This window comes from Rhodobacter ferrooxidans (assembly GCF_000176015.1).
Classification (GTDB): Bacteria; Pseudomonadota; Alphaproteobacteria; order Rhodobacterales; family Rhodobacteraceae; genus Pseudorhodobacter_B; species Pseudorhodobacter_B ferrooxidans.
Window position 1 is genome coordinate 55,128 of sequence record NZ_ACYY01000013.1, and the last position, 55,025, is coordinate 110,152.

Below are 55,025 nucleotides of genomic sequence, written 5' to 3' on the forward strand. Positions count from 1 at the left end.
CGGGTGGATCGGGGGCGTGTTTCGAGTTCGATCTGGCACTGGCCGAGGACGGCGCATGAAGGTTCTGTGGCTGCAATCGGCGGGTTGCGGCGGCTGCACGATGTCGCTGCTCTGCGCCGAAGACCCCAATGTGCTTGATTTGCTGGAAGGCGCCGGGATCGAGATGCTGTGGCATCCGGCGCTCAGCCTCGCAACCGGGGCCGAGGTGCAAGCGCTATTGGCGCAGGTGCTGGCGGGCGAGGTGGCGCTGGACGTGCTGTGCATCGAAGGGGCGGTGGCGCGCGGGCCGAAGGGCACCGGGCGTTATCAGATGCTGTCGGGCACCGGGGTTTCGATGCTGGATTGGGTGCGAAAGTTGGCGCCGCTGGCCGGGCATGTGGTGGCGGTGGGCACCTGTGCGGCTTATGGCGGCGTCACCTCGGCGGGCGGCAATCCGTCGGATGCCGTGGGCGTGCAGTATGAGGGCGCGCATCCCGGTGGAGCGCTGGCGGCGGAGTTTCGCGGGCGGCTGGGGCTGCCGGTGGTAAACGTGGCGGGGTGCCCGACGCATCCGGGCTGGGTGGCCGAGACGTTGCTGCTTCTGGCGGCGGGGGCGATGGGGCCGGGCGATCTGGACAGTCTGGGTCGGCCAAGGTTCTACGCCGACAACCTGGTGCATCACGGCTGCCCGAAGAACGAGTTCTACGAATACAAGGCCTCGGCCCGCGAGCTGTCGCAGATGGGCTGCATGATGGAGCATCTGGGCTGCATCGGCACGCAGGCGGTGGGCGATTGCAACATAAGGCCTTGGAATGGCGAGGGGTCTTGCACCCGCGGCGGCTATCCCTGCATCGCCTGCACTGCGCCGGAATTCGAGGAACCGCGGCATCCGTTCACCGAAACCCCGAAAATCGCCGGGATTCCGGTGGGGTTGCCCTCGGACATGCCGAAAGCCTGGTTCATGGCGCTGGCCAGCCTGTCCAAGGCCGCAACGCCGCCGCGGATTGCCCGCAACGCCTTGGCCAACCGCATCGAAGTGCCGCCAACCATCCGGAAGCCACGGCCATGAGTGGCGCGCGGCTGGTGGTGGGGCCGTTCAACCGGGTGGAAGGCGATCTGGAGATTCGGCTCGATCTGGATCAGGGCCGGGTGGCAGCGGCTTATGTCAACGCGCCGCTGTATCGCGGGTTCGAGCGGATGCTGGAGGGGCGCGACCCGATGGATGCGCTGACCCTGACGCCACGGATTTGCGGCATCTGCTCGATCAGCCAGTCGGCGGCGGCGGCGCGGGCTTTGGGTTCCGCGATGGGTCTGGAACCCACGCCGCAAGGGGCGGCGATGGCGGCGCTGATCCATATGGTCGAAAACGCCTCGGACCACCTGACGCATTTCAACCTGTTCTTCATGCCCGATTTCACCCGTCCCGCCTATGCGGGGCACGCGTGGCACGCGCAGGCGGTGGCGCGGTTTACCGCCATGCAAGGCTCGGCCCAGCGCGCGGGAATCGAGGCGCGGGCGGAGTTGATGCATATTCTGGGGCTGATGGCCGGGAAGTGGCCGCATACCCTGGCGATCCAGCCCGGCGGGGTGACGCGCGCACCGGGGCCGCGCGACAAGGTGCGGATCGCGGCGACGTTGCGGGGGTTCCGTCGCTATCTGGAAACCGTGGTGTTCGGCGGGCCGCTGGAGGCCTTTGCGGGGATGCAGACGGTCGCGGAACTGATGGCCTGGGATCGCGGTGATGCGGGTCTGTTCCTGCGGATTGCGGGCGATCTGGGGTTGGCCGGAATGGGGCGCGGGGCGGGGCGGTATATGTCGTTCGGCGGGCATGGCTTTGCGGCGGGGCTGTGGGATGGCGGGATGCAGGCGCTGGATCTGGGGGGGATTCGGGAGGATTTGAGCCACTCCTGGATGCTGGGCGAGGGGCTGCATCCTTCGGTGGGGCAGACCCTGCCGGACGAGGATATGGCTGAACCGGGATACAGCTGGTGCAAGGCACCGCGGCTGGCCGGGCGGACGGTGGAAACCGGGGCGTTGGCGCGGCAGGTGATCGACGGGCATCCACTGGCGCGCGATCTGGCGCGGGATGGAGGCGTGCTGGCGCGGGTGACGGGGCGCTTGCTGGAACTGGCGCGGTTGCCGGGGATGATGGAGGCGGTGGCCGCCGCAATTGATACCGGCGCGCAGTTTCTGGCGGCGGGAAAACTGCCGCAGGTCGGCACCGGGGTCGGGCTGGTCGAGGCGGCGCGGGGGGCGCTGGGCCACTGGCTGCGGATCGAGAAGGGGCGTACTGCGGGGTATCAGATCATCGCGCCGACCACCTGGAACTTCTCGCCCCGCGATGCCGCCGGGGTGCCGGGGCCGGTGGAGGCTGCGCTGGTGGGGGCCGAGGTGCGGGAGGGGGAGACCTCGCCGCTGTCGGTGCAGCACATTGTGCGCAGCTTTGATCCTTGCATGGTCTGCACGGTGCATTGAGGGCAGGCCGGGGGTTTTCCACCCCCGGACCCCCGGAGGATATTTTCGCAAAGGTGAAGGTGTTGGGCTTGGTCGATGGTCTGGAGATCCGGGTGCGGGGGCAGGTGCAGGGGGTGGGGTTTCGGCCCTTCGTCTGGCAGTTGGCGCAGCGGTTCGGGTTGCAGGGCACGGTATTGAATGACCCCGAGGGGGTGTTGATCCAGGTTTGCGGCGCGGGGCTGGAGGGGTTTGCGGCGGCCTTGACGGAGGAGGCGCCGCCACTGGCGCGGGTGGATGCGGTGGAGTGCCGGGCGTTTTGGTTTGATTTGCTGCCGGTGGGGTTTGTCATCGCGGCCAGTCGCGGGCGGGGGGCGGAGACGCGGGTGGTGCCGGATGCGGCGACCTGCCCGGACTGTCTGGCGGAGATCCGGGGCAATGGCCGTCGGCGGGGCTACGCGTTCACCAATTGCACCCATTGCGGGCCGCGATTCTCCATTCTGCGGGGGTTGCCTTACGATCGGGCGCAGACCTCGATGGCGGGGTTTGCGATGTGTGGCGATTGCCGGGCCGAGTATGAAAACCCCGGTGACCGGCGGTTTCATGCGCAGCCGATTGCCTGCCCGGCTTGTGGGCCTCGGCTGTGGCTGGAGGTGGCGGGGGCCGAGGTGCCGGGGGATGCGGTGGCGCTGGCGGTGGCGCGGCTGAAGGCGGGGCAGGTGCTGGCGATCAAGGGGCTGGGCGGGTTTCATCTGGCGTGCGATGCGCGCAATGCGGCAGCGGTGGAACTGTTGCGGCAGCGCAAGCGGCGGCCCGCCAAGCCTTTTGCGGTGATGATGGGCGAGGGTGATTTAGGCGGATTCTGCGAGGTTAGTGACGATATTCTTGGCCTGCTGCGCGGTGCGGCGGCGCCGGTGGCGGTGGTGCGGAGCCTTGGGAAGCTGCCGGAGGCGGTGGCGCCGGGGATGGCGACTCTGGGGGTGATGCTGCCCTATACGCCGCTGCATCATCTGCTGATCGACGGGTTTGGCGGGACGTTGGTGATGACCTCGGGCAACCTGTCGGGCGAGCCGCAGGTGATTGGCAATGATGAGGCGCGCGAAAAGCTGTCGGGTTTTGCCGACGCCTTTCTGTTGCATGACCGCGAGATCGTGCGGCGGCTGGATGACGGGGTGGTGCGGGCTGATCCGCCGATGGTTCTGCGCCGCGCGCGGGGGGCGGCGCCGGGCACGCTGCCCTTGCCGCCGGGGTTTGACGGGGCGGGGCAGGTGCTGGCCTTGGGCGGGCAGATGAAGGCGGCGATTTGCCTGGTCAAGAACGGTCAGGCGCTGCTGTCGCATCATCTGGGCGAGCTGGAGGATGCGTTGAGTTGGGAGGAATATCTGCGCGCCTGTGCCGACTACGGCGCGCTGTTCGACCTTTCCCCCGACGTGGTGGCCTGCGACCGGCATCCGGGCTATCGGGCCAGTCGGCACGCGGAAACTCTGGGGCTGCCGGTGGTGCGGGTAGGGCATCACCATGCACATCTGGCGGCCTGTCTGGGCGACAACCTGTGGCCGCGGGACGGTGGGCAGGTGGTGGGGATCGTGCTGGATGGCACCGGGCTGGGTCAGGATGGCACGATCTGGGGCGGAGAGGTGTTGCTGGGCGATTATGCCGGGGTGACGCGGGTCGGGTATCTAAGGCCAGCGGCTTTGCCTGGCGGGGATGCGGCCAGCCGTGAGCCATGGCGGAACCTGTTGGTGCGGCTGGATCAGGCGGGGCTTTCGGGGTTGGCGGATGAGGTGTTGACGGGGATGCCGCTGGGTATCGCAAGGGCGGCAGTAAAGGCCGGGATGAACGCGCCGCTTTCCAGTTCCGCCGGGCGGTTGTTCGATGCTTTTGCCGCGGCTTTGGGGATTTGCGTCGGGAGGCAAAGCTATGAGGGTGAGGCGGCGATGCGGCTGGAGGCTATGGTTGCCGGTGAGGCCGGGGCTTATGCGTTTGGCGAGGCAAGCGGGGTGATTGACCCCGCGCCGATGTGGCAGGCATGGGCGGCGGACCGGGCGGCGGGGGTATTGCCCGGAGTTATGGCCGCGCGGTTTCATGCCGGGTTAGCGGCGGCGTTTTGCGCAGTGGCGCGGCGGGTGGTGGAAAGCGGGCAGGCGCAGGCGGTGGTGCTTTCGGGCGGGTGTTTTCAGAACCCGGTGCTGCTGCGCGCGTGCCTGAACCGGCTGAAAGGAATGAAGGTGCTGACGCATCGAACCACGCCTGCCAATGACGGCGGGCTGGCCTTGGGGCAGGCGCTGATTGCTGCGGCGCAGCGGTTGACGGTGGCGGAAAGCGGCTGACCGGGGGCGCGGGCGGCTGGATAGCGGCTTTCCGGTGCGACAGGCTGTCTCAGGGGGATAATCACCCCCAAGCCACGGAAATCACTGAAGAAATAGTTTCTTTCCGGCCGGGGTGAAATCCTTTTGCCGCGGCTTTCGCATGGTTCGCATACTCGGGGATACAAAGCCGGGCGCGCCTTGCAGGGCCGGGGCCAGAGGGAGGGAACCTTGTCACAGATCGAAACCTTTTATGACGTGATGCGGCGGCAGGGGATCACCCGGCGCAGCTTCATGAAATATTGCAGCCTGACGGCGGCGGCGCTGGGGCTGGGACCGGCCTTCGTGCCGAAGATCGCGCATGCGATGGAAACCAAGCCGCGCACGCCGGTGATCTGGGTGCACGGGTTGGAATGTACATGTTGCAGCGAAAGCTTCATCCGCTCGGCGCATCCGCTGGCCAAGGATGTGGTGCTGTCGATGATCTCGCTCGACTATGACGACACGCTGATGGCGGCGGCGGGGCATGCGGCGGAAGCGGCGCTGATGGACACCATCGAGAAATACAAGGGCAACTACATTCTGGCCGTCGAAGGCAACCCGCCGCTGAACGAGGACGGGATGTATTGCATCATCGGCGGCAAGCCGTTCGTGGAACAGCTTAAAATGGCCGCCGAGCATGCCAAGGCGATCATTTCCTGGGGGGCCTGTGCGTCCTATGGCTGCGTGCAGGCGGCCAGCCCGAACCCGACGCGGGCCACGCCGGTGCACAAGGTGATCCTCGACAAGCCGATCATCAAGGTGCCCGGCTGCCCGCCGATTGCCGAGGTGATGACCGGGGTGATCACCTATATGCTGACCTTCGACCGGATGCCGGAACTGGACCGTCAGGGCCGCCCTGCGATGTTCTACAGCCAGCGCATCCACGACAAATGCTATCGCCGCCCGCATTTCGACGCCGGGCAGTTTGTCGAGGCCTGGGATGATGAAAACGCCCGCAAAGGCTATTGCCTGTACAAGATGGGCTGCAAGGGGCCGACCACCTACAACGCCTGTTCCACCGTGCGCTGGAACGAGGGCACTTCTTTCCCGATCCAGTCGGGGCATGGCTGCATCGGCTGTTCCGAGGACGGGTTCTGGGATCAGGGCGGGTTCTACGACCGGCTGACCACGATCAAGCAGTTCGGCATCGAGGAGAACGCCGACACCATCGGCATGACCGCCGCCGGGGTGCTGGGCGGGGCCGTGGTGGTGCATGCGGCCGTTTCGGCGCTGAAACGCGCGCAGAAGAAAACTCAAGAGAAAGTGGAGGGGTAAGCCATGGGCGCTACACCAAACGGCTTCAACCTCGATACCACCGGGCGGCGCATCGTTGTCGATCCGGTGACGCGGATCGAAGGCCACATGCGTTGCGAGGTCAACGTGGACGAGCAGGGCATCATCCGCAATGCGGTGTCTACCGGCACCATGTGGCGCGGGCTGGAGGTCATTCTGAAAGGCCGCGATCCGCGCGATGCCTGGGCGTTTACCGAGCGGATTTGCGGGGTCTGCACCGGCACCCATGCGCTGACATCGGTGCGCGCGGTGGAAGACGCGCTGGGGATCAAAATCCCCGATAACGCCAACTCCATCCGCAATATCATGCAGTTGAACCTGCAGGTGCATGACCATATCGTGCACTTCTATCACCTGCACGCGCTGGACTGGGTGAACCCGGTCAATGCGCTGCGGGCCGACCCCAAGGCCACCAGCGAGTTGCAGCAGGCGGTGTCGCCTTCGCATCCGCTGTCGTCGCCCGGCTATTTCCGCGACGTGCAGAACCGGCTGAAGAAGTTCGTGGAATCGGGCCAGCTTGGCCTGTTCAAGAACGGCTACTGGGACAATCCGGCCTACCTTCTGCCGCCCGAAGCCGACCTGATGGCGACCACGCATTACCTTGAGGCGCTGGACCTGCAAAAGGACATCGTCAAGATCCACACCATCTTTGGCGGCAAGAACCCGCATCCGAACTGGCTGGTGGGCGGCGTGCCCTGCCCGATCAACATCGACGGCGTGGGGTCGGTGGGTGCGATCAACATGGAGCGGCTGAACCAGGTTTCCTCGATCATCGACCGCTGCATCGAGTTCAACAACAACGTCTATATCCCCGACGTGATCGCCATCGGCGGCTTCTACAAGAACTGGCTCTATGGCGGCGGATTGTCGTCGAAATCGGTGCTGGCTTACGGTGACATTCCTGAAAATGCCAACGACTATACCGGCGCGAACATGCTGCTGCCGCGGGGGGCGATCATCAACGGCGATCTTTCCCAGGTGCATGAGGTTGACGTGCGCGACCCGGAGCAGGTGCAGGAATTCGTTGACCATAGCTGGTATTCCTATGGCGAGCCGGGCAAGGGTCTGCACCCCTGGGATGGCGTGACAGAGCCGAAATTCGAGCTGGGGCCGAACCTGAAGGGGACGAAAACCAACATTCAGGAAATCGACGAAGCGGCGAAATACTCCTGGATCAAGGCGCCGCGCTGGAAGGGTCACGCGATGGAGGTGGGGCCGCTGGCGCGTTACATCGTCGGCTATGCCGGTGGCCACGAGGACATCAAGAACCAGGTCGAAGGCCTGCTGGGCACCATGAAGCTGCCGGTCACGGCGCTGTTCTCGACGCTGGGGCGCACCGCCGCCCGGGCGTTGGAGGGCGAATACTGTGGCCGGCTGCAAAAGCATTTCTTCGACAAGCTGATGACCAACATCAAGAACGGCGACCAATCCACCGCCAATGTCGAGAAATGGGATCCCTCCACCTGGCCCAAGGAAGCCAAGGGTGTGGGCATGACCGAGGCGCCGCGCGGCGCGCTGGGCCATTGGGTCAAGATCAAGGATGGCCGGATCGAGAACTATCAATGCGTGGTGCCGACCACCTGGAACGGCAGCCCGCGCGATGCGGCGGGCAATATCGGCGCCTTCGAAGCGGCGCTGATGGATACCAAGATGGAACGCCCGGACGAGCCGGTGGAAATTCTGCGCACGTTGCACAGTTTCGATCCGTGCCTGGCCTGCTCGACCCATGTGATGTCGCCTGACGGGTCCGAACTGACCCGCGTCAAAGTCCGCTAAGGGGGGAATGATGAAGAAACTTACACTTTCCATTGCACTTGCCACCCTTGCCGGACCGGCGCTGGCGCATACCGGGCATGGTGACGCTTTCGGTTTTGCCCATGGTCTGGCGCATCCGATCGGCGGTGCCGACCATCTGCTGGCGATGCTGGCGGTGGGGCTGTGGTCGGGCTTTGTGCTGCCACAGCGGTTCTGGCTGGGGGCTGCTGCCTTCATGGCGGCGATGGTGGTCGGCGCCGGGCTGGCGTGGTCGGGCATCGGGCTGCCGCTGGTCGAGGGCGGCATCGTCGCCTCGGTTCTGGTGTTCGGCGTGATCATGCTGGTGTCACGCAAGGGCCAGGCCGACTGGATGACCAAAGCCTCGCTGGCCGCCATCGCGGTCTTTGCCGCCTTGCACGGCCAGGCCCACGCCACCGAGGCAACTGGGGCGGTGGCGCTGTATCTGGGCGGCTTCCTGATTTCGACCGCCGCCTTGCACATCACCGGCATCGTCATTGCCCGCATGGTGGCGCGCTCGGCGCAGGCGGGTCGGGTGCAACAGGCGCTGGGGGCGGCGATTGCCGCGGCCGGTGCCTTCCTCATGGTCGGGTGAGGGGATGTGATGACAGACACCGACATCACCATCCGCATTCCCAACCCGGCGGCGCCAGAGCCGCTGGAGGCGGCGCGGTTGACCGGCGGCGCGCGGCCCGAGGATATCGAATACATCCGCAAGGAAGGCGCGGTTTACGTCTACGAGGCGCCGGTGCGGCTGTGGCACTGGGTCAACGCCGCGGCGATCCTGACGCTGATGGGCACCGGCTACCTGATCGGGTCGCCGCCACCTTCGATGCAGATCGGCGAGGCCAGCCAGCAATTCGTGTTCGGCTATATCCGGTTCGCGCATTTCGCCGCCGCCATGATCATGACGGTGGGGTTTTTCGGCCGGATCTACTGGGGCTTTGTCGGCAACCGGCACGCCCGGCAGATCTTCTACATTCCGATCACCAACGCCCGCTGGTGGCGCGAGATCTTCTTCGAGCTGCGCTGGTATCTGTTCATCGAGGCCGAGCCGAAGAAATACATCGGTCACAACCCGCTGGCGCATGTGGCGATGTTCTTTTTCGTCACACTGGGGATGATTTTCATGATCATCACCGGGTTTGCGCTGTATGCCGAAGGCGCCGGGCAAGGCTCGCTTCCCGACACGCTGTTCGGCTGGGTGCTGGGGCTGGTGGGCAACAGCCAGCGGCTGCACACCCTGCACCATCTGGGCATGTGGTCGATCGTGATCTTTACCATCATCCACATCTACGCCGCGATCCGCGAGGATATCATGAGCCGCCAGTCGATGGTCACCACCATCATCTCGGGTTGGCGCACCTTCCGGGATGACCGGGTGGAGTAGTAGGTTCTTAACGAGTTCCTCCCCTGGGCGGGCGTGGCCGATGGCTGCGCCCGTTTCGTTTTGGTTGTGGGCTTTTCGATTTTCCAGATATGTGGCAGAAAGGTTTCCAGTTTCGCGACGGCTACGGGGCGGAGAATCGACATTTTTCCATTGTAAATCAGTTATATGACAAAATGTCGCAGAGTTTGCGATTTCCGGGGTTCGGCGGCGCACTGCAAACCCTATTGTCAGTTGCAACAATGGCCGCAAACGCGGTTGCCACCACGGGTTCAGGGAGGAACCGATGTCCGCCAACACCCCCGACAGAGTTCTCATATTGGGTATCGGCAATGTGCTCTGGGCCGACGAAGGCTTTGGCGTGCGCTGCATAGAGGCGATGGCCGACCGCTATGCCGTGCCGCCGCAGGTGCGGCTGCTGGATGGCGGCACCCAGGGGCTTTACCTGCTGCCGTTTCTGGAAGAGGCCGACGCGCTGATCGTGTTCGACGCGGTGGATTACGGTCTGCCGCCCGGCACCATGAAGATCGTGCGCGATGCCGAGGTGCCGGCCTTCATGGGCGCCAAGAAGATGAGCCTGCATCAGACCGGCTTTCAGGACGTGATCGCCACTGCGCAACTGCTGGACCGCTGTCCTTCGCGGATGACGCTGATCGGCTGCCAGCCGGTGGAGCTGGAGGATTACGGCGGCGGTTTGCGCGCGGAAGTGGCAGCGCAGATCGAACCGGCGTTGCAAGTGGCGCTGGGCGAGTTGGCTGGTTGGGGCATCGCGGTGCGGCCTGGTCGCAGCACGGGTGCCGATCTGGCCGACCCGTCGATCCGCCGCGGGGTTTACGAGGCCGGTCGGCCCTCGGAAGGTGAGGCCTGCCGTCTGGGGGATGATCGCTTCTTCCCGACGGTGGCGTGATGTGCCTTGGGGTGCCGATGCAACTGCTGGCGGTCGATGGCATCGCCGGGCAGGCCAGTGATGGCGTGAACATGCAGCTTCTCGACCTCAGCCTGACCCCCGATGCGCAACCCGGTGACTGGGTGCTGGCGTTTCTGGGGGCGGCGCGCGAGGTGATCTCGGCTGCCGAGGCGGCGCAGATCACCAACGCTCTGGTCGGGCTGCAATCGCTGATGCAGGGCGGCGACCTGGGCGATGCCTTTGCCGATCTCGAATCCCGCAGCCCCAGCCTGCCACCGCATCTTCAGGCCGCGCTGGACGCGGGCCTTAGCCAGGGATGACCACCGATGCATGACCATGCGCCTTTCGATACCGCCACCAAACCGGCAGGCCTGCACCCGCTGATCGCCCGGCTGACCACCGATCTGGGATGGCCACGGCTGGCCAACCTGTCGGACGCCGCCGAGTTCACCGCCCGGCCCGGCGCGCATTGCCTGTTCATTCCCGGCGATCCGGCGCGCAACCTTGAAACCGCCGATGCCGCGGTGATCCTGCCGGAACTGCGGATGGCGTTCCAGCGGGCCTTCGATTGTGCCGTGGTCGATGACGCCATCGAGGCGGCGCTGCGCGAGACCCATCGCGCGCTGAAAACGCCGGGTTTCCTGTTCTTCCGCGAGGGCCGCTACCTTGGCGCGGTGGAAAAGATCCGCGATTGGGACGATTACATCGCCCGCATCACCCATATCCTCGGCCTTGCCGCCGCAGACAGGAGCACCTGATGGTTTCCGCCTTTCACCTGCCCCCAACCGGCTTCGGCCCCGGCTCGCAAACGCTGGAGGACGAGTTGGCGTTCATGCCGTTGCCATCGGGGATGCGGACCTACGAGGCGCATCTGCCCGAGGTGGGCGATCTGACGGCGGTGGAACCGGCGCTGAAGACGCTGGCCGATATTGCCGCTGCCTGCGCGATCTGTGCTGAAACCGGCCAGACCGCGGATTTCGATCTGACGGGGCTGAGTGCCGAGTGCCGCAAGTTGCTGGCCGAAACCCTGGGGCAGGGCGAGGTGGCGATGAAGCTGCGCGGCAAGCCCGCGGTGATGGTGCAGGAAAGCGTGTTTGCCGGGGTCTGGGCGCTGGCTGGTGCGGGGGTGGACCGGGTCGAGGTGGCGCCGGTGCCGGGGTTGTCGATCTCTCGTGCCTTCACCCCGCACCGCCCGGCGCTGGGGGTGGCGGTGCCGCAGGGGCCGGGCGTGGTGAACGCGCCGTCGATTCTGGCGGAATTGCTGGATAAATCAGCCAGTTGGGCGGCGGGGGATGACCCCTATGTGATCAACCTCACCTTGCTGCCGCATACCGAGGAAGACCTGATCTGGCTGGATACCGCGCTGGGCGAAGGGGCGGTGACCATTCTTTCCCGCGGTTACGGCAATTGCCGCATCACCGCCACCGGTCAGCGGCAGGTCTGGCGGGTGCAGTATTACAACTCGACAGACGCGCTGATCCTTGACACGTTCGAGGTGACGGCAATGCCCGAGGTGGCCTTGGCCGCGCGCGAAGATCTGGAAGATTCGGCGGGGCGCATCCGCGAAGTGCTGGAGGCGATACGATGAGCGGCTTTGAAGGCTCGTATCTGGGCGCCAACGACCGGATCAGCCCGCGGGCGGTGATGGAATGTAAAATCTGCTGGACGCCCTACGACCCGGCGCAGGGCGACGATTTCCGCCAGGTGCTGCCCGGCACGCCGTTCACAGCACTTCCCGACGACTGGCACTGCCCGAATTGCGACGCGCCGAAAGCGCAGTTCATGGTGCTGGAAGACCCCGGATCGCAGGCGATGGCGGTACAGGCCGAGATCGCCCGCCGCACCGGCCTGCTGGTGGCCGGTTTCAAGGAAGTCTGGCACTCGAAAATGCGCGACGTGCCCTTGGTGAACGCGGCGCTGCATGTCGAGGCGGTGGGGTTCCAGCCGCATGAAGGCCGCCTGCTGGGGGTGCTGGTGGCGCCGTGGTTCATGAATCTGGTGCTGCTGCCGGGTGAAGAGGATTGGTCTGGCCATCCCGCCGGGCAGAAGGTGCAGGTCGATTTCCCCTCGGGTTCCTACGAATTCATCCACAATGCGCGCGAGATGGTGGGGCCTTACATGGCTTGCAGCCTGTTCTCGCCGATGGCAGATTTCGCCAGCCAGTTGCAGGCGGTCGAGGTGGCGCGGGCGGTGATGGCGGCGCTGTTCGATGCCGCCAACCGCGACGAGACCGACCGGGCGGCGGAAATTCGTGGGGTGCGCGAGGCCGAACTGGCGGCGTTGGAGGCTCCCGAGGTGCCAGTCGAAAGCGTGCTGGAGGCGCCATCGCGGCGGGCGCTGATCTCGGCGGGGTTGGCGGGTTAATGCAGCAGGCGCTGGGCATCACGCTGCGGCTGGGCGAACGGATCGAGCCGATGCTTGATCCGGGTCGGCCATTGCCGGTAGCGGCGCTGATGCTGGGGCGCGCGGCGGTCGAGGCGGCAGAGATGTTGCCGCGGTTGTTCAACCTGTGCCGGGCGGCGCAGGGCATGGCGGCGCGGCTGGCTTTGGGGCTACCCGGCGGCGATGTGCAGGCGCTGCGGGCCGAGGTGACGCGCGAGCATTTGTTCAAGCTGCTGGTGGTCTGGCCGGGGATGCTGGGCCTGCCTGCGCGGGCATTGCCGACAGGGGATGGCATGGCCGAGGCGGTGTTCGGGCCGCAGGGCTTGCCGGATGCCGAAGGGTTTGCCGGCTGGCTGGCGGCGGGTGCGGGGGTTGCGCCGCTGATGGCCGCCGTCGCCGCAGCCTTTGCGCCGGGCGAGGCGGTGGCCGATCTGCCGATGCTGCGCCCTGAGGCGGCGCTGTCGATCGCGGCGGTGGAGAACTCGCCTGCGGGGCGGCAAGCCGGGTCGGACCTGCTGGCGCATCTGGCGAAAACCCATGGCAAGGGGCCGTTGTGGCGGGCGATGGGGCGGCTGGTCGATCTGCATGATCCGCTGCCCGCGCCGCTGGTTCTGGCCGATGGCACGGCGCTGGTTCCCGCCGCGCGTGGCACTTATGCGCTGCGGGCGCGGCAGACCGGCGGCATCGTCAGCGCCTTTGCCCGGGTGACGCCGACCGACCATATGACCGCTGCGGGGGGCGCCTTGGAGATGTCGCTGGCCAGCCTGCCGCCGCAGAAAGCGCATCTGGCGCGGCTGGTGGTCGATATCCTTGACCCCTGCGTGCCGGTGACGATTTCGCAGGTGCAGCATGCATGAGATGGCGCTGTGCGAGGGCATCCGTTCCATCGTTGAAGATCAGGCCCGGGCGCAGGGCTTTGCCCGCGTCACCATCTTGCGGCTGGAGATCGGCCGTTTTGCCGGGGTGGAAAAACCGGCGCTGGAGTTCTGCTTTGACGTGGTGATGCGCGGCAGCCCGGCCGAAGGCGCGGTGCTGGAGATGATCGACCTGCCCGGCCGCGCCATGTGCTATGATTGCATGGTCGAGGTAGAGATTGACGACCGGCTTGCGCCCTGCCCGCGCTGTGGCGGCGGCAAGCTGATGCCGGTGGCGGGCGACGAGATGCGGATCAAGGATATGGAGGTGCTGTAATGTGCACGGTTTGCGGTTGCGGCGATGCGCCGAAGTTTGATGCCCACGGGCATGACCACGATCATGGGCATGGGCACTCCCACCCCCACAGCCACGACCACCACTATGGGCTGGGGGCGGCGGGGGTCTCGGTTGCCGGGATGACTCAGGCGCGGCTGATCGAGGTGGAGACCGACATTCTGGCCAAGAACAACGCCTATGCCGATGGCAATCGCCGGGTGCTGCGGGCGTTGGGGGCCTATGCGGTGAACCTGGTGTCCTCGCCCGGTTCCGGCAAGACCACACTGCTGTGCAAGACCATCGAGGCGCTGGGCGCGGCACCGCTGGCGGTGATCGAGGGGGACCAGCAGACCAGCAACGATGCCGACCGCATCCGTGCGACCGGGGCGCAGGCGGTGCAGATCAACACCGGCAAGGGCTGTCATCTTGACGGGCATATGGTCGGTCATGCGATGGACCAACTGGTGCTGAAACCCGGCTCGTTTCTGTTCATCGAGAATGTCGGCAATCTGGTCTGCCCCGCCGCCTTCGATCTGGGCGAGGATGCCAAGGTGGCGGTGCTTTCGGTGACCGAAGGCGAGGACAAGCCTTTGAAATACCCCGACATGTTCACCGCCGCACGGCTTGCGATCCTGAACAAGATCGACCTGGCGCCGCATTGCGACGTGGACTTGGCGCTGTATGAGGCCAACCTGCGGCGGGTCAACCCCAGCATCGACATCCTGCGGGTTTCGGCCCGCACCGGCGAGGGCATGGCCGGGTGGCTGGGCTGGCTGCGCGCCCGCATGGTCGAGAAAACCCTGCGGAAAGCCGGCTGATGGCCGCCCCTGCCCGCCCTGCCGTGCTGCTGGTGGATGACGAGCCGCATTCGCTGGCGGCGATGAAGATGGCGCTGGAGGATGAGTTCGAGATCCTGACTGCCGGTAGTGCCGCCGAGGCCGCGCGGATACTGGAAGACGAATGGGTGCAGGTGATCTTCTGCGACCAGCGGATGCCGGGGCAATCGGGCGTCGAATTCCTGACCGAGGTGCGCGAACGCTGGCCAGAGACGGTTCGGCTGATCATCACCGGCTATACCGACGCGCCGGCCATGGTCTCGGCGATCAACGACGCCGGGATATACCAGTTTCTCACAAAGCCCTGGCATCCCGACCATCTGCTGATCGCCGCGCGCAATGCCGCCAAGCTGTTCGCGCTGAGCCGCGAGAATGAACGGATGGCGCTGGAGATGCGCTATCTGACCACCACCGCCGAAACCCGGCTGGAGAAACGTCGCCGGGCTCTGCGCGAGGGCATGGGGTTTGAAACCATTCTGCGGGCGCCGAATTCACCGATGAACGCGGTGGTGCAACTGGCCCGGCAATACGCCAGTTTCGACGTGCCGGTGCTTCTGGTGGGCGACGCGGGCAGCGGCAAGGCGCAGATGGCGCGGGCGATGCATTTCGGCTCGTTGCGATCCGACCGGCCGTTTTACGAGTTGAACCTGGCGGGGCAGCCGGAAGATCTGGCGATGCTGGAGCTGTTTGGCGCCAAGCGCGGCGTGTTGCCGGGTGGCGTGGCGAAGATCGGGCTGATGCAGAAGGCCGACCGTGGCACGCTGTATCTGGGCGGGGTGGAAACCGCCGGGCCGGGGCTGCAACTGGCGCTGCTGCGGGTGGTTTCGGATGGCGCCTTCTCGCCGGTGGGCGGGCAGGAATCGGTGGGCACCAACCTGCGGCTGATCTGCGGCGCGCATGGCGATCTGCGGGCGCGGGTGGCGGATGGGGCGTTTCGCGCCGACCTTTATTTCGCGCTGTCGGTGGGCGAGGTGGCCTTGCCCCCCTTGCGGGCGCGGCGTGGCGATGTGGCGATATTGGCGCAGCATCTGCTTGGGGACCTCTCGGCGGCGCATGGCAAGCCGGTGCATGGTTTTGACGCGGCGGCGCTGGAGTTTCTGGAGGGTTACGACTGGCCCGGCAACCTGCGCGAATTGTCGGCCGAGGTGACGCGGATGCTGATCCTGGCGCAGGACAGCGTGCTGGGGGCCGAGTTGATCTCGCGTCATATCCTGCAGGCGCCGCCGGGTGCCGGGGGGGCTGACCGCAGCGCCGAGGCGGTGTTGACCGCCGATGGCACGCTGAAGGACCGGGTGGAACTGATCGAGATGCGCATCCTGCGCGAAACCTTGACCCGGCACCGCTGGAATAAAAGCCGGGCGGCGGCGGAACTGGGGCTTAGCCGCGTGGGGCTGCGAGCCAAGCTGGATCGCTATGGCATCCTTGACCCGGCAGGGCGGGTGGCGGCGGATGAGGAGGACGACTGAATGTGTCTGGGGATTCCGGGGCAGATCGTGGCGATCACCGATGAGGGCCGGCTGATGGCGCTGGCGGAGGTTTCCGGCGTGCGGCGCGAGGTCAACGTGGCCTGCATCGCCGATGGGCCTTTGGCCGGGCTGATCGGAGAATGGGCGCTGATCCATGTCGGCTTTGCGATGAGCCGGATTGATGCCCTTGAGGCGGAAAAGACGCTGGAGGCGTTGCGCGATCTGGGCGAGGCGCAGGAGGCTTTGGCCGCCATGGCCGAGGGCCAGCGGGCGCTGGAGGGGCGGGGATGAAATACGCCAGCGAATTCCGCGACCCTTTGGCGGCCAAGGTGCTGCTGGCCGAGATCGCCAGGGTGGCCGATGCCATTGGTGCCACGAAGGCCAAGCCCGTGCACATCATGGAGATTTGCGGCGGCCACACCCATGCGATCTTCCGCTATGGTCTGGACAAGCTGGTGCATGAGGGCGTCGAGTTCATCCACGGCCCCGGCTGCCCGGTTTGCGTGCTGCCGATGAGCCGGGTCGATGAATGTGTGCAACTGGCTGAACTGCCGGGGGTGATTTTCACCACCTTCGGTGATGCGATGCGGGTGCCGGGGCGGCGCAAAAGCCTGCTGCAGGCCAAGGCGGCAGGTTGCGACATACGAATGGTTTACTCGCCCTTGGACGCGCTGGAACTGGCGCGGCGCAATCCGGGGCGCGAGGTGGTGTTTTTCGGGCTGGGGTTCGAGACGACGACGCCCTCGACAGCGCTTTCCATCCAGCAGGCGGCGCGCGAAGGCTTGGCGAATTTCTCGGTATTCTGCAACCACATCACGGTGCCGGAACCGATCCGGGCCTTGCTGGGTGACCCCGACATGCTGCTGGACGGTTTCATCGGGCCGGGGCATGTGAGCATGGTGATCGGCACGCATCCCTATGATTTCATTGCGCAGGAGTTCGGCAAGCCGATCGTGGTGGCGGGGTTCGAGCCGCTGGACCTGCTGCAATCGGTGCTGATGGTGTTGCGGCAGATTGCCGAGGGCCGGGCCGAGGTGGAAAACCAGTATGCCCGCGTGGTGCCCGAGCATGGCAATCCGGTCAGTCTGGCGGCGATTGCCGATGTCTATGAACGGCGGCCGAGTTTCGAATGGCGGGGGTTGGGCGAGATTGACGCCTCGGGGCTGAAGATCCGGGCGAAATACGCGGCGTGGGATGCCGAGGAGAAATTCGCCATCGGCTATGGTGCCGGGCCGCGGGTGGTGGATGAACCCGAGGGCTGCGCTTGTGGCGCGGTGATGACCGGGCGGATCAAGCCGACGGCCTGCCCGCAGTTCGGCAAGGGCTGCACGCCGGAAATGCCATTGGGGGCGTTGATGGTCAGTTCCGAAGGCGCCTGTGCGGCCTATTGGCAATATGGTGGCGCGCGGGCGGCGGCAGAGTAGGGGGCGCTGCCCCCGCGCTGCGCGCCCCCCCGAGATATTTTCGAACAGATGAAAGCAGAGTGATGGCGCTTCGGGATGAACGGGTGACGCTGGCGCATGGCGGCGGCGGCAAGGCGATGCGGGATCTGATCGACGAGGTGTTCACCTCTGTGTTCCAGCCGCCGGGGATGGAGGATCAGGCGCGGTTGATGGCGGATGCGGTGCAGGAACCGGGCGCGCGGCTGGCCTTTACCACCGACAGTTTCGTGGTGACGCCGCTGGAGTTTCCCGGCGGCGATATCGGCAAGATCGCGGTCTGCGGCACGGTGAACGATCTGGTGGTGGGGGGGGCGGTGCCGCTGTGGCTGTCGGCGGCCTTCATCATCGAGGAGGGTTGCGAGGTGGCCTTGCTGCGCCGGATTGTGGCGTCGATGGCGCGCGAGGCGGCGCTCGCGGGGGTGCGGATCGTCACCGGCGATACCAAGGTGGTGGGGCGCGGAGCGGCGGACGGGCTGTTCGTGACCACCGCCGGGATCGGGGTGATACAACCGGGGCGCGAGATGGCGGCGGCGCTGATCCGGCCGGGCGATGTGGCGATCGTGAACGGCATGCTGGGCGACCATGGCGCGGCGATCCTGGCGGCGCGGGGTGATCTGGCACTTTCCACCGATCTGCACAGCGATTGCGCCAGTCTGGGGCATCTAATGCAGGCGGTTTTGGCGGCGGCCCCCGGCGTGCGGGCAGCGCGGGATGCCACGCGCGGCGGGCTGGCTTCGGCCTTGAACGAGATGGCCGAGGCCGCGGGAGTCGGGGTGGTGATCGAGGAGGTCGCCCTGCCGATGCGCACCGAGGTGAAGGGGGTTTGCGAGATATTGGGGCTTGATCCGCTGTATCTGGCCAACGAGGGCACGCTGGTGCTGTTCGTGCCGGAAGATCAGGCGGCGGCGGCACTGGCAGCGATGCGGTCGGTGCCAGAGGGTGCGGGGGCGGTGGTGATCGGCCGGGCGGTGGCGGCGCATCCGGGGCAGGTGCGGATGGTGACGCTGTTCGGCGGCAGCCGTATCGTTGACATGCTGGTGGGCGAGCAATTGCCGCGGATTTGCTAGGCCCTGTCGGGACTGTCTGAAAGAAGTTACTAGTGGTTGTTGCGGGGTGGCGTGCCATGCGCCACATCTTGATACTTGTCCGCACCGCGCAGGGTCATGCCTTCCGAGAAGGGCCGCACGAGGCTGCGGAAAATCTCTTGCCACGGCGTCTGGCTGGCAGGCACTGGATAGCCGCCTGCTGCCGCCAAAGCGCGGGCACGCTCGGCCAGTTCTTCGTCCGACAAAAGGATATCGGCGGTGAACTTGCGCAGATCAATCCGCACCCGGTCACCGTTCCGCAGCAGCGCCAACCCGCCGCCCGCCGCCGCCTCGGGCGAGGCGTTCAGGATCGAGGGCGAGCCGGAGGTGCCCGATTGCCGCCCGTCACCGATGCAGGGCAGCGCGGTGATGCCCTGTTTCAAAAGGTAGGCGGGCGGCCGCATGTTCACCACCTCGGCCCCACCCGGATAGCCCAGCGGGCCGGTGCCGCGCATCACCAGGATGCAGGTGGCGTCGATGGCAAGGGCCGGATCGTCGATGGTGGCGTGAAAAATCTCCGGCCCGTCGAACACCACGACGCGACCTTCGAAGGCCATCGGGTCGTCGGGGTTTTCCAGATAACGCTGGCGGAATTCCTTCGAAATCACGCTGGTTTTCATGATGGCAGAATCGAACAGGCTGCCCTTCAGGTTGATGAACCCGGCCTCGGCGCGCAGCGGATCGGCGGCGGTGCGGATCACGTCGGCGGTCTCGGAGCGGCGCAGGGCGCAGTTTTCGCCCATGGTATGGCCGTTGACGGTGCCAGCCTCGGGGTGCGGCAGCAGACCGGCGGCCATCAACTCGCCCACCACCGCGGGCACGCCGCCTGCATGGTGGAAATCTTCGCCCAGATAGCTGCCCGCGGGTTGCAGGTTCACCAGGAGCGGAACTTTGTGACCCACCGCCTGCCAGTCGTCGTTGGTCAGCTCCAACCCCAGATGCCGGGCGATGGCGTTCAGGTGGATTGGCGCGTTGGTCGAGCCGCCGATGGCGGAATTGACCGCGATGGCGTTTTCAAACGCGGCGCGGGTCATGATGTCGGTGGGCTTCAGATCCTCCCAGACCATGTCCACAATCCGCTTGCCGGTGGCATGGCCCATCTGGCCACGCTCGCGGTAAGGTGCTGGAATCGCTGCCGAACCCGGAAGCTGCATCCCCAAAGCCTCGGCCAGCGCGTTCATCGTGCTGGCGGTGCCCATGGTGTTGCAATAACCGACCGAGGGTGCTGACGAGGCTACCAGTTCCATGAAGCCGTCATCGTCAATCTCGCCCGCCGCCAGCAATTCGCGCGCCTTCCAGACGATGGTGCCAGAGCCGGTGCGCTCGCCGCGGAACCAGCCGTTCAGCATCGGGCCGACCGAATAGGCGATGGCGGGGATGTTGACGGTGGCCGCCGCCATCAGGAGTGCTGGCGTGGTCTTGTCGCAGCCGATGGTCAGCACGACGCCGTCGATCGGATAACCATAAAGCGTCTCTACAAGGCTCAGATAGGCCAGATTGCGGTCCAGCGAGGCCGTGGGGCGCTTGCCGGTTTCCTGTATCGGATGCACCGGAATTTCCAGCGGCACGCCACCCGCCGCGATGATGCCGTCACGAACCCGCTGCGCCAGGGTGACGTGGTGGCGGTTGCAGGGCGACAGATCGCTGCCGGTCTGGGCGATGGCGATGATCGGCTTGCCGCCCTGCAATTCCTCGCGCGTCAGGCCGTAGTTCAGATACCGCTCCAGATACAGCGCGGTCATTTCCGGGTCGTCGGGGTTGTTGAACCACAGCCGCGAGCGCAGGTTTTCCGGTGTCATCTTGCGCATGGCTGGCCCCTTGATGCTGCTGCGGGGCCAGGCGCTGAAGCGTGTGCCGAAACCTGCCCGAACAGATGGATTTCTGCGATGCTATCGGGCTTTGAATCGGGGAACAACGGATTTACGGCGATCATGGATGATCAAAGCCGATGCAGATCGCGAAAGAACTCCGGGGCCGCACTGTCGGCAATCTGATTGCGCCTGGCGCAACGACAGTGCTGGAGACGTATCGACAGGCGCGCCAAAAGGCGCGCCTGAAGGAAAAATCAGGCAAGAGCCAGATTGATCGCCGATTCGCGGCCATCACGGCCGGATTCGATGTCGAAGGTCACGGCCTGACCATCGTCAAGCTGACGGATGCCAGCGCGTTCCATGGCGGAGACGTGCACGAACACGTCCTTGTTGCCATTCGCCGGGGCGATGAAGCCGAAACCCTTGGTTGCGTTGAACCATTTCACGGTGCCATTGGCCATCGTGGATACTCCTTTTAACTGCCACCCGCGATATGCGGTGGCCCGGCGCAGTCACATCAGAATCGAGAACTGCAGCCGTAAGGAGACAGGGGTCGACAGATAGCGTTTCGCCGGACACACATGGGGCCAAACGCCCTGCAGCACAAGCCCTTGAATTTTTTATTTGCGGCTTGTGCCTTGCCGTAGCGGCAGACGCTCCGCGGGGGATATTTTCGCAAAGGTGAAGCCGCAGGGTCAGAAGGACTTGCCGCGGGCGGTGACAGGTATCAGCCGCTCGACCACGCCGTTGCGGATGCCGACATACCACTCATGCAGGTTGCAGGTCGGGTCGCAATGACCGGGGATCAGCCGCAGTTGGGTGCCGACCCGCAGCGCGCTGGTTGGGTCGGCAAGTTCGCCATGCTCGTCCGAAGCCGCGACATAGGTCACGTCCGAACGCCCGGCGACCTGCGGCAGGCCACTGTCCAGCGACATCACCTTCAGCCCGGCATCGACCACGGCATGATCGGGTTTGACATGGCTCATCACCGTGGTCAGCACGAACAGGCTGTGGCGAAAGGCGCCTTCGCCCAGAACCCGACGGTAATCGGCGTCCATGAAGGCGTAAGAACCGCATTGAAGTTCGTTGTAGACGCCCGAGGCCGCCTCGAAGCGGTAGCTGCCGGTTCCTGCGCCGCCGATGATGGCGCAAGGCTGGCCATCTGCGGCCAGCAGATCGACCGCGCGTCGGGTCGCAGCGATGGCGGTTTCAATCAAGCCGCGACGGGCGACGGGGTCGGCTTGGTGCTGCGCCGAGCCCTGATAGGCCTGCAGCCCGGCAAACCGCAGTCCGGGAGCGGCGACGATGGCCTGGGCAAGGCCGGGGGCCTGATCGGGTGCCACGCCACACCGCCCGGCGCCGCAATCAATTTCCACCAGCACTTCGATTTCGGTGCCATGGCGCTGCGCCGCCGCCGAAAGCTCGGCCACATTCGCCGGGTCATCGACGCAGGTCAGGATGCGCGCACCCAGCAGCGGCAACCGCGCCAGCCGGTCGGTCTTGACCGCCCCGCGCACCTGATTGGTGATCAGGATATCGCGCAGCCCGGCGCGGGCAAAGGCCTCGGCCTCGCTGACCTTCTGGCAGCAGATACCGCAAGCCCCGGCGGCGATCTGCATCTGCGCAATCTCGGCCGATTTGTGCATCTTGCCGTGCACCCGCAACCGAACCCCCGCGGCGTCGGCTTGCGATTGCATGCTGGCGATGTTGGCCTCCAGCGCATCCAGATCGAGGATCAGGCTGGGGGTCTGCACCTCGGCCTCGGTCATCCCGGGGGTGGCAGGAATATCATAGCCTACTTCAAGCGCGGTCATTGCGGTTTCCCTTTGCCGGGGGCACCCCAGCCGCCGCCACCGGGGGTCAGCATCTCGAACACCGACCCGGCGGGAAGGCTGCGTTCATCGTTGCCCAGCAGCGGCTCTACCCGGCCATCGGGCCAGATCACCCGGTTTTCACCCAAAGCTCCCGCTTCGCCGCCCGCGCCACCAAACGGCGGGATGATCCGGCTGGAACACAGCGTCGTCACCGTCACCGGCGCCAGAAACCGCAGCCGCCTGATCGCGCCATTGCCGCCCGGCCACTGGCCTTCACCTCCCGAGCCGGGGCGGATGCCGAACGCCTCCAGCCGCACCGGAAAGCGCTTTTCCAGCACTTCAGGGTCGGTCATGCGGGTGTTGGTCATGTGGCTTTGCACGGCATCGCCGCCCGCGAACCCAGGCCCGGCGCCGGTGCCCCCGGCGATGGTTTCATAGTTCTGGAACGCCGCATTGCCCCAGACGAAGTTGTTCATCGTGCCCTGCGACCCCGCCATCACCCCCAGCGCGCCGTAAAGCGCGTTGCAGGCGGCCTGCGACACTTCGGTGTTGCCGGCAATCACCGCCGCTGGATAGCGCGGGTTCAGCATCGAGCCTTCGGGCACGATGATGGTCAGCGGCTTCAGGCAACCCTCGTTCAGCGGGATGTTCTTGCCCACCAAAGTGCGGAACGCATACAGCACCACTGCCCGGCAGATCGCCATCGGCGCGTTGTAATTGCCGGCGTGTTGCGGGCTGGTGCCGGTGAAATCGACCACAGCCAGCCGCGCCGCGCGGTCCACCGTGACACGCACCACGATCTGAGTGCAGATGTCCATCTGATATATGAACGATCCGTCACTTATCCGGTCGATCACCTGCCGCACGCTTTCCTCGGCATTGTCCTGCACATGGCGCATATAAGCGGAAACCACATTCGCGCCATAGGTTTGCACCACGCGCAGCAGTTCTCGCCACCCGGTTTCATTGGCCGCCACTTGTGCCTTCAGATCGGCCATGTTCTGGTCGATCGAGCGGCAGGGATAGCGGCCCGATCCCAGCAGTGCCCGGGTTTCCGTCTCGCGCAGGCGGCCTGAAGAGACCAATGTGAACAGATCAATCAGAACGCCTTCCTCGTCGATATGGCGGCTGTCAGGCGGCGAGGAACCGGGAGTGCGGCCACCGATATCGGCGTGGTGGCCGCGTGATCCAAGCCAGAACGCCGGAATGTCGCCCACGAAAACCGGGGTGATCACCGTCACGTCCGGCAGATGGGTCCCGCCATTGTAGGGGCTGTTCAGCATATAGGCGTCGCCCGGTTGGACGGTGTCCTTGGTGGCAGCCATTACCACCTTCACCGCGTGCGACATCGAGCCCAGATGCACCGGCACATGCGGCGCATTGGCCACCAGATCGCCCGCCGCATCGAAGATGGCGCAGGAAAAATCGAGCCTTTCCTTGATGTTGACCGACCATGCAGTGTTGGCCAGCGTGGCACCCATCTGGTCGGCGACGGACATGAAAAGGTTGCTCATCACCTCCAGCAGTACCGGGTCGGCGGCAGTTCCGGCGGCAGAGGGGCGGGTCATTGCGTGATCGCGGTGCAGGATCAGATTGGCGCTGCTGTCGATCTTCGCCACCCAGCCGGGTTCCACCACCACGGTGCCGGTCGCCTCGCGGATCACCGCCGGGCCGTGCAGGACCGTGGCGGTTCCAAGACCCGCGCGGTCGTAAAGCGGGGCGTCGTGCCAGGTGCCATCCCACAGCTTCAGATGGTCGATGGGGCGGGCTTTGCCAGTGGGGGCGGTGGTTTCGGGCAGCGGACTGCCAGTGCCAATCGCTTCGACCGCCAGCATTTCGAACAAAAGTTCACGTTCAGGCGAAGTGAAGCCAAACCGCGCCAGATGCAGGGCTTCGAAATCGGCCTGCATCTGCGGCGCAGACCCGAAAGCCACCTCCAGCGCCTGATGCGAGCCAACATAGCGCAGATGCGCGCGGGCCTCGATGCGCGGGGCTTCGACGCCTTGTGCGGCAAGTTCGGCGCGGGCATCCTGCGTCAAACGATCCAGCGCTGCCTGGGCCGCATCCAACGCGTTCAGCGGTGCATCGAACTGCGCCTCTCGCAGCGCGCGAATCTCAGCGAGGCCCATGCCGAATGCCGAAAGCACCCCGGCGAAAGGGTGCAGGAACACCGAGGTCATGCCCAGCGCATCCGCAACCCGTGTGGCGTGCTGACCGCCTGCCCCGCCAAAGCATTGCAGGGTATAGCCGGTCACGTCATGCCCGCGCTGCACGCTTATCTTCTTGATCGCATTGGCCATATTGTCCACCGCGATGCGCAGGAAACCCATGGCCACCGCCTCGGGTTCTGGCGCCGTCGTGCCGGTGGCTGCGGCAATCTCGGCGGCCAGAACCGCAAGTTTCTCCCGCACCACCACCGCATCCAGCGGCTGATCGCCCCCCGGGCCGAACACCTGCGGGAAATGCGCAGGCGACAGGCGGCCCAGCATCACGTTGCAATCAGTGATGGTCAGCGGACCGCCGCGGCGATAGCAGGCGGGGCCGGGATTGGCACCCGCACTTTCCGGCCCGACCTGATAGCGGCCATCAGCAAAACGGCAGATCGAGCCGCCGCCCGCCGCCACCGTATGAATATCCATCATCGGTGCCCGCATCCGCACGCCCGCCACTTCGGTTTCGAACGAACGTTCATATATTCCCGAATAATGACTCACATCGGTCGAAGTGCCGCCCATGTCAAAGCCGATCAGCCGCGAAAACCCCACAGCTTCCGCCGTGCGCACCATGCCGACAATGCCGCCCGCAGGCCCGGACAGGATGGCATCCTTGCCCTGAAACCGCCCGGCCTCGGTCAGCCCGCCGCTGGACTGCATGAACAGCAGCCGCCCGGTGGCGCGGCCAATGTCCAGCGCCCCTTCGACCTGCGCCACATAGCGCCGCAGGATCGGTGAAAGATAGGCATCGACCACCGTGGTATCGCCGCGCGCCACCAGCTTGGCCAGACGGCTGACCGCGTGGCTGACCGACACCTGGGTGAAGCCCTCGGCGCGCGCCACCTGCGCCACCGCCAACTCGTGGGCCGCGTTCACATGCCCATGCAGCAGGGCAACCGCAACGGCTCGGATGCCCTGCGAAAAAGCCCCCCGCAAAGCCACCCGCGCCGCATCCAGATCGACCGCCGTCACCTCGGCGCCCTCGGCATCCAGCCGCCCCGGCACCTCGGCCACGGCTTCATACAGCAGGTCCGGGCGGCGGATGTGCAGGTCGAACAGCGCCGGCCGCGCCTGGGTGCCGATGCGCAGAAGATCGGCGAAACCTTCGGTGATCAGCAGCAGCACCCGCTCGCCCTTGCGCTCCAGCAGGGCGTTGGTGGCGACCGTGGTGCCCATCTTCACCGCAGCAATCGCCCCCTCGGGAAGCGCCTCGCCCACCGCCAACCCAAGGCAATCGCGGATGCCCTGCACCGCGGCGTCGGCATAGCGTTCGGGGTTTTCCGATAGCAGCTTGCGGGTTTCCAAGGTGCCATCCGGCCGCCGCGCCACCACATCGGTGAAGGTGCCACCCCGGTCGATCCAGAATTCCCAAGCGCCCGCCATGCCCGCCTCCGTTGCCCATGCCATGGGTCGGGCAAAGCGTGCGAACTGTCAACCAAGCTGCGGAATTTGACATTTGATCAAATCATTACTACCCCGTCGCCAAGGGAGAAATTTATGCAGATACCATCCAGCGCCGAGGTCGTGATCATCGGTGGCGGCGTGATCGGTGCCTCGATTGCCTATCATCTGACGAAGATGGGCGTGCGCGACGTGCTGGTGCTGGAGCGGGACCGGCTGACCTCGGGCACCACATGGCATGCGGCGGGGCTGATCACCACCATGGGGGCCTCGGATACGCTGCACTGGATCACCAGCTACTCCCGCGATCTATATGCGCGGCTGGAGGCGGAAACCGGCGTTTCGACGGGCTTCCAGCCGGTGGGTTATCTGCAACTGGCCGCCGACAAGGTGCGCCAGCAGGTGCAGCGGCGCGAGATGAATTTCGCCCGGCTGCGCGGTTGCGACAAGCACGAGATCTCGCCGCGCGAGGCGCTGGAGCTGTTTCCCTTGCTGGAACCGCAGGGGCTGCTGTCGGCCCTCTATTCGCCACAGGATGGCCGCGCCAATCCGGTGGATGTGACGATGTCGCTGGTGGCGGGGGCGCGGCAGGGCGGGGCGCGGTTTGTCGAAGGGGTATCGGTGCAGGATTTCATTCTGCGCAATGGCCGAGTTGCCGGGGTGGAAACCAGCGCTGGGCCAGTGTTGGCCGATAGGGTGATCCTCGCCGCAGGCATGTGGTCGCGGCAGATCGCGGCGCGGGCCGGGGTGCCGCTGCCGCTGCAGGCCGCCGAGCATTACTATCTGTTGACCGAGCCGATTGCCGGGGTGCGCAAGACCCAGCCGATTGTCGAGGATGCGCAGGTCTATACCTATGTGCGCGAGGAAGGCGGCGGCTGGCTGTTCGGGCTGTTCGAGCCGCAGGGGGCGTGCTGGCGGCCCGACGGCATCCCGACCGACGCCAGTTTTGCCGACCTGCCGCCCGACTGGGACCGCCTGACCCCGTTTCTGGAGGCGGCGTTTCAGCGGTTTCCGGCGATGCAGACTGCGGGCATCAAGAAGCTGTTCTGCGGCCCGGAAAGCTTTACCCCCGATGTGGCGCCGCTGATCGGTGAAAGCCCGGAAGTGCCGGGGTTGTTCATTGCCACCGGCATGAATTCGCTGGGGATTCTGTCGGCGGGCGGCATTGGCCATATCGTGGCCGAATGGGTGATATCGGGCAATCCGGGCCAGGATATCACCGCCCTCGACGTGGCCCGCACGCCCGTGCACGAGGCGAGCCGCAGCTTTCTTGAGGCGCGGATACCCGATGCCTTGGGTGATCTGTTCAACCATGCGTCCTTGCCGGATTTCGAACACCAGTCGGCCCGCAACATCCGCCTGTCGCCCCTGCACCGGCGGCTGGAAGCGGCGGGGGCGCGGTTTACCACGCTCAGCGGATGGGAGGTGCCGAAGTGGTTTTCCCCCGACCCTGCGCTGACCGACAAGGGCTGCGGTTTCGGCAGGCCGCGGTCGTTCGAGGTGGCGGCGGCCGAGCATCTGGCGGTGCGGCATGCGGCGGGGCTGTTCGACAAAAGCTTCATGGCGAAGTTCATCGTCGAAGGCGCGGATGCGCTGGCGGTGCTGAACCGGGTGAGCGCGGCGCGGATCACCAGTGACGGGCGCAATGTCTATACCCAATGGCTGAAACCGAATGGCGGCATCGTGGCCGATCTGACGGTGACAGCCCTTGCCCGCAGCCGGTTTCTGCTGGTGGGCAGGGATGCGTCGCAGCGGTTCCTGCCGTCCTGGCTGGCGCGCCATACCCAACCGGGCGAGGCGTGCATCGTGCAGGATGTGACCTCGGCCTATGCCATCCTCAGCCTGCAAGGGCCGCAGTCGCGCGCCATTCTGCAACGGGTGGCTCGCTGCGATCTGACCGTGCCCTATCGCGGCAGTTTCCAGATCGAGGTTGGCCCGGTTCGGGTGCTGGGCATCCGCATCACCTATGCCGGCGAGTTGGGCTATGAATTGTATGTGCCGACCGAGATGGCCGAGGCGGCGTTCGAGGCGCTGACCGCGGCGATGGAGGCCGAAGGCGTGCCGGTTACGCTGTGCGGCTTGGTGGCGCTGAACAGCTTGCGGCTGGAAAAGGGCTATCGCGATTTCGGCGCCGATATCGACAACACCGATACGCCGCTGCACGGCGGGCTGGGCTTTGCGGTCGATTTCACCAAGCCCGATTTCATTGGCCGCGACGCCCTGCTGGCGGCAAAGGAAAAGCCGCTGGACCGGCGACTGGTGCATGTGCTGCTGGATGACCCCGAGGTGCTGCTGTTCGGTGACGAGCCGCTTTTGCTGCGCAGCAATTTCTGCGGTCATGTGCGCTCCGGCGCCTATGGTCATGCGCTGGGCGCGGCAGTCGGGCTGGCGATGCTGGAGCTTCCGGGGGTCAACCGCGACCTGCTGGAGGCGGGCGGTTTCACCGTGCGCACGCTGCAAGGCGATGCCGCAGCGAAGCTGAGCCTGCAGCCGTTCTACGACCCCAAGGGATTGCGCATCCGCGTCTGACTACCAGCCCGGCCTTGTGGACACCCCGCCATCCACCACCAGATTGACCCCGGTGATGAAACTCGCGGCGTCCGAGATCAGGAACAGCACGGCATCGGCCACGTCCTGCGGCCGGCCCAGCCGCCCCAGCGGAGCCGCCGCCTGCCAGCGCGCCACGCCCTCGGGCCAGTCGGCAGCCAACCGGGCGCGGTCGATCAGGCCGGGCGAGATGGCGTTGACCCTTGTGCCCTGCGCCCCCAGTTCCTGCGCCGCTGCTTGCGTGGCCATGATCAGCGCGGCCTTCGACGTGGCATAATGGCTGTGCCCCGCCGCAGGCCGCATCCCTTCGATCGAGGCGATATTCACCACCGCGCCGCCACCGCCAAGCCCCCGCCGGTGCGCGGCAAAAGCCTGCATCAGCGCGAAGGGAGTCGCCAGATTGGCCTGCAGCATCGAGCCGAAATCGGCCTCGCTCAGCGCATCGAACCCCGCCACCGGCTGGATGCCCGCTGCGTTCACCAAGGCATCCAGCGGGCCAGATGCAACCGCTTCGGCCACCAGTGTTGCCGCTGCGCCGGGCAGCGCCAGATCGGCCTGCAAAACGCTGCCTCGTCCACCCGCCACCGCTATACGCGCAACCACCGCCTCTGCCGCCGCGCGACTGCGGTAGTAATGCACCAGCACTTCCGCCCCGGCCTCAGCCAGCCGCAGCGCAATTCCAGCGCCGATGCCGCCACTGCCGCCAGTCACCAGCACCCGACGCCCGGTCATGTCCAGCAGGTGCGCAACGGCGGTCATGGCTGCAACTCCGGCAGCAGGCCTTCCAGCAACTGCATCATCACCCTACCCGCCACCGCGGCATGCGCCAGCACCTGCTCGATGGTATCGGGCTGCTGATCCGGCCCACCGGTCGCGGCGTTGGAAATCGCCGAAAGCCCCAGCACCGGCAGGCCGACATGCGCTGCGGCGATCACCTCCAGCACAGTGGACATGCCGACCGCATCCGCCCCAATGCTGCGGAAAAACCGCCGCTCGGCCGAGGTTTCCAGCGACGGCCCGGCCACCCCGGCATAGATACCCTCGTGCAGCCGCACCCCCCGCGCCTGCGCCACCGCCCGCAGTTGCGCCAGAAGGCCGGGGTCATAGGCCCGCGACAGATCGGGAAAGCGCACCCCGATGGCATCGTCATTCGGCCCGGTCAGCGGGTTGACGCCGGTGAAGTTCAGATGATCGGTGATCGTCATCACCTCGCCCGGCGCGTAAGTGGGGTTCAGCGCCCCGGCGGCATTGGTCACGATCAGCCGCTTGGCCCCCAGCCGCGCCAGCAGATAGACCGCCAGCGCAATGTCCTGCGGCTGCCAGCCTTCGTAAAGATGCACCCGCCCCTGCATCAGCACCACATTGCGGCCGAAAAGCCGCCCGAACACCAGCCGCCCGGCATGGCCCGGGGCTGTGGAAACCGGAAAGCCCGCGATCTGCGCGTAGGGCAGCAGCACTGCGCCCTGCACCGCGTCCGCCAGCCCTCCCAACCCTGAGCCGAGGATCAGCGCGGTATCCACGGGGGGCAGCGCGGGCAGGCTGGAAAGGGCTGTCGCAAGGCGTTTGGCGGCGGTCATGCAGGCTCCGTCTCAGGCAATGGCTGCGGCAATGCGCGGCATCAGGGCACGCACCTCGGCGAGCGTAGCGAAAATATCCAGCCGGGTCAGCGCCCCATCGCGCACCACCTGCGCGCCGCCCAGAAACACATGGCGCACGTCGGATTTGGCAGTGGAATAGGCCAGATGCGTCACCGGGTCGAACAGCGGCACCGCATGTGGGCGGGTCACGTCGATCAGGATCATGTCGGCAAACTTTCCAACCTCCAGGCTACCGATCCGGTCCTCTGCCGCCAGCGCCTTCGCCCCGGCGAGCGTTGCCATATGCAGCGCCTGCGCCTTGCCCACCGCATCGGCGCGGCTACTGGTGCCGCGGTGCAGCGTCGCCGCCAGCCGCAGCGCCAGCCAGGGGTCCAGATCATTGCCGCTGATCGCGCCATCGCTGCCCAAGGCCACCGTCACCCCCGCCGCCAGCAGATCGGGCACCCGCGCCACCCCCGACCCCAGCTTCAGGTTCGAAGCCGGGCAATGCGCCACCGTCACTCCGCGCCAGGCCAGAATGGCAATCTCGGCATCGTCCAGATGCACCGCATGGGCCAGCACGGTTCGGCTGTCGAGCAAGCCCAAGGCATCCATGTGACGAATGATCGAGCGGCCATAGCGGGCATTGACCGTGGCCTGCTCGGCCTGAGTTTCGGCGGCGTGGGTCGAGAAAAACCCGCCATACCGGTCGGTCAACGCCTTGGCGGCCATCAGGGTTTCGGGGCCGCAAGTATAGGTGCCATGCGGCAGCACGCCGGGAAAGACATCCTCGGCACTGGCGTATTCTTCAAAGAACGCCTCGGCCTGCCGCAACCGCGCAGGCCCGGTCAGCCCGTCCACCCCCGGCCCGTCGATGAAAATCCCACCCGTGGCCACCCGCAGCCCCACTGCGCGGGCCGCCGCCACCACCGGGCCCGGATACCAGAACATGTCCATCACCGTGGTCACCCCGGCCAGCAGCATCTCGGCAAAGCCCAGCGTGCTGCCAAGACGCGCGGTTTCCGGCGTCAGGATCGCCGCCTCGGCCTGCCAGACCTTCTGCAGCCACGCCTCCAGCGGCAGATCCTCGACCAGCCCGCGAAACAGGCTGTCGCCGGCATGGCAATGAGCGTTGATCAGGCCGGGCATCAGGATCATGCCCTTGGCGTCGATCTGCCGCCGGGCAGTCGGGGCGTCGGCACTGTCACCGATCCAGCCGATCCGGCCCGCTTTCACCGCCAGCGCGCCGTCCCGGATTACCCGGCCCTGCGCATCGGCGGTGACCACGCAGGCGTTGGTTATGCAAAGATCATTCATCGGCACATTCCCCGGCGGTCCGTTTCAATCTGTGCCGCGACCGGCGCGGTTTGACAACCACCCCTTGCCCCCCTAGCCTTTGCCCACCCGAAGGAACCTGTCATGCCCACCGTCCTGCCCGCCCCGGATGAATTCTGGACCGCCGAGCGGTGCTTCATCACCGAATTGCACAACGCGCCGCAATCGCCGGAAGCCTCGCTGGCCCGGGCGCGGGTTGAACCCGGCGTCACCACCCAGTTGCACAGCCTGACCGGCGTGACCGAGGTTTATATCGTGCAGCAGGGCAGCGGCCTGCTGGAAATCGCCGGCGCACGCCTGCGCCTGCACACGGGCGACCGGGCGATCATTCCGCCCGGCACGCCGCAGCGCATCCATAACGACGGCGCAGAGGAGCTGGTGTTCCTTTGCCTCTGCACCCCGCGTTTTGTGCCGGCGGCCTATGTTGATCTGGAAAGCAGCTAGCCCCGTTTCACGCTGGCGGTGACGTAGTTCACCGACAGATCGCGCGGCGACAGGCTCCAGCTCCAGGTCACCGGGTTGAACACCATGCCCTTGCGATCGACCGGATCAAGCCCGGCACGGCGGATCAGATCCTGAAGCTCGTCCGGCGTGATGAACTTGCGCCAGTCATGCGTGCCCTTGGGCAGCCAACCCATCACCCATTCGGCGCCAACGATGGCCATGGCAAAGCTTTTCGGATTGCGGTTCAGGGTGGAACACAGCATCAGCCCGCCGGTTTTCAGCAACGCCTGACAGGCGGTCAGATAGGCCAGCGGGTCAGAGACATGCTCGACCACTTCCATGTTCAGCACCACATCGAACTGCTCGCCCGCCGCCGCCAAGGCCTCGGCGGTGGTGTTGCGATAGTCGATGTCCAGCCCCATCTGTTCGGCATGCAGTTGCGCCACCGGGATGTTGCGCGGGGCGGCATCGGCACCGACCACGGTGGCCCCCAGCCGCGCCATCGGTTCCGACAGCAAGCCGCCGCCGCAACCGATATCCAGGATGCGCAGCCCGGCAAAGGGCTGGTGCGCCGTCAGGTCGCGGTCGAACTCGGCGGCGATCTGGCTGGTGATATAATCCAGCCGGACCGGATTCATCTGGTGCAGCGGCTTGAACTTGCCATGCGGGTTCCACCATTCGGCGGCCATCGCCTCGAACTTGGCAACTTCGGCGGGGTCGATCGTGGTAGCTTCTGTCATGGCGAAGTCCTTGCGGTTTGGCGCGGTGTGGCGCAGTCTTTCTACGCTATATAGGTGAACATGGACCACAGATCAGGCCAAAAGAGCGCAGGTGGGCTTTACCCGATGATCGAGCCGTTCGATCAGCGGGTGATCGACATGGGCGACGGCCACCGCATCTATGTCGAGCAATGCGGCAATCCGCAAGGTGTGCCGGTGCTGGTGCTGCATGGCGGGCCGGGCGGTGGCTGTAGCCCGGCGATGCGGCGGTATTTCGATCCGGGCATCTATCGCGTGGTGCTGTTCGATCAGCGCGGTTGCGGGCGGTCGCGGCCAACGGCCTCGGTGATCTCCAACACCACCTGGCATCTGGTGGCCGATATCGAGGTGATCCGCGCGGCGCTGGGCATCGACCGTTTCATCCTGTTCGGCGGCAGTTGGGGCGCCACCTTGGCGCTGATCTATGCCATCAGCCACCCCGACCGCGTGCGGCATCTGGTGCTGCGCGGCGTGTTCCTGATGACGCAGGCCGAGCTGGACTGGTTTTATGGCGGTGGGGCGGGGGCGTTTTACCCCGACCTCTGGGCGAAGTTTCTGGCGCCCATCCCCGAGGCCGAGCGCGGCGATCTGATCGGCGCCTATCACCGGCGGCTGTTTTCCGGCGAACCGGCGCAAGAGGTGCGGCTGGGCCGGGTCTGGGCCAATTGGGAAAACGCGCTGGCCTCGGTGCACAGCGACGGACCGGTGGGCGAAAGCCCCGGTGAATATGCCCGCGCCTTCGCCCGGCTGGAGAATCACTATTTCAAGCACAGCGGCTTTCTGGACAGCGATGGCTGGATATTGCAGCAGCGCCCAAAGATCGAACATCTGCCGGCGGTGATCGTGCAAGGGCGGCTGGACATGATCTGCCCGCCGGTCTCGGCCTGGAAACTGGCAGACGGTTGGAAGAATGCCGATCTGCGGTTGGTGCCGATGGCGGGGCACGCGCTGTCGGAACCCGGCATTTCCGCCGAACTGGTGCGGGTGATGGACGGGCTGCGGGGCTGAATAGCGGCCTTGCATCGCCACCCCGATGCGCCTATATGACTTTCAACAGCGGTTTCGAGGTCCACACTCGAAGCTACCGAACGTCACGAGCGGGCCTGTTGGCTCGCTTTTTTGTTTTTGGGAACCCATGTCCGATCTGATCGCCAAAACCGCCATCGACCGCCGTCTGGCCGAGATTGTCACCCCCGCCATCGAAGGGCTGGGGTTTGAGCTGGTGCGCATCCGGCTGATGGGCGGCAAGGTCCGCACCCTGCAGATCATGGCCGAACGCCCGGATGGCGGCATTGTGGTCGATGAATGTGCCGCAATCTCTACCGCCGTGTCGGCGATTCTGGATGTCGAAGACCCGGTGGAGGAAAACTATATTCTGGAGGTGTCCAGCCCCGGCATCGACCGGCCGCTGACCCGGCTGAAGGATTTTGATACCTGGCAGGGCTACGAGGCGCGGATCGAGACCACCGAACTGATCGACGGTCGCCGCCGCTTCAAGGGCGAGTTGCGCGGGATTCAGGGCGACGAGGTGCTGATCGAGATCGAGGAAGGCATCATCGGCCTGCAGTTCGACTGGCTGTCCGACGCCAAGCTGGTGCTGACCGACGAGCTGATTGCCGAGATGCTGCGCCAGCGCAAGGCCAGCGGCGTGGTCGATGAAGACGAATTTGACGAGATCGAAACATCCGAGGGTGACGAGGCCGACGAGGCCGAAACCCCCGATACCAAACACTGACCGGGAGGACTGACCATGGCGATTACCTCTGCCAACCAGCTTGAACTGCTGCAAACCGCCGAAGCGGTGGCGCGCGAAAAGATGATCGACCCCGATCTGGTGATCCAGGCGATGGAAGAAAGCCTCGCCCGTGCCGCCAAGTCGCGTTACGGCGCCGAGCTGGACATCCGGGTGAAGATCGACCGCAAGACCGGCCGCGCCACCTTTGCCCGCATCCGCACCGTGGTGGAGGATGAGGCGCTGGAAAATCACCATGCGCAACTGACGCTGAAGCAGGCCGTGGCGATCAAGCCGGACGCAGTGGTTGGTGACGAGGTGATCGACGAGGTTCCGCCGGTCGATCTGGGCCGCATCGCCGCGCAATCGGCCAAGCAGGTGATCCTGCAGAAGGTGCGCGAAGCCGAGCGTGACCGCCAGTTCGAGGAATTCAAGGACCGCAAGGGCAGCATCATCAACGGTGTGGTCAAGCGTGAGGAATACGGCAACATCATCGTCGATATCGGCCGGGGCGAAGCGATCCTGCGCCGCAACGAGAAGATCGGCCGCGAAAGCTATCGCCCGAACGACCGGATTCGCGCCTATATCAAGGACGTGCGCCGCGAGGCCCGTGGGCCGCAGGTGTTCCTGTCGCGCACCGACCCGCAATTCATGGCGGAACTGTTCAAGATGGAAGTGCCGGAAATCTATGATGGCATCATCGAGATCAAGGCCGTGGCGCGTGACCCCGGTTCGCGTGCCAAGATCGCGGTGATTTCCTATGACAACTCGATTGACCCGGTGGGTGCCTGCGTCGGTATGCGCGGCAGCCGCGTGCAGGCCGTGGTCAACGAGTTGCAGGGCGAGAAGATCGACATCATTCCGTGGAATCAGGATCAGGCGACCTTCCTGGTGAACGCGCTGCAACCGGCCGAGGTTTCCAAGGTCGTGATCGACGAGGAAGCCGGCAAGATCGTGGTCGTGGTGCCGGACGAGCAGCTTTCGCTCGCCATCGGGCGGCGCGGCCAGAACGTGCGGCTGGCCAGCCAGCTTACGGCGCTGGACATCGACATCGTCACGGAAACCGACGATTCCGCCCGCCGTCAGGCCGAGTTCACCGAACGCACCAAGCTGTTCATGGACACGCTGGATATCGACGAGATGATGGCGCAACTTCTGGTGTCGGAAGGCTTCACCAATCTGGAAGAAGTGGCCTATGTCGATCTGGACGAGTTGCTGTCGATCGACGGCTTCGACGAGGCGACCGCTGGCGAGTTGCAGGCACGTGCCCGCGACAATCTGGAAGCTGCCAACATCAAGGCGATGGAAAATGCCCGCGCCCTGGGGGTTGAGGACAGTCTGGTGAACTTCGAAGGCCTGACGCCGCAAATGCTGGAAGCACTTGCCAAGGACGGCATCAAGACGCTGGAAGATTTTGCCACCTGCGCCGACTGGGAACTGGCCGGCGGCTGGACCACGGTCAACGGCGCGCGGGTCAAGGATCAGGGCGTTCTGGAAGAATTTGACGTGTCTCTGGAAGAGGCGCAGCATCTGGTGATGACGGCGCGGGTGATGCTGGGCTGGGTTGACCCCGCCGAATTGCTGCCCGCCGCCGAAGACGACGAGGAGGCCGAGGCCTGAAACCGGCCTCGGGTAAACCCGTGACGCGCGCAGGACGGCACGACGACGCCGAAGACCCGGAACGCCGGTGCATCGTCACCGGCGAAAGCCAGCCCAAGGCCGGGCTGGTGCGCTTTGCGCTGGGGCCAGAGGCGCAACTGGTGCCCGATGTGCTGGGGCGCTTGCCGGGGCGGGGCATCTATGTGGTGGCCGACCGGGCGGCGATTGAAAAGGCGGCGGCGAAGGGTCTGTTTGCCCGCGCCGCCCGTCAGCCGGTGCAGGTGCCGCCCGGGCTGGCCGATCTGGTGGAACACCAGCTGGCGCGGCGGGTGGTCGATCTGATCAGCCTCGCGCGCAAGGCGGGCGATGCGGTGACCGGCTTCGAGAAGGTCAAGGACTGGCTGGTCAAGGGCAAGGCAAAGGTGCTGGTGCAGGCCAGCGACGGGTCGGAACGCGGCAAAAGCAAGCTGCATCCGCCCGAAGGACAACACGGGTTCATCGGCTGTCTGACGGCTCAGGAAATGGGTTTGGCATTCGGGCGTGAACATGCAATACACGGCGCGCTTGCGGCTGGTGGACTCGGCAACCGTGTTGTAGAGGAAGCGGCAAGGCTTGCGGGACTCCGTGGGCACGGCGGCGACATGATCGCCCGAAGGGATACGAAAGACGCATGACCGATACAGACGGCAAAAAACCCCTTGGCCTTGGTGGCGCACCGCGTTCAGGACAGGTGAAGCAAAGCTTCAGCCATGGCCGGACCAAAAGCGTTCTGGTCGAGACCAAGCGCAAGCGCCTTGTGGTGGCGAAGCCCGGCGCCCCCGGTGCTGCGGCAGCCCCCGGCACGGCCTCGCATCTGGGCGACCCGTCCAAACGCCCGGCAGGGATTTCCGACGCCGAAATGGAACGCCGTCTGGCGGCCCTGCGCAATGCCAAGGCACGCGAGGCCGAAGACGCGGTGAAACGCGCCGAGGATGACCGCATCCGCGAGGAAGATCGCCAGAAGCGTCGCGACGAGATCGAGATCAAGGAACGCGAAGAGCGCGAGCGCGAAGACGCGGCCCGCCAGAAGCTGGTCGAAGAGGCCCGCGCCAAGGCTGAAGCCGAGATCAAGGCGCAGCGTGCCGAACAGGCGGCAGCGCCCGCCCCGCGCAGCGCCCGGCCCGCTTCCACTTCCACGCCCGCGACGGCTGGCGATGACGCCCGCGGCCCGGCCTCGGCCAAACCGCCGCTGGCCCCGCGCAAGACCGAACGCGAGCGCGACGACCGCGACCGCAACGCCAAGGCCAAGGTCGATGACGCCCGCCGCGCCGGCAAGCTGACGCTGAATGACGCGCTGGCCGGCGAAGGCGTGCGCACCCGCAGCCTTGCCGCGATGAAGCGCAAGCAGGAAAAGGCCCGCCAGAAGGCGCTGGGCTTTGGCAACAAGCCGGAAAAGATGGTCCGCGACGTGCAGTTGCCGGAATCCATCGTGGTGCAGGAACTTGCCAACCGGATGGCCGAACGCGCCGCCGATGTGGTGAAAAGCCTGATGAAGATGGGCCTCATGGTCACCATGAACCAGGCCATCGACGCCGACACCGCCGAGATCGTGATCGAGGAGTTCGGCCACCGTGCCGTGCGTGTTTCCGATGCCGATGTGGAACAGGTGATCGACCATGTGCAGGACAGCGCCGAAAGCCTGATCTCGCGGCCGCCGATCGTGACCATCATGGGCCACGTTGACCACGGCAAGACCTCGCTCTTGGATGCGATCCGTCACGCCAATGTGGTGACGGGCGAAGCCGGCGGCATTACCCAGCATATCGGCGCCTATCAGGTGACCACCGATGCCGGGGCGCGGCTGACATTCCTTGATACCCCGGGCCATGCCGCCTTCACCTCGATGCGCCAGCGTGGCGCGCAGGTAACGGATATCGTGGTGCTGGTGGTGGCTGCCGATGATGCGGTGATGCCGCAGACCATCGAAGCCATCAAGCACGCCAAGGCCGCCAAGGTGCCGATGATCGTCGCGATCAACAAGATCGACAAATACGACGCCAACCCGACCAAGGTGCGCACCGACCTTCTTCAACACGAAGTGGTGGTCGAAGCGATGTCCGGCGACGTGCTGGATGTGGAGGTTTCGGCCAAGACCGGGCAGGGGCTGGACAAGCTGCTGGAAGCCATCGCGCTGCAGGCCGAGATTCTGGAACTGCGCGCCAACCCGAACCGCGCCGCCTCGGGTGCGGTGATCGAGGCCAAGCTGGACGTGGGTCGCGGCCCGGTGGCCACGGTTCTGGTGCAGAACGGCACCCTGCGCAAAGGCGACATCTTTGTTGTTGGCGAGCAGTGGGGCAAGGTTCGTGCGCTGATCAACGATCAGGGCGAGCGGATCGACGAGGCCGGGCCTTCGGTTCCGGTGGAAGTGCTGGGCCTGAACGGCACGCCGCAGGCCGGTGATGTGCTGAACGTGGTGGAAACCGAAGCGCAGGCGCGCGAGATTGCCACCTATCGCGAGAAAACCACCAAGGACAAACGCGCCGCCGTCGGTGCCGCCGTGACCATGGAACAGCTGATGGCCAAGGCCAAGGCCGACAAGGACGTGGCCGAACTGCCGATCGTGGTGAAGGCCGATGTGCAGGGCTCTGCCGAAGCCATCGTTCAGGCGATGGAAAAGATCGGCAACGACGAGGTGCGCGTGCGCGTGCTGCATTACGGCGTGGGCGCCATCACCGAAACCGATGTCGGCCTGGCCGAAGCCTCGGGTGCGCCGGTGATCGGCTTCAACGTGCGGGCCAATGCGAGCGCCCGGCAGATCGCCAACCAGAAGGGCGTGGAGATTCGCTACTACAGCGTGATCTACGACCTGGTGGATGACGTGAAGGCGGCGGCCTCGGGTCTGTTGAAGGCCGAAGTGCGCGAAACCTTCATCGGTTACGCCCAGATCAAGGAAGTGTTCAAGGTCACCGGCATCGGCAATGTTGCCGGTTGCATCGTCACCGAAGGCATCGCCCGCCGCTCCGCCGGGGTGCGCCTGCTGCGCGACAACGTGGTGATCCACGAAGGCACGCTGAAGACGCTGAAACGCTTCAAGGACGAAGTGAAGGAAGTGCAGTCGGGGCAGGAATGTGGCATGGCGTTTGAACGCTATGACGATATCCGCCAAGGCGACGTGATCGAGATATTCGAGCGCGAGGAGGTTCAGCGCAGGCTGGCCTGACCTTTCGGCAACAATTGAAAAGGCCGGGCAAATCGCCCGGCCTTTTTCGTTGCGCGTGGTGTGGTGTCGTCAGGAAACTTGGGCTGCGTTGACCGGATGGCCGACGAAGTTCTTGTCATCGACACGAACCACCAGCTTGCCATCGGCCAGTTGCGCCACAACCAGCCCCTGCACCGAAACGCAACTTCCCAAAGTGATCGTGCGCAGCATCCGCTTCCCCCAAAGCTTGTGATCCCTTTGGACACGATAACGACACATTTATTAATTTAAACCTAAATTTTGCCACAATTGCGCAGTTTCGCGGCGAAAATACGCAATTATGTTACAACCAGTCGCGCAGAATGGGAATCAACGGCAGATCGGCAGGCGGCATCGGGTAGTCGCGCAAGGATTGTGGTCGCACCCAGGCCAGATTTTGCCCCTCGCGGCCATGGGCAATTCCGGTCCAGCGGCGGCAGGCGAACAGCGGCATCAGCAGGTGAAACTCCGGGTAGCTGTGGCTGGCGAAGGTCAGGGGTGCCAGACAGCTTTTCCAGGTGTCGATGCCGAGTTCCTCTTTCAGCTCGCGGATCAGCGCACCTTCCGGCGTCTCGCCCGGTTCCACCTTGCCGCCCGGAAACTCCCACAGCCCCGCCAGCGATTTGCCCTCGGGGCGCTGTGCCAGCAGCACCCGACCGTCAACGTCGATCAGCGCAACTGCCGATACCAGCAAGACTTTCACTGGCACGCCTCCGGCATGACTTTCACGACCGGTAATCGGCGTTGATGTCGATGTAGCGGTGCGTCAGATCGCAGGTCCAGACCGAGCGCGACGCCTGCCCCAGCCCCAGATCGACGCCGATCAGCAACTCGTCCTGCCGCATGTAGGCGGCGGCGTCGTCTTCGGAATAGTCGGGGTTGCGAAAGCCGTTTTCGGCCACCAGAATCTCGCCAAAGCGGATGGTCAGGCGGTCACGGTCAGCCTCTGCCCCCGATTTGCCCACGGCGGCGACAATCCGGCCCCAGTTCGGGTCTTGCCCGGCCAGCGCGGTTTTCACCAGCGGCGAATTGGCAATCGACAGCGCCACCTTGCGGGCATCCGAGGCCGAGGCGGCACCGGTCACCCGCACTTCGACGAATTTCGTGGCCCCCTCGCCATCGCGGATCACCTGCTGCGCCAGATCGAGCATCACACCATGCAGCGCCGCCTCGAATGCCTTGGCGACCGGGCCTTTCACCGGGCCAGCCGCGCTTTGGCCAGTAGCCGCCAGAATCAGCGCGTCGCTGGTCGAGGTGTCGCTGTCCACGGTGATGGCGTTGAACGTGGTATCCACATGCCGCGACAGCATCTTTTGCAGCATGGCGGGGGCGATTTTCGCGTCGGTGAAGATATAGACCAGCATGGTCGCCATATCCGGCGCAATCATGCCCGAGCCTTTGGCGATGCCGGCAATGCGGATCTCGCCACCGTCGCCCTGCACCGTAGCCATGGCCCCTTTGGGGAAGGTGTCGGTGGTCATCATCGCCAGCGCGGCCATAGAAATTGCGTCATCGCGCAAGCCTGCCACCAGATCGGGTATCTTCGCGGTGATCCTCTCATAGGGCAGCGGCTCGCCGATCACCCCGGTCGAGGAGGAAAACACCCGGGCCGCGGGCAGGCCAAGTGCCTCGGCCACCGCCCCGGTCACCGCGTTCACCGCATCCACCCCGCCCTGACCGGTAAAGGCGTTGGAGTTGCCCGAGTTCACCACGATAGCCGCCCCGGCCCCCGCTGGAACCTTGGCAGCCAGCTTGCACTGACAATCCAGCACGCAGGCGGCGCGGGTGCTGGAGCGGGTAAAGGCCCCGGCAATCGCCGTGCCGGGGGCCAGTTTCACCAGCATCACATCGGTGCGGTTGGCATAGCGCACGCCCGCCTCGACCGCCGAAAACTCCACCCCGGCGATCACCGGCAGGGCGGGAAAACCGCCCTTGGGGGCCAGCTTCGAGACCAGCTTGGCAGGCTTGGCCGCAGCGGCCACCGGGGCCACCGGCTTTTCCTCCACCAAGGCGCCCAGCTTTTTCAGCTTTTTCTTCAACGCCTTGGCTTTGGCTTTCCAGTCGGTCTTGGCCATTGCTGCCCCCGGTTTGCAGTTATTTGTCCAGCAAGGTCTGATCTTTCAGCACCGCCGGGTCAATCCCCTCGCCGGGGCGGGTGACGGTGGCGGCAGCGGTCAGCTTTTCGATATGGGCGGTCAGTGCCGCCTGCTCGATCTCGCCCGCCAACTCGTCGCGCACATCGTCCAGCGCTGGGGCATTGGCCACGCGGGTTTCGGTCAGCTTGACCAGATGCCAGCCGAACTGGGTCTGGATCGGGGCCGAAACCTCGCCGGGCTTCAGCGCCACAACGGCATCCTCGAACGGCTTCACCATCATGCCCAGGCCGAACCAGCCCAGATCGCCACCATTGGCAGCCGAGCCATCCGACGAATTGGCAATCGCCAGTTCCGCGAAATCGGCACCGCCGTCGATCTGGGTTTTCAGCGCCTTGGCCTTTTCCTCGCTGTCCACCAGAATATGGGCTGCATGGTATTCGGTGGTTGGTTCTGCATGGGCGTATTTGGCGTCATAGGCGGCTTGCAGGCTTTCGTCGGTCACGGCCCCCGCGACCGCTGCTTGCAGCGCCACGCCTGACAGATAGCCACGGCGGCTGTTTTCCAGCGACAAGGTGTCGCGCTTGGTCAGGGTGCCGCCCAACGATTGCTCCAGCGCCGATTGCTGGATCAACTGGTCCAGAATCCCCTTGAACAGCACATCGTCGGGCAGGTCGCTGTATTGCGCGGGCAGGCCGTCGCGCAGCACGATCATGTGACCGAGCGTGATGTTGGTGCCGTTCACCGTGGCCACCACTGTCTCGGCAGTCAGATCCTCGGCCGAAACCGGCAGGGCCATTCCGAAGGCGCAAGCGGCCCCAAGGGCCACAGTGGGCCAAAACTTCGCAAATTTCGCCATTTCACCTTCTCCTGAACCTGCCGCGCGGTCGCGCGACGTTGACTTGGCCGACGCCGCCCCTTACATCGCGACAGTCGCGTGAGACAGGGCTGTTACGCCGTCTTGGTTCTTCTAGGGAAGGCTGTGCGGGCGGGCAAGGGCCTTAGCCTCGCACGATTTTGTCAGGAACGACCAGGCGGAGAAAACATGCTGGGTCTCGGAACGCTAATGCGGAAGATGTTCGGCACGCCGAACGACCGCAAGGTCAAATCGGTTCGCCCCTTGGTCGCACAGATCAACGCGCTGGAGCCGGAATTCAAGGCGCTGTCCGACGAGGGTCTGAAAGCCAAGACAGCCGAGTTCAAGGCCCGCATCGAAGCCGGTGAAACCCTGGACGCGCTGCTGCCCGAAGCATTCGCCAACTGCCGCGAGGCGGCGCGCCGGGCGCTTGGCCTGCGGGCCTTCGATGTGCAGCTGAAGGGCGGCATCTTCCTGCACGAAGGCAACATCGCCGAGATGAAGACCGGCGAGGGCAAGACCCTTGTCGCCACCTTCCCGGCCTATCTGAATGCGTTGGCGGGCAAGGGCGTGCATGTCGTCACCGTCAACGACTATCTGGCCAAGCGCGACTCGGCCTGGATGGGCAAGGTTTACGCGGCGCTGGGGCTGACGACCGGTGTGGTCTATCCCTATCAGCCCGATGCCGAAAAGAAGGCCGCCTACCGCGCCGACATCACCTATGCCACCAACAACGAGCTGGGTTTCGACTATCTGCGCGACAACATGAAAAGCGCCATCGAGGACATGTCGCAACGCGGGCATTTCTACGCCATCGTCGATGAGGTGGACAGCATCCTGATCGACGAGGCGCGCACGCCGCTGATCATTTCCGGCCCGTCGCAAGATCGGTCGGAGCTTTACCAGACCGTCGATGCGTTGATCCCCGAAGTGCTGCCCGAGCATTTCAAGCTGGACGAGAAAACCCGCAACGTCACCTTCACCGAAGAAGGCAACGAGTTCATGGAACAGCGGCTGCTGACTGCCGGGCTGCTGCCCGAGGGGCAATCGCTTTACGATCCCGAAAGCACGACGCTGGTGCACCACGTGACGCAGGCGCTGCGGGCGCACAAGCTGTTCCACAAGGACCAGAACTATATCGTGCGCGACGGCGAAGTGATGCTGATCGACGAATTCACCGGCCGGATGATGCGCGGGCGGCGGCTGTCGGACGGCTTGCACCAGGCCATCGAGGCCAAGGAGCATGTGGCGATCCAGCCGGAAAACGTGACGCTGGCAAGCGTGACCTTCCAGAACTACTTCCGGCTTTACGAGAAGCTGGCCGGCATGACCGGTACCGCCAGCACCGAAGCCGAGGAGTTCATGGAGATTTACAAGCTGGGCGTGGTGGAAGTGCCCACCAACCAGCCGGTGCAGCGCAAGGACGAACACGACAAGGTCTATCGCACCGCGCGCGAGAAATACGAAGGCGTGGTGGCGGAAATTCGCGCCGCGCATGAAAAGGGCCAGCCGCTGCTGGTCGGCACCACCAGCATTGAGAAATCGGAACAGCTTTCCGAAATGCTGAAGGCGGCGGGCATCACCCACAACGTGCTGAACGCCCGGCAGCATGAACAGGAAGCCCAGATCGTCGCCGATGCCGGCAAGTTCGGCGCCGTGACCATCGCCACCAACATGGCCGGTCGCGGCACCGACATCCAGCTTGGCGGCAACGTCGAGATGAAGGTGCTGGCCGCGATTGCCGCCGACCCGACGCTGCACCCCGACACGTTGCGCGCCCAGATCGAGGCCGAACACGCCGAGGAAAAGGCGCGGGTGCTGGCGGCGGGCGGGCTTTACGTGCTGGCCACCGAACGTCACGAATCCCGCCGGATCGACAACCAGTTGCGCGGCCGCTCGGGGCGTCAGGGCGACCCGGGGCGTTCCAGCTTTTTCCTGTCGCTGGAAGATGACCTGATGCGCATCTTCGGCTCGGAGCGGCTGGATGCGGTGCTGTCGAAACTGGGGATGAAGGAAGGCGAGGCCATCGTTCACCCCTGGGTCAACAAAAGCCTCGAAAAGGCCCAGGCCAAGGTTGAAGGCCGCAACTTTGACATCCGCAAGCAATTGTTGAAGTTCGACGACGTGATGAACGACCAGCGCAAGGCGATCTTCAGCCAGCGGCTGGACATCATGCAGGCCGAAGACCTGTCCGAAATCGCCCAGGACATGCGCTATCAGGTGATCGACGATCTGGTCGAAGATTTCATGCCGGCGAAAAGCTATCCCGATCAATGGGATGTGCAAGGTCTGCACGAGGCCTGCATCGAGAAGGTCGGGCTGGATGTGCCGGTCAAGGACTGGGCCGCCGAAGAAGGTGTCGATCAGGACGTCGTGCGCGACCGGTTGGAGGCCGCCTCTGACGCGCTGATGGCAGACAAGCTGGCGGCGTTCGGCCCCGAGACCATGCGCACCATCGAGAAGCAGGTGCTGCTGCAAACCATCGACGGCAAATGGCGCGACCACCTGCTGACGCTGGAGCATCTGCGCTCGGTCGTGGGCTTCCGCGGCTATGCGCAGCGCGACCCGCTGGCCGAATACAAGACCGAAGCCTTTGCGCTGTTTGAATCCATGCTGGATTCGCTGCGGCAGGACGTGACGCAGAAACTGGCGCAGGTCCGGCCGATCTCCGAGGCGGAACGGCAGGCGATGATGGCGCAGTTCCTGGCACAGCAGCAGGCCGAACAGGCCAAGCTGGCACCCGAAACCGTCGAGGCGGAACCTGTCGAGGCCGAGGCTGCTGGTGCAGCACCGGTTGCAGTGGCTGCCACGGCGCTGGCCGGATTCGATGCCGCCGACCCCACCACCTGGGGCAACCCGGCGCGCAACGACCCCTGCCCCTGCGGCTCGGGCGAGAAGTTCAAGCACTGCCACGGCAATCTGGTCTGAGGCCGGTTGATTGCGGCGAAACGGGGGCGGGATTCCCGCCCCTGTGGCATTTTGGGCGGCGGTTTCGCGAAACAATCCCCAACGTCGTTGGAAACATTCCCTGAATTCGCCATTTCCGTGCCAGTATTGCCGACTAGCCTTGCACGATAAAGTTCTGAGCGGAGGCTGAGATGAACGCGAAACGACGCATTGCCCTGTCGGTTGCCCTGCTGACGGCGGGCCTGGCTTCCGGGCAGATCGTGCAAAACCTGTCGGACGACCCGGCCAGCCAACTGGCGCAAGCCGAGCCGACCCCGACCGCCATCACCCATCTGGCCGCGAAATCCGACGCCGGGCTGGCAACGCCTGTCACGGCGCTACCACCGCCCGGTCTGCCGGTGCAGGCGCTTGCCCCGGCCGAGACGCCGCCGCCATCGGTCGCCGCGGCCGAAGCACCCAAAGCCGCTTCGCCGCTGCTTGCGGCCATCGCAGTTGGCAAGGCGCTGAAAGGCGCGGTCGCCCCGGCGCTGCAATCGGCACCGATCGAACTGGCGCGGCTGGAAACCCCGGAGTTGCCGCAACCGGCACCGCTGGCCGAACCTGTGCCCGACGTCGTGGCAAACGCATGTCCGCTGACGCTGGATCTTGCGCCGCAACCGGGGGCAATGCTGGGGATCACGCTGCTGGCGCCCTGCCAAAGCAACGCGCGGGTGGTGCTGAAGCATGGCGGCCTGGCCGTCACCGCGAAAACCTCCGGTAGCGGGTCGCTGTTCCTGACGCTGCCGGCGCTGGATCGCGAGGGCGCGGTGTCGGTGATGCTGCCCGATGGCAAGACCGCCGAGGCGCAGCTTGCGGTGCCCGATCTGGACGCCGTGCAACGCTTTGCCGTGCAGTGGACCGCCGACGACAATTTCCAGCTGCACGCTTTTGAAGGCGACGCCGATTACGGCACGCCCGGCCATATCTCGGCCGCCGATCCGCATCTGCCGCCTGCGGGCGCGCCTGCGGATGGCGGTTTCCTGACCCTGCTGGGCGATGCCACGGTCGATCTGCCGATGCTGGCCGAGGTTTACACCTATCCCGCCAAACCCGGCGTCACCGCGCGCATCGTGGTCGAGGCCGCGATTACCGAGGCCACCTGTGGCCGCGATCTGCTGGGCGAAACCCTGGTCAGCAGCGGTGGTGCGGTCACTGTGACCGATCTCACGGTGGCGATGCCGCAATGCGATGGTACCGGCGACATTCTGGTGTTGAATAATCTGGCCCCGGATATGAAGATCGCCGCGAAGTAAGGGTCAGGCGGCAATTCATGGGGCGACGGATTTGGGGCGCGGCGGTGATCGCCGCGTTCCTGCATTGCGGGGTGGCTGCGGCGCAGGATGTCACCCTGACCGCCCGCGATGGCGGCATCACGCTGGACGGCACGCTGCAAGGCTTTGACGGCGAGTTTTACCGCATCGAAACCGCGTATGGTCTGCTGACCGTCGATGGCGAAGGCGTGATCTGCACCGGCCCCGGCTGCCCCGACCTGACAGCGCCACTGGCGGTGATTCGCATCCAGGGGGCGGCAGATGCGGGCAACCGGTTGCTGCCGGGCCTGCTGGCGGTTTTTGCCGCGACCCGCGGTTTGCAGATCGACAGCCAGCCTGCCGAAGCGGGCTTTGCAGCCGAGCTGACCGATGCTGCCACCGGCCAGCTGCTGGCCCGCATCAGCTTTGCCGCCACCGCCCCTGCTGCCGCTGAAAAGGCGCTGGCCAGCGGGGCGGCGGAACTGGTCGTTTCGGCTACTGCGCCGCAGGGTATGGGGTCGCGGGTGCTGGGGCTGGATGCGCTGATCGCCATCGTGGCGCAGGACAACGCCTTTCCGCGCATCGCCACGCCCGATCTTGCGCGCGTGCTGCTGGGCGAGGTGACCAACTGGCAGGCGCTGGGCGGGCCGGACATGCCCTTGGTGCTTCACGCGCTGGAACCCGGTGACAGTTTGCAGGCGGCCTTGGAGGCTCGGCTGGGGCGGCCGGTGGCGGCGAGCGTTCGGCATCCCGATCTGGCCAGCCTGGCCGCGGCAGTGGCGCGCGACCCCTGGGCGCTGGCGATCACCGGGCGTTCGGCGCAAGGCGCGGCGCGGGCGCTGCCATTGACCGACAGTTGCAGCTTTCCGCTGCTGCCCACCGGCCTTGCGGTGAAAGCCGAGGATTACCCGCTTTCGCTGCCGCTATACCTGCTGACCCCGCGCCGACGCCTGCCGCTGCTGGCCCGCGAGTTTCTGGAGTTTCTGGCATTGCCGGAAGCCCAAGCCTCGGTCGCCGCCGCCGGCTACGTCGATCGCGCGCCGGAACGCCAGCCGATGACCGCCGATGGCCTGCGGCTGATCAACGCCATTCGCGGCGCGGGCGCGGATGTGACGCTGGATGATCTGAAACGGCTGGCCGATCTGATGGTGGGGGCGGACCGGCTGTCGCTGACCTTCCGCTTCGAGGATGGTTCGACCACTCTGGATGCCCATAGCCGCGACAACCTGGCCGATCTGGCGCGGCTGCTGGCGGTGGGGGAGTTTCGCGGGCAGGACATGGTGCTGGCCGGGTTTTCCGATGGCGCGGGCGATGCGGCGGCCAATCTGGCGCTGTCGCAGGCGCGGGCCGAGGGCGTGCTGGCGGCGCTGACCAAGGCCACACCCGACCTGCCCGAGGGTCAGGCCCTGCCGCGGATCGAAGCCTTTGGCGAGGCGCTGCCGATGGCATGCGACACCACGGCGGCGGGGCGGCGGCTGAACCGGCGGGTGGAAGTCTGGCTGCGCCCTTTGCTGGGGCCGGTTAAAGATAGCCTTGTGCCCTGAAGCTGAGTTCGCGGTCTTTGCCGATGATCAGATGGTCGTACAGGGTGATGCCCAGTGTCGCCGCGGCATCCTGGATCTGCATGGTCACCGAGATATCGGCCTCTGAGGGTGTTGGGTCTCCCGAGGGGTGATTGTGCACCAATATCAACGCAGAAGCGTTCAGTTCCAGCGCCCGTTTCACCACCTCGCGCGGATAGACCGGCACATGGTCCACCGTGCCCTTGGCCTGCGCCTCGTCAGCGATCAGCACGTTCTTGCGATCCAGAAACAGGATGCGGAACTGTTCCAGATCCAGATGCGCCATGGCGGTGCGGCAATAATCCAGCAGCGCGTCCCAGCTTGACAGCACCGGCCGGTGCAGTACCCGAGCGCGCATCAGCCGCTGCGCCGCGGCCTCGACGATCTTCAATTCCTGCACCACGGCCTGGCCAACACCATTGACCGCCAGCAGTCGCGCCATCGGGGCCGAGATTACCCGGTTGAAATCGCCGAAGGTGTCCAGCAGCGCGCGCGCCAGCGGTTTCACGTCTTGTCGCGGAATGGCGCGGAACAGCAGCAGTTCCAGCAGTTCGTAATCCGGCATCGCTGTGGCGCCGCCTTCGATGAAGCGGCTACGCAGGCGTTTGCGGTGGTCGGCGATATACGAGGGCAGACGGGCGGGAAGCGCTGCCCCCACAGCCTCGTCGCCGTCGCCTTGCGGGGCAAACAGCGGCAGCGGGGCTTCGTGAAAGGCGCGGTGCGGGCTCATGAGCGCAGCTTGGCACGGGTTTGGTGAAGAAACCATTAACCGCAACCGGGCGCGTCACACGGCAGCGCCGACCTTGCGGCGACGGTGCGGGATGCGTATGTCAGCGGCAACGAAGCGACCAAGGGGACAGCGATTGTTGGCATCTACCATGCAGTATTTCCGCTGGGCCTTCGTCTTTACGGCTATCGGCCTGGTGGGGGCGTTCTGGTTGGGCTGGCTGTTTTCCGGCACACTGGCGGGCGGGCTTTCGTTCCTGCTGATCGGCTCGGTGCTGGCAGTGCTGGAGATCTCGCTGTCGTTCGACAACGCCATCGTCAACGCCAACAAGCTGAAGGAAATGACGCCGGTCTGGCAGCACCGCTTTCTGACCTGGGGCATCATCATCGCGGTGTTCGGCATGCGGATCATCTTTCCGCTGCTGATCGTGGTGGTGGCGGCGCATATCGGGCCGTGGCAGGCGCTGAAGCTGGCGGCGTTGAACCCGGCGGAATACGCCAGCATCATCGGCGAGGCGCATCTGTCGATTGCGGCCTTTGGCGGCGCCTTCCTGATGATGGTGGGGCTGAAATACTTTTTCGACGAAGGCAAGGACGTCCACTGGATCGCGACGCTGGAACGCACGATGTCGAAGTTCTCGTCGGTGCAGGGGATCGAGCTGGCAATCGTGCTGGCGGTGGTCATGGTCTTTGCCAGCGTGATGCCCGAGGCCGAGGTGGCGACCTTTCTGTACGCGGCGGTGGCGGGTCTGCTGACCTTTCTGCTGGTCGAAGTGCTGGGGCATCTGCTGGATGCCAGCCAGCAGGTCATCGGTTCGGCGGCGCGTGGGGGCCTAGGGGCGTTTCTGTATCTGGAAGTGCTGGACGCCAGTTTCAGTTTCGACGGGGTGATCGGGGCGTTTGCGCTGACGCAGAACCTGTTCCTGATCGCCATCGGCCTGGGGATCGGTGCGATGTATGTGCGGTCGATGACGATCATGCTGGTCGAACGCAACACGCTGGCCGAGTTCCGCTATCTGGAGCATGGGGCGTTCTGGTCGATCCTGATCCTGTCGGGGATCATGTTCTGTCAGACGCTGTGGCACATCCCCGAAGTGGTGACCGGGCTGCTGGGCGCCGGGTTCATCGGTCTGGCGCTGCTGTCGTCGATCCGCTATCGCCGCAATGGCGGGGCTTCCGGCGAGGATGCCTGAGCGCGAATGAACGGCGGGTGCCCGCGCTTGGGCACCAGCGCCTAGTTCTTCATCCCGTCCCAGAAGCTTTTCACCTTGGAAAAGAAGCTGGAGCCTTCGGGGTTGTTTTCTTCCGACAGCTTTTCGAACTCGCGCAGCAGGTCTTTCTGCCGCGCGGTCAGGTTGACCGGGGTTTCCACGGCCAGTTCGATCAGCATGTCACCTGCCGGGCCACCGCGCAGCGCCGGCATGCCCTTGGCGCGCAGCCGCATCTGCTTGCCGGTCTGGCTGCCTGCGGGCACCTTGACCCGGCTCATGCCGCCGTCGATGGTGGGCACTTCGACCTCGCCGCCCATGGCGGCGGTGGGCATTGAAACCGGAACGCGGCAGTAAAGGTTGATGCCGTCACGCTGGAAGATCGCGTGTTCCTTGACCTCGATGAAGATATAAAGATCGCCCGAGGGGCCGCCGCGCATGCCGGCCTCGCCCTCGCCCGCCAGGCGGATGCGGGTGCCGGTTTCAACGCCGGCCGGGATGTTGACCGACAGCGCGCGTTCCTTTTCCACCCGTCCGGCGCCACCGCAGGCCTTGCAGGGGTTCTTGACGATCTGGCCCATGCCGTTGCAGGTGGGGCAAGTGCGTTCGACCGTGAAAAAGCCCTGTTGGGCCCGCACCTTGCCCATGCCCGAACAGGTGGGGCAGGTGACGGGCTCGGCGCCACCCTCGGCGCCGGTGCCCTTGCAGGACTCGCAGGCGACCGAGGCAGGCACGTTGATGGTTTTCTGCGCGCCCTTGAACGCCTCTTCCAGGCTGACCCGCAGGTTGTAGCGCAGGTCGGAACCGCGCTGGGCGCGTGAGCGGTTGCCGCCGCCACCACCGCGACCGCCCATGAAATCACCAAACAGATCCTCGAACACGTCCGAGAAGGCCGAGGCGAAATCGCCCTGGCCGCCATAGCCGCGCCGCGCGCCTGCCGGGCCGCCGCCCATGCCACCATCGAACGCCGCATGGCCATAGCGGTCATAGGCGGCTTTCTTGTCGGCATCCTTCAGCACGTCGTAAGCCTCGTTCACTTCCTTGAACTGGGCTTCGGCGTTGGGATCGGTGGTGTTGCGGTCGGGGTGCAGTTCCTTGGCCTTGGCGCGGTAGGCCTTTTTCAATTCCTCGGCGCTCGCCCCGCGTGCGACTCCAAGGATTTCGTAGAAATCGCGTTTTGCCATGGCAAGTTCCTTAACGGAGCACCGGCGGGCGACGCTATGGCCGCCCGACCGATTTCCTACGGATTATTTCCGCTTGTTTCCGCCAAGATCCTCGAAGTCGGCATCGACGATGTCGTCATCGACCGAGCGCGGGCCATCATCGGCGCCGCCTTCGGCTTCGGACTGGCTGGCCTTGTAGATCGCCTCGCCCAGACGCATCGCCGCCTCGGTCAGGTTCTGGATGCCACCCTTGATCTTGCCGACATCGTCTTTCTCAAGGGTTTCCTCCAGCGCGCCCATCGCCAGTTCGATGGCTTCGACGGTCGAGGGATCGACCTTGTCGCCATGGTCGTGGATCGACTTCTTGGTGGAATGAATCAGGCTTTCGGCCTGGTTGCGGGTTTCCACCAGCTCGCGGCGGGCCTTGTCGCCTTCGGCGTTGGCTTCGGCGTCGCGCACCATCTTTTCGATATCGGCGTCGGACAGACCGCCCGAGGCCTGGATGGTGATGTTCTGCGCCTTGCCAGTGCCCTTGTCCTTGGCGCCGACCGACACGATGCCGTTGGCGTCGATGTCGAAGGTCACCTCGATCTGCGGCATGCCGCGCGGGGCGGGCGGGATGTCTTCAAGGTTGAACTGGCCCAGCATCTTGTTGTCGGCGGCCATTTCGCGTTCGCCCTGGAACACCCGGATCGTCACGGCGTTCTGGTTGTCTTCGGCGGTGGAGAACACCTGGCTTTTCTTGGTCGGGATCGTGGTGTTGCGGTCGATCAGCCGGGTGAACACGCCACCCAGCGTTTCGATGCCCAGCGAAAGCGGGGTCACGTCCAGCAGCACCACGTCCTTGACGTCGCCCTGCAGCACGCCGGCCTGGATAGCAGCCCCCAGCGCCACGACTTCATCCGGGTTGACGCCCTTGTGCGGCTCCTTGCCGAAGAACTTGGTCACTTCCTCGATCACACGCGGCATACGGGTCATGCCGCCGACCAGAACCACCTCGTCGATGTCGCCAATGCCGATGCCGGCATCCTTCAGCGCGGCCTGGCACGGCTTGATCGAGGCCTTGATCAGGTCGGCCACCAGGCTTTCCAGCTTGGCGCGGGTGAGTTTCATCACCAGGTGCAGCGGCTGGCCGGTGGTGCGGTCCATCGAGATGAACGGCTGGTTGATTTCGGTCTGGCTGGCCGAGGAAAGCTCGATCTTGGCCTTTTCGGCGGCTTCCTTCAGGCGTTGCAGCGCCATCTTGTCCAGCGTCAGGTCAACGCCATGCTCTTTCTTGAACTCGTCGGCCAGATAGTTGACCACGCGCATGTCGAAGTCTTCGCCACCCAGGAAGGTGTCGCCGTTGGTGGATTTCACCTCGAACAGGCCATCGTCGATCTCGAGGATGGTGATGTCGAAGGTGCCGCCGCCAAGGTCATAGACCGCGATGGTTTTCGCGTCTTTCTTGTCAAGGCCGTAAGCCAGCGCCGCCGCGGTGGGTTCGTTGATGATGCGCAGCACTTCAAGACCGGCAATCTTGCCCGCGTCCTTGGTGGCCTGACGCTGGGCGTCGTTGAAATAGGCGGGAACGGTGATGACGGCCTGCGTCACTTCCTCGCCCAGATAGCTTTCGGCGGTCTCTTTCATCTTTTGCAGGATGAAGGCCGAGATCTGGCTGGGCGAGTATTTCTCGCCGCGCACCTCGACCCAGGCGTCGCCGCTGCCACCGTTGACCAGATTGTAGGGCAGGTTCTTCTTGTCTTTCGCCAGATGCGCGTCGTCGATCCGGCGACCGATCAGGCGTTTCACCGCGAAAATGGTGTTCGACGGGTTGGTGACGGCTTGCCGCTTGGCGGCCTGGCCGACCAGACGTTCGTGTTCGGTAAACCCGACAATCGAGGGCGTGGTGCGTGCCCCTTCGGCGTTTTCGAGAACCCGCGGCTGCGCCCCATCCATGATGGCAACGCAGGAGTTCGTGGTCCCGAGGTCGATCCCGATGACTTTGGCCATGATAAGCTACCTCTTCTTAGGCGATGTTATGGGGGTCAGGCCCGTTGTGGCCCCTGATCCCCGATCCCAAACGTTCCGGCAAGGCGTGCCGCCCCATCCGGCTGTCTTGGGCGTATATAAGGAGGGGTCTGCAAGGCTGCAAGCGCAACGGCGGCGGGAAATTTCAGGAAAATGCCGTGAAATCCCCGCCGATCCGCGACGTTCAGTCGCCCAGGCTGCAACAACCCGAAAGGCCCAGCGTCTGATCGCCTTTGCGGGTGAACAGATCCATGTCGATGCCCATCAGGGTGTTATCCATGCCGTCGGCGCAAATCTCGGCGCGCAGGCTGGCAAAGCCGGTCATTCCGGGGCTGGACAGCAGCATGCCCACCCGGTCGTTGCGGGCGAAAATCGGCACGGCGGCATCCATCTTCAGGGTGGTTGTGGTCTCTGTCAGGTCGGTGAACACCAGCGTGGCGGTGGCGGGATCAAAGTCGGCAGTCCAGAACGGCTCGGTGCCAAGGCATTTCATCGGGCGGGTCAGCTCCGGCCAGTCCGGCCCCGGCTGTTGTTGCAGATAGCGCAGCGCGACCCAGGCAATCGCGTCTTCGTCCAGGTTGATCTGGCCCCATTCGCCATCGTCGGAATAGGCCACCACCTCGACCCCCTTGGCATCGGGCGCAAGGCTTCCCAGCTTTTCGGCGCTGGCGGCGGGTTCGGCGCGGGCGGCCAGCGTGTCATCGGCGGCAACGCCGGTCACGTCGAACAGCGCGGGCAAGACCTGCGCCTGCGCCGGCAGCGCCAGACACAGCAGAACAAGAAAGTATCGGATCATCGCTTGGCGCTCCAACTGGCCGAGGCATGTTTGCGGGTAAAGGACTCGGCCATCAGCCCGATCATCAGGCAGGCAATTGTCACCTTCAGCGGGTAGCTGGTATTGCTGAAATGCGGGTTGTAGTTCAGGAACATGTAGCCGCGGCCCTGGTCGATGGTGTGAAACAACGGATTCCAGTCGAACATTTTCAGGATGTAGCTGGGCATCATGTTGGCCACGAACATCTTGCCCGAGGCTATCATGTTGGCGCGCATGTAGATCTGCGACACAATGCCGAACAGATCGGGTGCCCAGGGCATCGCCGCCATGAACACCATGCCGATCGCCAGACCCGAGGCCCAGGACAGCATCAGCATCGCCATCACCCCCACCGGATCGTCGATGCTGATCGGCGTGATCGCGGCGTGATAGAAATAAAGGATCACCGAGGCCGACAGCACCTGGGTATAAAGCGCGCCCACGGCTGCGGCCGAAATCGCCACGATGGTGTTCATCGGCCCGTGTTTCATCATCGGCGAGGTCGGACCTTCGGCCTTGATCACAGCGGCCATGGTCTTGGTGTGGGTCATGAACATGAACACACCGGAAAAGATGTAAAGCACGAAGTCGCCGCGAATGGCGTTGCGCCGCATCCCCATGACATTCATCAGGAAATAGAACACTGCCACCAGCATCAGGGTCTGGAAGATGTTCATCAGCAGCCCGATGACCGCATTGCCGTGGCTTTTGCGGATATTGCGCACCGTGGCGTGGAAGATCAGCTCCAGCATCCCAAATGCCGAGCGCGCCTGACTTTGCCGGGTTTGCGGTCGAAACATGCCTGCGGAACCTCATGCGTGGCGGGACTTGCCGCATATACACCGGGAAATCTTGCCGTTCCCTTAGCAAGCGATGATAAGGAAGATCGGGTTTCATATCAACGGCGGTCAAAAGATCGCCCTGCCGGAGCGTCTTATGGATCACGACAAGCTTGTCCGCGTCATCCGCCGTCTTGCCCTGGAGGCCGGCGACCGGATCATGGCGGTGTATAATTCGCCCGATTTCGCGGTGAAGACCAAGGCTGATGCCAGCCCGGTAACCGAGGCTGACGAGGCGGCGGATGCGCTGATCTCGGCCGGGTTGCGGGCGGCGTTTCCCGATATCACGCTGATCACCGAGGAACAGGCGGCAAGCCACGCGTTGACGGCCCGCACCTTCCTGATCGTCGATCCGCTGGATGGCACCAAGGAGTTCGTGCAGCGGCGCGGCGATTTCACCGTGAACATCGCCTATGTCGAGGACGGCGTGCCGGTGCGCGGCGTGGTCTATGCGCCGGCGCAGGGGCGGCTGTTCTACACTCAGGCTGACGGCAGTTCGGTGGAAGAAACCGGCGCTTTCGACAAGGTGGTTGCCGGTGCTGTGCACCGGGTCGGGGTTTCCACCCCCGA

Annotated in this window: 49 protein-coding genes (1 of these 49 only partly in view); 32 read left to right on the forward strand and 17 right to left on the reverse strand. The window is 65.2% G+C overall.

Going from position 1 to position 55,025, the window contains the following annotated elements:
* The 20 genes from RSW2DRAFT_RS10675 to hypE all read left to right on the forward strand — a co-directional run.
* On the forward strand, positions 1–59 hold the end of the coding sequence (locus tag RSW2DRAFT_RS10675; protein WP_008030822.1) for a sensor histidine kinase. It extends 1,273 nt beyond the left edge of the window; the window shows 59 of its 1,332 coding nt (coding positions 1,274–1,332); the start codon falls outside the window, past its left edge; it ends in the stop codon at positions 57–59.
* Positions 56–1,048 carry an NADH-quinone oxidoreductase subunit B family protein gene (locus RSW2DRAFT_RS10680; RefSeq protein WP_008030824.1) on the forward strand — a complete coding sequence of 331 codons (993 nt, stop codon included), beginning with the start codon at positions 56–58 and terminating at the stop codon, positions 1,046–1,048. Before RSW2DRAFT_RS10675 ends, RSW2DRAFT_RS10680 begins: the two co-directional genes overlap by 4 nt.
* Positions 1,045–2,454, forward strand: a complete 1,410-nt coding sequence (locus tag RSW2DRAFT_RS10685; protein ID WP_008030826.1) for a nickel-dependent hydrogenase large subunit — start codon at positions 1,045–1,047, stop codon at positions 2,452–2,454. The genes RSW2DRAFT_RS10680 and RSW2DRAFT_RS10685 overlap by 4 nt, the downstream gene beginning before the upstream one ends.
* 59 nt (positions 2,455–2,513) lie before the next feature.
* A complete protein-coding gene (hypF, locus tag RSW2DRAFT_RS10690; RefSeq protein ID WP_008030827.1) occupies positions 2,514–4,760 on the forward strand; it encodes a carbamoyltransferase HypF in 2,247 nt (748 codons plus the stop codon).
* Positions 4,761–4,967: 207 nt separating this feature from the next.
* Positions 4,968–6,053, forward strand: coding sequence for a hydrogenase small subunit (locus RSW2DRAFT_RS10695; protein WP_008030829.1), 1,086 nt, complete (start codon positions 4,968–4,970; stop codon positions 6,051–6,053).
* Between the two features lie 3 nt (positions 6,054–6,056).
* Positions 6,057–7,847 carry a nickel-dependent hydrogenase large subunit gene (locus RSW2DRAFT_RS10700; RefSeq protein WP_008030831.1) on the forward strand — a complete coding sequence of 597 codons (1,791 nt, stop codon included), beginning with the start codon at positions 6,057–6,059 and terminating at the stop codon, positions 7,845–7,847.
* Positions 7,848–7,857: 10 nt separating this feature from the next.
* Positions 7,858–8,439: a HupE/UreJ family protein gene (locus RSW2DRAFT_RS10705; protein WP_008030832.1), complete on the forward strand. Its 582-nt coding sequence runs from the start codon at positions 7,858–7,860 to the stop codon at positions 8,437–8,439.
* Between the two features lie 9 nt (positions 8,440–8,448).
* Entirely contained in the window at positions 8,449–9,234 is a 786-nt protein-coding gene (gene cybH, locus RSW2DRAFT_RS10710; RefSeq protein ID WP_008030834.1) for a Ni/Fe-hydrogenase, b-type cytochrome subunit, read from the forward strand.
* 283 nt (positions 9,235–9,517) lie between these two features.
* Positions 9,518–10,138, forward strand: a complete 621-nt coding sequence (locus tag RSW2DRAFT_RS10715) for a HyaD/HybD family hydrogenase maturation endopeptidase (RefSeq protein WP_008030835.1) — start codon at positions 9,518–9,520, stop codon at positions 10,136–10,138.
* Positions 10,138–10,458 (forward strand): HypC/HybG/HupF family hydrogenase formation chaperone, encoded by a 321-nt coding sequence (locus RSW2DRAFT_RS10720; protein WP_008030837.1) that lies wholly within the window; start codon positions 10,138–10,140, stop codon positions 10,456–10,458. The genes RSW2DRAFT_RS10715 and RSW2DRAFT_RS10720 overlap by 1 nt, the downstream gene beginning before the upstream one ends.
* 6 nt (positions 10,459–10,464) lie before the next feature.
* Positions 10,465–10,896, forward strand: coding sequence for a thioredoxin domain-containing protein (locus RSW2DRAFT_RS10725; protein WP_008030839.1), 432 nt, complete (start codon positions 10,465–10,467; stop codon positions 10,894–10,896).
* On the forward strand, positions 10,896–11,726 hold the full coding sequence (locus RSW2DRAFT_RS10730) for a hydrogenase expression/formation protein (RefSeq protein WP_008030841.1): 831 nt from the start codon (positions 10,896–10,898) through the stop codon (positions 11,724–11,726). Before RSW2DRAFT_RS10725 ends, RSW2DRAFT_RS10730 begins: the two co-directional genes overlap by 1 nt.
* Positions 11,723–12,502: a [NiFe]-hydrogenase assembly chaperone HybE gene (locus RSW2DRAFT_RS10735; RefSeq protein ID WP_008030843.1), complete on the forward strand. Its 780-nt coding sequence runs from the start codon at positions 11,723–11,725 to the stop codon at positions 12,500–12,502. The genes RSW2DRAFT_RS10730 and RSW2DRAFT_RS10735 overlap by 4 nt, the downstream gene beginning before the upstream one ends.
* A complete protein-coding gene (locus RSW2DRAFT_RS10740) occupies positions 12,502–13,377 on the forward strand; it encodes a hypothetical protein (RefSeq protein WP_008030844.1) in 876 nt (291 codons plus the stop codon). Before RSW2DRAFT_RS10735 ends, RSW2DRAFT_RS10740 begins: the two co-directional genes overlap by 1 nt.
* A complete protein-coding gene (hypA, locus tag RSW2DRAFT_RS10745) occupies positions 13,370–13,711 on the forward strand; it encodes a hydrogenase maturation nickel metallochaperone HypA (RefSeq protein WP_008030846.1) in 342 nt (113 codons plus the stop codon). The genes RSW2DRAFT_RS10740 and hypA overlap by 8 nt, the downstream gene beginning before the upstream one ends.
* Positions 13,711–14,529 (forward strand): hydrogenase nickel incorporation protein HypB, encoded by an 819-nt coding sequence (gene hypB, locus RSW2DRAFT_RS10750; RefSeq protein WP_008030848.1) that lies wholly within the window; start codon positions 13,711–13,713, stop codon positions 14,527–14,529. Before hypA ends, hypB begins: the two co-directional genes overlap by 1 nt.
* Positions 14,529–16,013 carry a sigma-54-dependent transcriptional regulator gene (locus RSW2DRAFT_RS10755; RefSeq protein ID WP_008030851.1) on the forward strand — a complete coding sequence of 495 codons (1,485 nt, stop codon included), beginning with the start codon at positions 14,529–14,531 and terminating at the stop codon, positions 16,011–16,013. The genes hypB and RSW2DRAFT_RS10755 overlap by 1 nt, the downstream gene beginning before the upstream one ends.
* Positions 16,014–16,304, forward strand: coding sequence for a HypC/HybG/HupF family hydrogenase formation chaperone (locus RSW2DRAFT_RS10760; RefSeq protein WP_008030853.1), 291 nt, complete (start codon positions 16,014–16,016; stop codon positions 16,302–16,304). It begins immediately after the preceding gene.
* Entirely contained in the window at positions 16,301–17,437 is a 1,137-nt protein-coding gene (gene hypD / locus RSW2DRAFT_RS10765; RefSeq protein ID WP_008030855.1) for a hydrogenase formation protein HypD, read from the forward strand. The genes RSW2DRAFT_RS10760 and hypD overlap by 4 nt, the downstream gene beginning before the upstream one ends.
* A gap of 62 nt (positions 17,438–17,499) precedes the next feature.
* Entirely contained in the window at positions 17,500–18,522 is a 1,023-nt protein-coding gene (gene hypE / locus RSW2DRAFT_RS10770) for a hydrogenase expression/formation protein HypE (protein ID WP_008030856.1), read from the forward strand.
* A gap of 29 nt (positions 18,523–18,551) precedes the next feature.
* Here hypE and RSW2DRAFT_RS10775 read toward each other — a convergent pair whose 3' ends face one another.
* The 4 genes from RSW2DRAFT_RS10775 to RSW2DRAFT_RS10790 all read right to left on the reverse strand — a co-directional run bounded on the left by RSW2DRAFT_RS10775 (position 18,552) and on the right by RSW2DRAFT_RS10790 (position 25,761).
* Positions 18,552–20,348 carry an IlvD/Edd family dehydratase gene (locus RSW2DRAFT_RS10775; RefSeq protein WP_008030858.1) on the reverse strand — a complete coding sequence of 599 codons (1,797 nt, stop codon included), beginning with the start codon at positions 20,346–20,348 and terminating at the stop codon, positions 18,552–18,554.
* 257 nt (positions 20,349–20,605) lie between these two features.
* Positions 20,606–20,812, reverse strand: a complete 207-nt coding sequence (locus tag RSW2DRAFT_RS10780; RefSeq protein WP_008030861.1) for a cold-shock protein — start codon at positions 20,810–20,812, stop codon at positions 20,606–20,608.
* A 234-nt stretch (positions 20,813–21,046) separates the two neighbouring features.
* Complete coding sequence (locus RSW2DRAFT_RS10785; RefSeq protein ID WP_008030863.1) at positions 21,047–22,165, reverse strand: DSD1 family PLP-dependent enzyme; 1,119 nt, start codon at positions 22,163–22,165, stop codon at positions 21,047–21,049.
* Complete coding sequence (locus RSW2DRAFT_RS10790) at positions 22,162–25,761, reverse strand: hydantoinase B/oxoprolinase family protein (protein ID WP_008030864.1); 3,600 nt, start codon at positions 25,759–25,761, stop codon at positions 22,162–22,164. Before RSW2DRAFT_RS10790 ends, RSW2DRAFT_RS10785 begins: the two co-directional genes overlap by 4 nt.
* 114 nt (positions 25,762–25,875) lie before the next feature.
* Here RSW2DRAFT_RS10790 and RSW2DRAFT_RS10795 point away from each other — a divergent pair, with 114 nt between their 5' ends.
* Positions 25,876–28,308, forward strand: a complete 2,433-nt coding sequence (locus tag RSW2DRAFT_RS10795; RefSeq protein ID WP_008030865.1) for an FAD-dependent oxidoreductase — start codon at positions 25,876–25,878, stop codon at positions 28,306–28,308.
* Here RSW2DRAFT_RS10795 and RSW2DRAFT_RS10800 read toward each other — a convergent pair whose 3' ends face one another.
* From RSW2DRAFT_RS10800 to RSW2DRAFT_RS10810, 3 genes are read right to left on the reverse strand one after another with little or no spacing between them, the layout of a single operon-like run.
* Positions 28,309–29,085 (reverse strand): SDR family NAD(P)-dependent oxidoreductase, encoded by a 777-nt coding sequence (locus RSW2DRAFT_RS10800; RefSeq protein WP_008030866.1) that lies wholly within the window; start codon positions 29,083–29,085, stop codon positions 28,309–28,311.
* Positions 29,082–29,903 carry a purine-nucleoside phosphorylase gene (locus tag RSW2DRAFT_RS10805; RefSeq protein WP_008030867.1) on the reverse strand — a complete coding sequence of 274 codons (822 nt, stop codon included), beginning with the start codon at positions 29,901–29,903 and terminating at the stop codon, positions 29,082–29,084. Before RSW2DRAFT_RS10805 ends, RSW2DRAFT_RS10800 begins: the two co-directional genes overlap by 4 nt.
* Before the next feature lie 12 nt (positions 29,904–29,915).
* On the reverse strand, positions 29,916–31,220 hold the full coding sequence (locus RSW2DRAFT_RS10810; RefSeq protein WP_008030868.1) for an amidohydrolase family protein: 1,305 nt from the start codon (positions 31,218–31,220) through the stop codon (positions 29,916–29,918).
* 102 nt (positions 31,221–31,322) lie between these two features.
* On the opposite strand from RSW2DRAFT_RS10810, the gene RSW2DRAFT_RS10815 reads away from it, so the two are divergent.
* On the forward strand, positions 31,323–31,682 hold the full coding sequence (locus tag RSW2DRAFT_RS10815; RefSeq protein ID WP_008030869.1) for a cupin domain-containing protein: 360 nt from the start codon (positions 31,323–31,325) through the stop codon (positions 31,680–31,682).
* On the opposite strand, the gene ubiG is transcribed toward RSW2DRAFT_RS10815, so the two are convergent.
* Positions 31,679–32,422, reverse strand: coding sequence for a bifunctional 2-polyprenyl-6-hydroxyphenol methylase/3-demethylubiquinol 3-O-methyltransferase UbiG (gene ubiG / locus RSW2DRAFT_RS10820; RefSeq protein ID WP_008030870.1), 744 nt, complete (start codon positions 32,420–32,422; stop codon positions 31,679–31,681). The two genes, RSW2DRAFT_RS10815 and ubiG, sit on opposite strands and share 4 nt — an antisense overlap.
* Before the next feature lie 60 nt (positions 32,423–32,482).
* Between ubiG and pip the strand changes: the two genes are divergently transcribed.
* The 5 genes from pip to infB all read left to right on the forward strand — a co-directional run bounded on the left by pip (position 32,483) and on the right by infB (position 38,970).
* Positions 32,483–33,448 carry a prolyl aminopeptidase gene (pip, locus tag RSW2DRAFT_RS10825; RefSeq protein WP_040672034.1) on the forward strand — a complete coding sequence of 322 codons (966 nt, stop codon included), beginning with the start codon at positions 32,483–32,485 and terminating at the stop codon, positions 33,446–33,448.
* A gap of 127 nt (positions 33,449–33,575) precedes the next feature.
* The gene (gene rimP / locus RSW2DRAFT_RS10830) at positions 33,576–34,175 is read left to right on the forward strand and encodes a ribosome maturation factor RimP (RefSeq protein ID WP_008030872.1); all 600 of its coding nucleotides are present in this window, start codon (positions 33,576–33,578) and stop codon (positions 34,173–34,175) included.
* A gap of 15 nt (positions 34,176–34,190) precedes the next feature.
* Positions 34,191–35,792, forward strand: a complete 1,602-nt coding sequence (gene nusA, locus RSW2DRAFT_RS10835; protein ID WP_008030873.1) for a transcription termination factor NusA — start codon at positions 34,191–34,193, stop codon at positions 35,790–35,792.
* Between the two features lie 20 nt (positions 35,793–35,812).
* A complete protein-coding gene (locus RSW2DRAFT_RS10840; RefSeq protein WP_008030875.1) occupies positions 35,813–36,445 on the forward strand; it encodes an RNA-binding protein in 633 nt (210 codons plus the stop codon).
* Positions 36,442–38,970 (forward strand): translation initiation factor IF-2, encoded by a 2,529-nt coding sequence (infB, locus tag RSW2DRAFT_RS10845; RefSeq protein ID WP_008030878.1) that lies wholly within the window; start codon positions 36,442–36,444, stop codon positions 38,968–38,970. The genes RSW2DRAFT_RS10840 and infB overlap by 4 nt, the downstream gene beginning before the upstream one ends.
* A gap of 69 nt (positions 38,971–39,039) precedes the next feature.
* Here the strand turns inward: infB and RSW2DRAFT_RS18315 are convergent, their stop codons facing one another.
* The 4 genes from RSW2DRAFT_RS18315 to RSW2DRAFT_RS10865 all read right to left on the reverse strand — a co-directional run bounded on the left by RSW2DRAFT_RS18315 (position 39,040) and on the right by RSW2DRAFT_RS10865 (position 41,940).
* Positions 39,040–39,180: a hypothetical protein gene (locus tag RSW2DRAFT_RS18315; protein WP_008030879.1), complete on the reverse strand. Its 141-nt coding sequence runs from the start codon at positions 39,178–39,180 to the stop codon at positions 39,040–39,042.
* Between the two features lie 112 nt (positions 39,181–39,292).
* Positions 39,293–39,691, reverse strand: coding sequence for a (deoxy)nucleoside triphosphate pyrophosphohydrolase (locus tag RSW2DRAFT_RS10855; protein ID WP_008030881.1), 399 nt, complete (start codon positions 39,689–39,691; stop codon positions 39,293–39,295).
* 22 nt (positions 39,692–39,713) lie between these two features.
* On the reverse strand, positions 39,714–41,063 hold the full coding sequence (argJ, locus tag RSW2DRAFT_RS10860) for a bifunctional glutamate N-acetyltransferase/amino-acid acetyltransferase ArgJ (RefSeq protein WP_008030882.1): 1,350 nt from the start codon (positions 41,061–41,063) through the stop codon (positions 39,714–39,716).
* A gap of 19 nt (positions 41,064–41,082) precedes the next feature.
* The gene (locus RSW2DRAFT_RS10865) at positions 41,083–41,940 is read right to left on the reverse strand and encodes a peptidylprolyl isomerase (protein WP_008030885.1); all 858 of its coding nucleotides are present in this window, start codon (positions 41,938–41,940) and stop codon (positions 41,083–41,085) included.
* Between the two features lie 186 nt (positions 41,941–42,126).
* Here RSW2DRAFT_RS10865 and secA point away from each other — a divergent pair, with 186 nt between their 5' ends.
* From secA to RSW2DRAFT_RS10880, 3 genes are all read left to right on the forward strand, one after another.
* Positions 42,127–44,865 (forward strand): preprotein translocase subunit SecA, encoded by a 2,739-nt coding sequence (secA, locus tag RSW2DRAFT_RS10870; RefSeq protein WP_008030887.1) that lies wholly within the window; start codon positions 42,127–42,129, stop codon positions 44,863–44,865.
* A gap of 170 nt (positions 44,866–45,035) precedes the next feature.
* Positions 45,036–46,136 (forward strand): hypothetical protein, encoded by a 1,101-nt coding sequence (locus tag RSW2DRAFT_RS17185; RefSeq protein WP_008030888.1) that lies wholly within the window; start codon positions 45,036–45,038, stop codon positions 46,134–46,136.
* Positions 46,137–46,153: 17 nt separating this feature from the next.
* Positions 46,154–47,677, forward strand: a complete 1,524-nt coding sequence (locus RSW2DRAFT_RS10880; RefSeq protein ID WP_008030890.1) for an OmpA family protein — start codon at positions 46,154–46,156, stop codon at positions 47,675–47,677.
* Here RSW2DRAFT_RS10880 and radC read toward each other — a convergent pair.
* Positions 47,655–48,425, reverse strand: a complete 771-nt coding sequence (gene radC / locus RSW2DRAFT_RS10885; RefSeq protein WP_008030892.1) for a RadC family protein — start codon at positions 48,423–48,425, stop codon at positions 47,655–47,657. The genes RSW2DRAFT_RS10880 and radC overlap by 23 nt on opposite strands.
* 148 nt (positions 48,426–48,573) lie before the next feature.
* Here radC and RSW2DRAFT_RS10890 point away from each other — a divergent pair, with 148 nt between their 5' ends.
* Positions 48,574–49,614 carry a DUF475 domain-containing protein gene (locus RSW2DRAFT_RS10890; protein WP_008030894.1) on the forward strand — a complete coding sequence of 347 codons (1,041 nt, stop codon included), beginning with the start codon at positions 48,574–48,576 and terminating at the stop codon, positions 49,612–49,614.
* Positions 49,615–49,655: 41 nt separating this feature from the next.
* Here the strand turns inward: RSW2DRAFT_RS10890 and dnaJ are convergent, their stop codons facing one another.
* From dnaJ to RSW2DRAFT_RS10910, 4 genes are all read right to left on the reverse strand, one after another.
* Entirely contained in the window at positions 49,656–50,813 is a 1,158-nt protein-coding gene (gene dnaJ / locus RSW2DRAFT_RS10895) for a molecular chaperone DnaJ (RefSeq protein WP_008030896.1), read from the reverse strand.
* Positions 50,814–50,876: 63 nt separating this feature from the next.
* On the reverse strand, positions 50,877–52,784 hold the full coding sequence (dnaK, locus tag RSW2DRAFT_RS10900; RefSeq protein WP_008030898.1) for a molecular chaperone DnaK: 1,908 nt from the start codon (positions 52,782–52,784) through the stop codon (positions 50,877–50,879).
* A gap of 202 nt (positions 52,785–52,986) precedes the next feature.
* Positions 52,987–53,598, reverse strand: a complete 612-nt coding sequence (locus tag RSW2DRAFT_RS10905) for a hypothetical protein (protein WP_008030900.1) — start codon at positions 53,596–53,598, stop codon at positions 52,987–52,989.
* A complete protein-coding gene (locus RSW2DRAFT_RS10910; protein WP_008030902.1) occupies positions 53,595–54,416 on the reverse strand; it encodes an ABC transporter permease in 822 nt (273 codons plus the stop codon). Before RSW2DRAFT_RS10910 ends, RSW2DRAFT_RS10905 begins: the two co-directional genes overlap by 4 nt.
* A gap of 136 nt (positions 54,417–54,552) precedes the next feature.
* Between RSW2DRAFT_RS10910 and RSW2DRAFT_RS10915 the strand changes: the two genes are divergently transcribed.
* Positions 54,553–55,025, forward strand: a 473-nt coding sequence (locus tag RSW2DRAFT_RS10915) for a 3'(2'),5'-bisphosphate nucleotidase CysQ family protein (protein WP_008030903.1), incomplete at its 3' end; no start/stop codon positions are given.

What these genes read in the sequence shown, in the direction of transcription:
- RSW2DRAFT_RS10680 (WP_008030824.1), top strand. Translation starts at nt 56, where the DNA reads ATGAAGGTTCTGTGGCTGCAATCGGCGGGTTGCGGCGGCTGCACGATG.
- RSW2DRAFT_RS10685 (WP_008030826.1), top strand. Translation starts at nt 1,045, where the DNA reads ATGAGTGGCGCGCGGCTGGTGGTGGGGCCGTTCAACCGGGTGGAAGGC.
- RSW2DRAFT_RS10700 (WP_008030831.1), top strand. Translation starts at nt 6,057, where the DNA reads ATGGGCGCTACACCAAACGGCTTCAACCTCGATACCACCGGGCGGCGC.
- RSW2DRAFT_RS10705 (WP_008030832.1), top strand. Translation starts at nt 7,858, where the DNA reads ATGAAGAAACTTACACTTTCCATTGCACTTGCCACCCTTGCCGGACCG.
- cybH (WP_008030834.1), top strand. Translation starts at nt 8,449, where the DNA reads ATGACAGACACCGACATCACCATCCGCATTCCCAACCCGGCGGCGCCA.
- RSW2DRAFT_RS10715 (WP_008030835.1), top strand. Translation starts at nt 9,518, where the DNA reads ATGTCCGCCAACACCCCCGACAGAGTTCTCATATTGGGTATCGGCAAT.
- RSW2DRAFT_RS10720 (WP_008030837.1), top strand. Translation starts at nt 10,138, where the DNA reads ATGTGCCTTGGGGTGCCGATGCAACTGCTGGCGGTCGATGGCATCGCC.
- RSW2DRAFT_RS10725 (WP_008030839.1), top strand. Translation starts at nt 10,465, where the DNA reads ATGCATGACCATGCGCCTTTCGATACCGCCACCAAACCGGCAGGCCTG.
- RSW2DRAFT_RS10730 (WP_008030841.1), top strand. Translation starts at nt 10,896, where the DNA reads ATGGTTTCCGCCTTTCACCTGCCCCCAACCGGCTTCGGCCCCGGCTCG.
- RSW2DRAFT_RS10735 (WP_008030843.1), top strand. Translation starts at nt 11,723, where the DNA reads ATGAGCGGCTTTGAAGGCTCGTATCTGGGCGCCAACGACCGGATCAGC.
- RSW2DRAFT_RS10740 (WP_008030844.1), top strand. Translation starts at nt 12,502, where the DNA reads ATGCAGCAGGCGCTGGGCATCACGCTGCGGCTGGGCGAACGGATCGAG.
- hypA (WP_008030846.1), top strand. Translation starts at nt 13,370, where the DNA reads ATGCATGAGATGGCGCTGTGCGAGGGCATCCGTTCCATCGTTGAAGAT.
- hypB (WP_008030848.1), top strand. Translation starts at nt 13,711, where the DNA reads ATGTGCACGGTTTGCGGTTGCGGCGATGCGCCGAAGTTTGATGCCCAC.
- RSW2DRAFT_RS10755 (WP_008030851.1), top strand. Translation starts at nt 14,529, where the DNA reads ATGGCCGCCCCTGCCCGCCCTGCCGTGCTGCTGGTGGATGACGAGCCG.
- RSW2DRAFT_RS10760 (WP_008030853.1), top strand. Translation starts at nt 16,014, where the DNA reads ATGTGTCTGGGGATTCCGGGGCAGATCGTGGCGATCACCGATGAGGGC.
- hypD (WP_008030855.1), top strand. Translation starts at nt 16,301, where the DNA reads ATGAAATACGCCAGCGAATTCCGCGACCCTTTGGCGGCCAAGGTGCTG.
- hypE (WP_008030856.1), top strand. Translation starts at nt 17,500, where the DNA reads ATGGCGCTTCGGGATGAACGGGTGACGCTGGCGCATGGCGGCGGCGGC.
- RSW2DRAFT_RS10775 (WP_008030858.1), bottom strand. Translation starts at nt 20,348, where the DNA reads ATGCGCAAGATGACACCGGAAAACCTGCGCTCGCGGCTGTGGTTCAAC.
- RSW2DRAFT_RS10780 (WP_008030861.1), bottom strand. Translation starts at nt 20,812, where the DNA reads ATGGCCAATGGCACCGTGAAATGGTTCAACGCAACCAAGGGTTTCGGC.
- RSW2DRAFT_RS10785 (WP_008030863.1), bottom strand. Translation starts at nt 22,165, where the DNA reads ATGACCGCGCTTGAAGTAGGCTATGATATTCCTGCCACCCCCGGGATG.
- RSW2DRAFT_RS10790 (WP_008030864.1), bottom strand. Translation starts at nt 25,761, where the DNA reads ATGGCGGGCGCTTGGGAATTCTGGATCGACCGGGGTGGCACCTTCACC.
- RSW2DRAFT_RS10795 (WP_008030865.1), top strand. Translation starts at nt 25,876, where the DNA reads ATGCAGATACCATCCAGCGCCGAGGTCGTGATCATCGGTGGCGGCGTG.
- RSW2DRAFT_RS10800 (WP_008030866.1), bottom strand. Translation starts at nt 29,085, where the DNA reads ATGACCGCCGTTGCGCACCTGCTGGACATGACCGGGCGTCGGGTGCTG.
- RSW2DRAFT_RS10805 (WP_008030867.1), bottom strand. Translation starts at nt 29,903, where the DNA reads ATGACCGCCGCCAAACGCCTTGCGACAGCCCTTTCCAGCCTGCCCGCG.
- RSW2DRAFT_RS10810 (WP_008030868.1), bottom strand. Translation starts at nt 31,220, where the DNA reads ATGAATGATCTTTGCATAACCAACGCCTGCGTGGTCACCGCCGATGCG.
- RSW2DRAFT_RS10815 (WP_008030869.1), top strand. Translation starts at nt 31,323, where the DNA reads ATGCCCACCGTCCTGCCCGCCCCGGATGAATTCTGGACCGCCGAGCGG.
- ubiG (WP_008030870.1), bottom strand. Translation starts at nt 32,422, where the DNA reads ATGACAGAAGCTACCACGATCGACCCCGCCGAAGTTGCCAAGTTCGAG.
- pip (WP_040672034.1), top strand. Translation starts at nt 32,483, where the DNA reads ATGGACCACAGATCAGGCCAAAAGAGCGCAGGTGGGCTTTACCCGATG.
- rimP (WP_008030872.1), top strand. Translation starts at nt 33,576, where the DNA reads ATGTCCGATCTGATCGCCAAAACCGCCATCGACCGCCGTCTGGCCGAG.
- nusA (WP_008030873.1), top strand. Translation starts at nt 34,191, where the DNA reads ATGGCGATTACCTCTGCCAACCAGCTTGAACTGCTGCAAACCGCCGAA.
- infB (WP_008030878.1), top strand. Translation starts at nt 36,442, where the DNA reads ATGACCGATACAGACGGCAAAAAACCCCTTGGCCTTGGTGGCGCACCG.
- RSW2DRAFT_RS18315 (WP_008030879.1), bottom strand. Translation starts at nt 39,180, where the DNA reads ATGCTGCGCACGATCACTTTGGGAAGTTGCGTTTCGGTGCAGGGGCTG.
- argJ (WP_008030882.1), bottom strand. Translation starts at nt 41,063, where the DNA reads ATGGCCAAGACCGACTGGAAAGCCAAAGCCAAGGCGTTGAAGAAAAAG.
- RSW2DRAFT_RS10865 (WP_008030885.1), bottom strand. Translation starts at nt 41,940, where the DNA reads ATGGCGAAATTTGCGAAGTTTTGGCCCACTGTGGCCCTTGGGGCCGCT.
- secA (WP_008030887.1), top strand. Translation starts at nt 42,127, where the DNA reads ATGCTGGGTCTCGGAACGCTAATGCGGAAGATGTTCGGCACGCCGAAC.
- RSW2DRAFT_RS17185 (WP_008030888.1), top strand. Translation starts at nt 45,036, where the DNA reads ATGAACGCGAAACGACGCATTGCCCTGTCGGTTGCCCTGCTGACGGCG.
- RSW2DRAFT_RS10880 (WP_008030890.1), top strand. Translation starts at nt 46,154, where the DNA reads ATGGGGCGACGGATTTGGGGCGCGGCGGTGATCGCCGCGTTCCTGCAT.
- radC (WP_008030892.1), bottom strand. Translation starts at nt 48,425, where the DNA reads ATGAGCCCGCACCGCGCCTTTCACGAAGCCCCGCTGCCGCTGTTTGCC.
- RSW2DRAFT_RS10890 (WP_008030894.1), top strand. Translation starts at nt 48,574, where the DNA reads ATGCAGTATTTCCGCTGGGCCTTCGTCTTTACGGCTATCGGCCTGGTG.
- dnaJ (WP_008030896.1), bottom strand. Translation starts at nt 50,813, where the DNA reads ATGGCAAAACGCGATTTCTACGAAATCCTTGGAGTCGCACGCGGGGCG.
- dnaK (WP_008030898.1), bottom strand. Translation starts at nt 52,784, where the DNA reads ATGGCCAAAGTCATCGGGATCGACCTCGGGACCACGAACTCCTGCGTT.
- RSW2DRAFT_RS10905 (WP_008030900.1), bottom strand. Translation starts at nt 53,598, where the DNA reads ATGATCCGATACTTTCTTGTTCTGCTGTGTCTGGCGCTGCCGGCGCAG.
- RSW2DRAFT_RS10910 (WP_008030902.1), bottom strand. Translation starts at nt 54,416, where the DNA reads ATGTTTCGACCGCAAACCCGGCAAAGTCAGGCGCGCTCGGCATTTGGG.